Below are 55,845 nucleotides of genomic sequence, written 5' to 3'. Positions count from 1 at the left end.
CGAAGCGCTTCTCCTGCTGTTCCTGGTCAACGCACAGCCAGTACTTGAACAGCAGGATGCCGTCGTCCACCAGCAGCTGTTCGAACACCGGCGCCTGGCGCAGGAACTGCTGGTACTCGGTTTCGCTGCAATAGCCCATCACCCGTTCGACGCCGGCACGGTTGTACCAGCTGCGGTCCATCAGCACGATCTCGCCGGCAGCGGGAAGATGGCTCGCGTAGCGCTGGAAGTACCACTGCGTGGCTTCACGGTCGGTGGGCTTGGGCAAGGCCACCACCCGGCACTGGCGAGGGTTGAGGTGCTGGCTGATGGCCTGGATCGCGCCGCCCTTGCCCGCCGTGTCGCGGCCTTCGAACAGCACCAGCAGGCGTTGCCCGCTGTGCTGCACCCAGCGCGCCATCGCGGTCAGTTCCAGCTGCAGTGGCAGCAGCAGTTCGTCGTACTCCTTGCGCTTGAGCTTGGCCATCGTCACACCACGCGGGAAGGAAGCCCGAGCGTAGCGCAGGGCGATGTCAGGGCGTGTCGAGGCCCTGCCAGCCGTGTTCGCGGGCCAGCTGCTGCAGCAGTGCGGACAGATCGCGTGCGAAGGCCGCCATGTCGAACAGCCCGCTGCGCTCGCGTGCCTGCGCCAGCTCAGCGCGCAACGCGGCCAGCGCCGCCGGGTCGTTGCCCAGTGCGCTGGCAGTGGCGATGAACGCGGCATCGTCGGCGACGTTCAGCCGGGCCAGGCCGAGGTGATGGTTGAGGCTGCCGGCCACGCGCGCAGCGAAGGTGTCACCCGGGCAGGTCAGCACCGGGCAGCCGGCCCACAGCGCATCGGAGGCGGTGGTGTGGGCGTTGTACGGATGCGTGTCCAGGAACAGGTCGGCCAGCGGATAGCGCGCCAGGTACTGCGGGTGCGGCAGCTTGGCCATGAACACCAGGCGCGCCGGGTCCAGGCCCGCGGCCTGTGCGGCGGCACGCAGGCGCGCATCGGCCTGGCCGGGCCCGGACAGCAGCCACAGCACGCTGCCGGGCACCGCATGCAGCACTGCGAAGGCACGGCCGATGCTGCGCGGGTTGAGCTTGTAGCTGTTGTTGAAACAGCAGAACACCACGCCCTGCTCGGGCAGACCGCAGTCGGCACGGGTCGGCGCAGGCTCCAGCACACGCGTGTTGTCTGACGGCTGGAAGGCGCGCGGCAGGCGCAGCACGCGTTCGCTGTAGTGCGGCTCCAGTGCCGGCGGCAGCGCGAAGGCATCGCCGACCACCGCATCCATCCACGGCGCCCCCGACGTGCCCGGATAGGCCAGCCAGTTCAGCTGCAGCGGGGCAGGGCGCATCGCCAGCACTTCCGGCGTGCCGCCACCGCCCCAGCCGCGCAGGTCGAACAGCAGGTCGATGCCCTGTGCGCGGATGCGTGCGGCGGTATCGTCATGGCGCAGGCCGGCCACATCATGCAGCTGCGCCGCTGCCTGCAGCCGCTGGCGGATGCGGCTGCCGTCGTCGCGGTTCAGCGCGAACAGATGCAGTTGCAGTGCGGGGTCGCGACGCAGCTGCTCGAACAGCGCCACGGTCAGCAATCCGGTCGGATGTGCGCCGAACCCATTGGAGAGGAAGCCGACGCGCAGCGGGCCGTGCGGGCGCACCGTTGCCGGCGGCAATGGCCGCACCGAGGCAGCCACGGCCAGCGCACGGGTGTGCGCGCAGGCCAACTGTTCGGCAGCGCTGGCGTCCTCGTTGAGGAAGGCGAACGGCTCGACCACGCCCTGGCTGCTGGCAACGGCGGCGCGCACCTGTGCCGCCAGCGTGTCCAGGTCCTGCCAATCGCACAGGCGACGCTGCCAGGCCAGGCGCTGGGCGGCGATGTACGGCTCGGCCGGCATCAGCCCATGCGCGCGTCGATAGGCCGCCGACGCGCCTTCGGCATCATCGGCATCTTCCAGTGCATGGCCCAGCCACAGCGCAATGCCGGGATGCTGCGGTGCCAATGCCGAGGCCTGGCCGAGCAGCTTGGCCGCATCGCCATGTGCACCGGCCATCCACGCCACGCGGCCCAGCCGTGCCAGCGCTTCGGGGTGATTCGGGCGCAGCTGCAGCGCACGTCGCGCGGCCTGTTCGCCGGCAGCGATGTCGCCGGCTTCCAGTTCCACGTCGGCCAGCATCACCCAGGCGACGAAGTCGTCGGGCTGGCGGGCGATCGCTTGCTGCAGTTGCTGTCGCTGCTGCCAGGCCGACATCGTGCTCAGCCTGCCGACAGCTGGGCCAGGGCGTCGACCTGGTGTTCGTGGCTGAGCCGCTGCAGCAGCGGATCGAGGTCGCCGGCCAGGATGTTGGGCAGGTCGTACAGGGTCAGGCCCTCCACGCGGTGATCGGTGATGCGCCCCTGCGGGAAGTTGTAGGTGCGGATGCGCTGGCTGCGATCACCACTGCCGACCTGCAGGCGCCTCGACTCGGCCTGCGCCGCGTCCTGGCGTTGGCGCTCGGCGTCGAGCAGCTGCGCTTTCAGGCGCTTCATCGCCTTGTCGCGGTTGGCGTGCTGGCTGCGTTCGGTCTGGCATTCCACCACCACGCCGGTCGGTATGTGGGTGATGCGGATCGCCGACTCGGTCTTGTTGACGTGCTGGCCACCGGCGCCGGAGGAGCGGAACGTATCCACCTTCAGGTCGGCCGGGTTGATGACGATGTCATCGACTTCGTCGGCCTCCGGGATGATCGCCACGGTGGCCGCCGAGGTATGGATGCGGCCCTGCGATTCGGTGGCCGGCACGCGCTGCACACGGTGCGTGCCCGATTCGAACTTCAGGCGCGAGAACGCACCACGGCCGACCACCCGTGCCACCACTTCCTTGTAGCCACCGTGTTCGCCGGGATTGTCCGATTCGATCTCGACCTTCCAGCCCTGGCGCTCGGCATAGCGGGCGTACATGCGGAACAGGTCGCCGGCGAAGATCGCCGCCTCATCGCCACCGGTGCCGGCGCGCACTTCCAGGAACAGGTTGCCTTCGTCGCGCGGGTCGCGCGGTACCAGCAGCAGCGCCAGCTCCTGCTCCAGTTCCAGCAGGCGCGCCTGCGCGGCGGCGATTTCCTCGTCGGCCAGCTCGCGCAGGTCGGGGTCGGCGCGCATGCCTTCCGCGGCGGCCAGATCAGCCTTGGCACGGGATTCATCGGCCAGGGCGATGGCGATCGGTTCAAGTTGGGCGAATTCGCGCGAAAGGTCGCGGAAACGGGTGTTGTCGGCGACCACGTCGGGTTCGGCGAGCAGGCGTTCCAGTTCTTCGCGGCGCTCGGCCAGCGCTTCCAGCTTACGGCGCAGGGTCGGCGTCATCGGGTCTCACGGGTGGGTGGCGGTAACCCGGCGTGGCCGGGAACAGGCGCTCGGCGGCGCGGGTCAGGTCGGCATCGCCACTCAGCGCGGCCGCGCGCAGGGCGGCGGTCGGCGGATGCAGCAGGCGGTTGGTCAGGCCATGGGCCAGCAGTTCCAGCACTTCGTCGGCGGGTTTGCCGTTGGCCAGCTGCTGGCGCGCACGCTCCAGCAGCTCGGCGCGGGTGGCTTCGCCAAACGCGCGCAGCTGCCGCAGCGGGGCCTGGTGGGCGCTGGCCTGCTGGGTCTCGATGAAACGCGACACCTGCAGGTCGATGATCGCCTCGGCCTCGGCGGCGGCCTCGCGGCGGCCACGACGGTTGTCTTCCACCGCGCGTTCCAGGTCATCGACGGTGTAGAGGAAGGCGTCGTTGAGGGTGCCGACCTCGGCTTCGATGTCGCGCGGCACGGCCAGGTCGAACAGCAGCATCGGCTTGTGCCGGCGCGCGCGCAGGGCCTTGGCCACCATCTCGCGGTGGATCACTGGTTCGCGTGCGGCGGTGGCCGAGAACACCACGTCGGCCTCGCCGAGGTGGCGGTCCAGTTCGGTCAACGGCAGTGCCACGCCGCCATGGCGGCTGGCCAGTTCCTGCGCGTGGGCCAGGGTGCGGTTGGCGATCAGCAGCCGCCGTACCTTGCCCTCGCTCAGGTGGCGTGCAGCCAGTTCGATGGTCTCGCCCGCGCCGACCAGCAGCACGGTGGAATCGTCCAGGCGCGCGAAGGCGTTCTGCGCCAGGCGTACCGCGGCCGAGGCTACTGAGACCGGATTGGCGCCGACCTGGGTGTCGGTGCGCGCACGTTTGGCGACCGAAAAGGTCTGCTGGAACAGGCGGTCCAACCGCTGGCCGAGCAGGCCGTGGTCACGCGCGGTCGACCACGCATCCTTCACCTGGCCAAGGATCTGCGGTTCGCCCAGCACCATCGAGTCCAGCCCGGTGGCGACCCGGAACAGGTGGCGTACGGCTTCTGCATCGGCATGCTGGTACAGGTAGCCCTGCAGGTCGCCGGCCTGGGCGTGCAGCCACTGGTCCAGTGCCTGTGCCGAATCGGCCACGGCGTACAGTTCGGTGCGGTTGCAGGTGGACAGCAGCACCGCCTCGGCGATCTGCGGGGTATCGCGCAGCGAACCGAGCGCGCGCGGCAACGCCTCACCGGCGAAGGCCGCGCGCTCGCGCAGCTCCACCGGTGCGGTCTGGTGATTCAGTCCGAGCACCCACAGGGTCATTGTTCAGTTGCTTGCGATAAGCTGCTGGCCATTGGACGACATTTTAAGGCCCCGATGCCGACGATGCCCGCATTGATTCGCATCCCCAGTGTTCTGCTGCTGTCCCTGGCCTGTGCCCAGGCCCTGGCAGCGGTGCCGGCCAAGGCCCCCGTACGGGCCCCGGCCACTGAGGAACTGGCGCTGGAACCGGTGATGGCCGGTGAATTCGCCCTGCAGGCCGGCAAGCTGGCCGAGGCCGCGCGCTGGTACCTGCAGGCGGCCCAGCAGACCGACGGCGACGCCGGCCTGGCCGAGCGTGCCACCCGCATTTCCATGCTGGCCAACGACGACGCCAGTGCCGCCAAGGGCCTGGCCCTGTGGCAGCAGCGTGCGCCCAGTTCGTTGACCATGCGCAGTGCCGCTGCCGCGCTGGCCATGCGCCAGGGCGATGTGAAGGCTGCGCGTGGGGACCTGCAGGCGTTGCTGGCCGATCCCGACGAGCGCGGCTGGAAGTTCGCCCTGGCCGCCCTGATCGGCGGCGGCCGCGACCCGGCGGTACCGGCGCAGGTGCTGGGGGAGCTGGTCGATGCCAACGCCATCCCGCCGAAGATCGAGGCCTGGCAGGAGTTCGGTCGCCTGGCCCTGCGCATGGACAAACCCGAACTGGCGCGGCGCATGATCGATGAAGTGGTCAAGCGTTTCCCCGAAGAACCGCGCGTGGCGTTGCTGCGGGCCAGCCAGCTGCAGCAGGCCGGGGAGACCGGCAAGGCGCTGTCGCTGCTGCATGACGTCGAGCCGAAGACCCGACAGGACCCGGAACTGCGCAATGCAGTGGCCATTGCCTACGACAGTCTCGGCCAGCCGTCCGCAGCCGAACGCGTGCTGGCGTTCGGCCCGCAGGACGTGCAGACCTGGGGCATGCGCGCCTCGCTGCTGGCCAAGCAGGGCGACAAGGCCGCGCTCTCCAACCTCTACAACGAACTTTCACGACAGGCGGCCAAGCCGGACCCGGCGCAGCGCCTGCTGTTGGGCAAGATCGCCGAATACCTGAAGCGTTACCCCGAGGCCGTGCAGTGGTACCACAGCGTGCCCGGTGGCGATGAGCTGAGCGAGGCGCGCCTGCGCGCGGCCAACGCCCAGGCCCTGGCCGGGCGCCTGCCGCAGGCATTGGATGAAGTGCACGCGATCCAGTCCGATGCGGTGGTCGACGACGACGTGCGCCGCGACGCCTACCTGCTGGAAGCCGAACTGCGCCAGCGCGCCGACGACAGTGCCGGGGAGCTGGACGCGCTGGCCCGCGGCCTGGCCGCCTACCCGGATGACAATGGCCTGCTGTACGCCCGCGCGCTCACATGGGAACGCCGTGACGACATTCCGCGCGCCGAGGCCGACCTGCGCAAGATCCTGGTGACCGACCCGGAGAACGTGCCGGCGCTGAACGCGCTGGGCTACACCCTGGCCGACCGTACCGGCCGGCTGCAGGAAGCGCTGGAACTGATCGACCGCGCGCGCGTGGCCGAGCCGGACAACGCCGCCATCGTCGACAGCTATGGCTGGGTGCTGTATCGCCTGGGTCGCAAGGAAGAAGCGCTGGTGCAGCTGCGCCGTGCCTGGACCCTGGCCAAGGACCCGGAGATCGCCGCACATGTGGGCGAAGTACTGTGGGTGCTGGGCAAGCACGACGAGGCGCGCCACTTCTTCGAGGAAGCGGCCAAGCTCGATCCCGAAAACCGCGCGCTGCTGCGCGCCCGCGAGAAGTTCAATCCATGAGTGTTTCGATGATCCGGCCGCTGCTGCTGGCGGCCGTGACCCTGGCGGTCAGCGCCTGTACCACCGTGGGCACGCAGAAGACCCCGCCACCGGCGGTGGTCGAGACCGTTTCCGCCGAAGCCGCGCAGGCCGAGGTCGCGCGCGTGGCCGCGCTGCACGCGCAGCCGGACTGGGCGTTCCAGGGCCGGGTCGCGGTCAGCAAGGGCAAGGACGGCGGCAGTGGCCGCATCGACTGGAAGCAGGAAGGCCGGCGCTATGTGGTCGAGCTGAGCGCGCCGGTGACCCGGCAGAGCTGGAAGCTGACCGGCGACACCCATTCCGGAGCCGGCCGCCTGGAAGGACTGGCGGGAGGCCCGCGCGACGGCGAGGACGCCCAGCAGCTGTTGCTGGAGGCGACCGGCTGGGAAATCCCGGTCAACCAGCTGCCGGAGTGGATCCGTGGCCTGGTGGCCGGCGATGCTGCCGGTCCGGAGAAGGTCGAGCGCGACGGTGAAGGCCGGCCGCGCCGCATGCAGCAGATGGGCTGGCAGGTGCAGTACCTGGACTGGTATCCGGCCGAGGCCGGGCGCCCGGCGCTGCCGCGCCGGATCGAGGCCAGCAATGGTGACGCCAAGGTGCGCCTGCTGGTGGACCAGTGGGGTCAGGGCGCCCCATGAGTGCCGGGCGCGATGACGCGGGCTGGTCCTGGTGGCCGGCCCCGGCCAAGCTGAACCTGTTCCTGCACATCACCGGCCGCCGCGCCGATGGCTACCACGAGCTGCAGACGGTGTTCCGGCTGCTGGACTGGGGCGACCGCATTGGTCTGCGCCTGCGTGAAGACGGGCAAGTGCGTCGTGAGGGCGAGGGGCTGGTCGGCGTTGCCGAGGCGGATGATCTGGCGATACGCGCCGCGCGTCTTCTGAAAAGCGCGGCCAATATCGTGCAAGGCGTAGACATCATCGTCGAAAAGAACGTTTCTGCGGGTGGTGGCTTTGGCGGCGGTTCCTCCGATGCGGCCACCGTGCTGGTGGTGCTGAACCGGCTCTGGCGTGCCGGCCTGGATGAAGATGCCCTGGCCGCGCTGGGCCTGCGCCTGGGCGCCGACGTGCCGGTGTTCGTGCGCGGCCGCAATGCGTGGGCCGAAGGCGTGGGCGAGCGCCTGCAGCCGATCACCCTGGCCCCGGCCTGGTATGTGGTGGTTGAACCGGGCGTTCATGTTCCCACGCCGGTCCTGTTTGCAGACCCGGATTTGACGCGCGACAGCCCAGTGGCGAAAATAGAGGACTTCGCTTCCGGGACCTTGGTCGGGAACGCGTTCGAACCGGTGCTGCGCCGCCGTGAGCCTGCCGTCGAGGCCGCGCTCGCTGCGTTGAGCGGCATCGGCACGGCGCGGCTGACCGGTTCGGGAAGTGGTTGTTTCGTCGAGTTCGCATCGCAGTCTGCCGCAGAGCAGGGACGGTCGAAGTTGCCGAAGGAGTTGCGGGCAAGGGTGGCAGCGGGCGTTGCGCGTTCGCCACTGCTGGATGCACTCGAGCAACACTGATTTATCAATGCAGGGGCGTCGCCAAGAGGCCCAAGGCACCAGGTTTTGATCCTGGCATTCGTAGGTTCGAATCCTACCGCCCCTGCCAATAGCGGCTGTGTCCGCGCCTTCCAGCGCATCGCCCGCGCGGGACGTGGATACAACCGCGGTGTTGTCAGCAGCAAGGGTCCATCGGGGTCCTTGCCGACTCCGGATCCCCGCCACTCGTCCCCGCCCGAGACAATCATGATGCAAGAGTCCCCGAACCTGCTGGTCTTTTCCGGCAACGCCAACAAACGTCTGGCGCAGAACATCTGCAAGGAACTGGGGGTTCGCCCGGGCAAGGCGCTGGTCTCGCACTTCTCCGATGGTGAAGTGCAGGTGGAGATCGAGGAGAACGTCCGCAAGCAGGACGTGTTCGTGATCCAGCCGACCTGCGCGCCGAGCGCGGAAAACCTGATGGAACTGCTGGTGCTGATCGACGCGCTCAAGCGCGCATCGGTGGCCAGCGTGACCGCCGTGGTGCCGTACTTCGGCTACTCGCGCCAGGATCGCCGCATGCGTTCCTCGCGCGTGCCGATCACCGCCAAGCTGGCGGCCAAGATGTTCAGCACCGCTGGCGCTGATCGCGTGCTGACCGTCGACCTGCACGCCGACCAGATCCAGGGCTTCTTCGATATTCCGGTGGACAACGTGTATGCGTCCCCGCTGCTGCTGGCCGACATCTGGCGCGCCTACGGCACCGAGAACCTGATCGTTGTGTCGCCGGACGTGGGCGGCGTGGTCCGCGCCCGTGCGGTGGCAAAGCGCCTGGATGACGCCGACCTGGCGATCATCGACAAGCGCCGCCCGCGTGCCAACGTCTCCACCGTGATGAACATCATCGGTGACGTCGAAGGCAAGACCTGCGTGATGGTCGATGACATTGTCGATACCGCCGGCACCCTGTGCGCCGCTGCCGCTGCCCTGAAGGCGCGCGGTGCGCTCAAGGTCGCCGCCTACTGCACCCACGCGGTGCTGTCGGGCCCGGCAGTGGACAACATCACCAATTCCCAGCTCGACGAGCTGGTGGTGACCGACACCATCCCGCTGAAGGACGCCGCGCGGGTGTGCAGCAAGATCCGCCAGCTGAGCGTGGCGGAAATGCTGGCCGAAACGATGCGCCGCATCGCCTTCGGCGAGTCGGTCAGCTCGCTGTACGTCGATTGAGTTTTTCGCCCTCGCCGGCAACGGTGGGGGCATACCCCGGGTGCTTCTGGTCGCGGAAGCATCTTCAACCGCCAAGCCGCAAGGCGCGGCAACAACCTGAGTAGTCGAAAATGTCGAAGACCCATGAAATCAAGGTCACCAAGCGTGAACTGCAGCGTAAGGGTGCGAGCCGCCGCCTGCGTCACGCTGGTGTGATCCCGGCCATCGTGTACGGCGGCAACGCCGAGCCGGTCGCCATCAGCCTGGACCACAACGAAATCTGGCTGGCCCAGCAGAACGAGTGGTTCTATGCCTCGATCCTGGACCTGAACCTGGACGGCCAGGTGCAGAAGGTTCTTCTGCGTGACATGCAGCGCCACCCGTACAAGCAGCTGATCATGCACCTGGACTTCCAGCGCGTGAACGAGAACGAAGCCCTGACCGCTTCGGTCCCGCTGCACTTCATCAACGAAGACACCTCGCCGGCCGGCAAGGCTGCCGACGTCGTGGTCACCCACGAACTGAAGGAAGTGACCATCACCTGCCTGCCGAAGGACCTGCCGGAGTCGATCGAAGTCGACCTGGGCGAGCTGAAGGCCGGTGACGTGGTGTACCTGTCCAACATCAAGCTGCCGAAGGGCGTGGAAATCCCGGCCCTGGCGCTGGGCAAGGACCACGACGACGCCATCGTCACCGCCAAGGCCGGCAAGGCCGACGCGGCTGACGAAGAAGCGGCTGCCGCCGAGTAATACCGCTACGGTGCCTGCCTCCGGGCAGGCACCGTACTGGAAGGAACCATGGCAGGACTGCGACTGATCGTCGGTCTGGGCAATCCCGGATCGGAACACGCCCGGACCCGGCACAATGCCGGGTTTCATTTCGTTGAGGCCCTGGCGGAAAAAGCCGGCGCGCGATGGAATGTGGACAGCAAGCTGTTCGGCGAGACCGCCAAGGTCGAGATCGCCGGTCAGACGGTGTGGCTGCTCAAGCCCGCCACCTTCATGAACCTCAGTGGCAAGTCGGTCACCGCCGCGCAGCGGTTCTGGAAGATCGAGCCGGAAGAGACCCTGCTGGCCCACGACGAACTGGACCTGGCGCCCGGCGTGGCGCGGCTGAAGTTCGACGGCGGCCACGGCGGCCAGAACGGCCTGCGCGACACCATCCGCCTGCTCGGTCACGGCAGGTTCCATCGCCTGCGCGTGGGCATCGGCCATCCCGGCCACAAGGACCGCGTGGTGGGTTGGGTGCTTGGCCGCCCGTCCAAGGACGACGACGTGCTGATCGCGCGTGCCATCGACGATGCGATCGACGTGATGCCGCTGGCGGTACAGGGCGATTTCAGCGAAGCGATGAAGCGCCTGCACACTCCGAAGTAACCGGCTTTGGGTAGGTGCCAACCTTCCCGATTCCGGTGTGTGCCAACCTTGGTTGGCACACAATGATCGACACCGAGATGGATTGGCCAAGCAGCGCGCGCGCTGTTTCACCAATCACTTTCACCCCAGAGAGCTGTCACCCATGGGTATCAAATGCGGCATCGTCGGCCTGCCCAACGTCGGCAAGTCGACCCTGTTCAATGCGCTGACCAAGGCGGGTATCGCCGCGGCGAACTTCCCGTTCTGCACCATCGAACCGAACGTCGGCATCGTGCCGGTGCCGGATCCGCGCCTGGGCGAACTGGCAGGCATCATCAACCCGCAGAAGGTCATTCCGACCGCGGTCGAGTTCGTCGACATCGCCGGCCTGGTGGCCGGTGCCGCCAGCGGTGAAGGCCTGGGCAACAAGTTCCTGGCGCACATCCGCGAAGTCGATGCGATCACCCACGTGGTGCGCTGCTTCGAGCACGGCGACATCGTGCACGTGGCCGGCAAGGTCGACCCGATCTCGGACATCGAAACCATCGACACCGAGCTGGCGCTGGCCGACCTGGACAGCGTCGAGAAGGCGCTGAACCGTGCCGAGCGTGCTGCCAAGGGCGGCGACAAGGATGCAGCGGCGCGCAAGCCGGTGCTGGCCAAGCTGCAGGCCGCGCTGTCGGACGGAAAGGCTGGTCGCTCGGTGGGCCTGGACGAAGAAGAGAAGGCGCTGGTCCGTGACCTGTTCCTGCTGACCCTGAAGCCGGTGATGTACATCGCCAACGTGCTGGAAGACGGTTTCGAGAACAACCCGCACCTGGAAGCCGTGCGCGCGCACGCCGCAGCCGAAGGCGCGCAGGTGGTGCCGGTGTCGGCCGCGATCGAAGAAGAGCTGTCGCAGCTCGACGACGAAGACCGAGACACCTTCCTGGCCGACCTGGGCCTGAGCGAGCCAGGCCTGAACCGCGTGATCAACGCGGCCTACAGCCTGCTGGGCCTGCAGACCTACTTCACCGCCGGCGTGAAGGAAGTCCGCGCGTGGACCGTGCGCAAGGGCGCCACCGCTCCGCAGGCTGCCGCGGTCATCCACACGGACTTCGAGAAGGGCTTCATCCGCGCGGAGACCATCGCGTATGACGACTTCATCAAGTACAAGGGCGAAGCGGGCGCCAAGGAAGCCGGTCGCCTGCGCCTGGAAGGCAAGGAATACCGCGTGCAGGAAGGCGACATCCTGCACTTCCGCTTCAACGTCTGATCCAGCGGTAACGGATCGACCCCGAGCGCCCCGCCTTGTGCGGGGCGTTCGCGTTTCCGCAGGTGGATAAAAAAACACCACGCTGCGAAACGCTTGCGCTGTGACGCTTGCCGGCACTTGTCCACAGCAAACTCCCATCGCTTTCCACGTCGGGTGTGGAAAACCCCGTATCGCTGTAGAGCCGAGCCCATGCTCGGCTGATGCCAGCTGGAGCCGAGCGTGGGCTCGGCTCTACAAGGGGCTTGTCCGCGCGACCTGGACAAAATTTCACCGCGCTTCGAAACGCCTGCGCTGCAGTGCTCGCACCCACTTGTCCACATCAAGTTCCCATCGCTCTCCACGTATCGTGTGGAAAACAATCGGGGCCGTGGACAAAAAATAGCCGCGCCCGGAAACGCCTGCGGCGGAATGCTTCCGCCCACTTGTCCACACCAAGTTCCCATCGCTTTCCACGTGCAGTGTGGAAAACCCGCGTGGACCGCTCCGGTAGTCGCCCACCTGGGTGGGCGCGTGGCAGATCAGTGCCCACCAAGATGGGCATCTACCAGAGCCAGGTTCCCAAACAACAAGGCCCGCCAATGGCGGGCCTTGTCGTCCACGTTCTGCAGTGCGGCGTGCCTTACAACGCGCTGCCGCCAAACTTGTGGGTGTACTGCAGGTTGATGGTGCGGCCGATGCTGTCGAACCAGGACACGTCGTAGTACGGGTAGGCGGTGTAGGTGGCGTCCTTCGGCGGCATCTTGTTGAACACGTTGACCACTGCCAGCGACAGGCGCGAATGGTCGTCGAAGCGGTACTGCACCGAGGCGTTGTAGCGGTACGTCGCCTTCACGTACGGGCTGTCGCCGCTGTCCCAGTCGAACGACTGGTCGTAGTTGTCCGAAGTCGGCAGCTTGCCCAGGCGCGAGCCGTAGACCGTGGCCGACCACGCGTCCTTCTCCCAGGTCACGCTCAGGCTGGTCTTGGTGCGCGGGATGTCGAAGCCGCTGTTGACCGCGAACTGGTCCAGGGTCGGATCGCCGGGGTAGCGCTGGAAATCGTGCTTCTTCACCCAGGTGTGGGTGCCATTGAGGATGAAGTCGCCGATGCCTGTCTGCACGCGGTAGCGCAGGCCGACATCAATGCCGGAGGTGGACTCGCGGGCAACGTTGATCGGGGCCACGCGCACGCCATACAGGCGGCCGTCGCTGGTGCGGGTGATGCGGTCGAGTGCATCCACGCAGGTCGGCGAGTTGATGTCCGCGCTGCCGAGCCGGCAGTTCGCTTCGTTGGCCAGGATGGTGCGCACATCCATGTCCTGCACCTGCTTGCGCATGTCGATGTCGAACCAGTCCACCGACAGGTCCAGGCCGATCGCCGGCGACCAGACGAAGCCAGCGCTCCACGAGGTGCTGGTTTCCGGGTCGAGCTGGCGGTTGCCGGTGCGGCTGCGGATCAGGTTGCGCTCGTAGTCGGAGCAGTCGCTGGCGCCGTCGGCACGGCAGCTGTACAGGTCCTCGGCAGTGGTCTCGTCGTTGCCGGGGCCGGCGAACACGTAGTGCAGGTCCGGTGCGCGGAACGCCGTGCCATACGAACCACGTACCAGCAGGGTGTCGATCGGGCGCCATTCCAGGCCGCCGCTCCAGGTCGCCTTGCCGATGGTGTGGCCCGAATAGCGATACTGGTCGTAACGGCCGGCCACGCTCAGGTTGACCGTCTCGTGCAGCGGCATGCGCAGCTCGGCGGCGGTCGCCCAGCGGTTGCGCGAGCCCTGGCCGTCCGAGTCCTTCCAGCTGTAGTAGTAGTACTGGGTGGCCAGGGGATCGGGATTCAGCGCGTAGGCCTGCTGGCCCACTTCCACGGTCGCGGCAAAACCGGCATCACCGCCCGGCAGGCCGAACAGCGACGAGTTGGTCAGGGTGAACGCTGCCGTCTCGGTGCGCGACTTCGGCGAATAGGTGGTGCGTGCGGCAATCGAATCGTACTCGGCGCGGGTCAGCGGCCGGTACAGCCGCGACGGGTCTGCGTTGTAGATCGGGAAGCCGTCATCGTCCACGCCCAGCTGCGGGCCCAGGAAGAGGTCATTGGCCTTGGCGGCGATGATCTGCGCCCAGCTGATCCGTGACTGGTACTGCGAGTGGCTCAGTGCCGCTTCGTAGTCCCAGTTGCCAGTCAGGTTGCCCTTGAAGCCGGTGGTCACGCTGAAGGTCTTCTGCGTGCTGCGTACCATCGCATTGCGCAGGCCGCCCATCTCCTCGGGCGAGAACTGGCGCTGCCAGAACTCGATCTCGCCGGTGGCCTGGTTGTTGAAATAGCCCGACTCATCGCCGTTGGCATCCATCCGGCCCCACTTGGTGACATCGCGCATCAGCGACATCGTGTGGTAGCCCAGCTGCACGTCGGCAAACCACTGCTGGCCATTGTCGAAGTCGTAGCTCAGCGATGCGTAGCCGTTGGCTCCACGGCGCTTGCTGAGGATGGTGCCGTAGCCGATCGACGCGTCGCTGCCGCAGTAGTAACCGTACTTCGGACGGTAGGCGCGGTAGGTGCTGCCCTGGTTCTGCCCGGCCAGGGCTTCGCAGGTGGCGGCACCCGGGTCCAGGTAGTTGTCGTCGTAGTCGGTGCGCAGGTAAGCGCGGCGCGCGATGCGCGAGCCCTCGCTGGGGCCGTCCTGGGTCGAATCCTGGATGTCGCGCTCATAGGCCCACAGCGGGGTCTGCGACTGCAGCTCGACGCTGTACACGGCGTTGAAGTTGCCGCGGCTGAAGCCGCTGGCCAGGCTCATGTCGAACGACTCGCCACCGCCTTCGCTGGTGGTGCCCACGCGCATGTCGATGGTGGTGCCGTCGGCCTTCTTCTTCAGGATGAAGTTGACCACGCCGGCGATCGCGTCCGAGCCGTAGATGGCCGAGGCGCTGCCGGTCAGCACTTCGATGCGCTCGATCATGCCCAGCGGGATGTTGGAGACGTCGGTGAAGTTGCTGCGGCCCTTGAACGGCATCGGGAAGTCGGCGATGCGGCGGCCGTTGACCAGTACCAGTGTGTGGTTCGGGCCCAGGCCGCGCAGGTCCACCTGCTGGGCGCCCGGCGAGAAGTCGGCGCCACTGGAGGACTGCTGGCTCTGCGTCTCACCGCCGTTCTGGGTCATCGCGCGCAGCACGTCCGGCACGGTGGTGAAGCCGCTGGAGCGGATCTGCTCGGCGCTGATCACCGTGATCGGGGCGGGGCCTTCCACCTGGGCACGCGGAATGCGCGAACCGGTGACCTGCACCGCGTCCAGTTGTTGAACCGAAGAGGAAGCCGGAGCCTGGGCCGCCGCGGAAGCAGCCACGCCCATCAACGCCAGCTGGATCGACCACGCCATCGCCTTTCTACGCATGAGGAATTCTCGGAAATGAAGCCGGCCCGCAGAGGAGGGGCCATGTCCCCCATTCAGATTTCCGGAATGGGCGCGCGCATTTAACGCCTTTTTCATGTCCTTGACTACTGGGTCTCTATCTGGCAAAGAGTGAAAACGCTTGCAAGTCGATTTTGTTCAGGGAGATCAAGATGCGACGCCCCCATAGCCCCTTGCGCGGACGCTTCCTCTGGCTGGCACTGCTGGTTCTGGCGTGGCCCCTTGCGGCCCTTGCAGAGGATCTGCAGGGGCCTGGCTTTGCCTATTACGAAGTGGGTGACCTGGAGGCGCCGAGGCCCGGTCCGCGCGCACCGGCGATGATGCTGATGGGCGGTGGCGAATGGGTGCCCGAGGCCTTCCAATGGTGGCTCCGGCAGGCCGGCAACGGCCGCGTGCTGATCCTGCGCGCTTCCGGTGACGATGAGCTGCAGGACCGGCTCTATCGCGAGATCGGTGGGACCACCGCGGTGCAGACCCTGGTCTTCGACAGTCGCCGCGGTGCGGACGATCCTGCCGTGTTGCGCGTGGTTGCCGCGGCCGATGCCATCTTCATCGCCGGCGGTGACCAGTCACGCTACATCCGTTTCTGGAAGGGCACCGCGCTCAACCGCGCGCTCAACGCACATGTGCGTGCAGGCAAGCCGATTGCCGGTACCAGCGCCGGACTGGCGATCCTCGGTGGCTATGCCTACGGCGCGATGGATGGTGGCAGCATCACCTCGGCCGGAGCCCTGGCGGACCCGATGGGCAGCGCGGTGACCATGGACAGTGGCTTCCTGCAGATGCCCTACCTGCAGCGCGTAGTCACCGACACCCACTTCGACAAGCGCGACCGGCTCGGTCGCCTGATCGTGTTCGTGGCGCGCGCCGCACAGGACAGTGGCGACCCCGATATCGTCGGCATCGGGGTCGACGAGGACACCGCTCTCTGCGTCGAACCGGATGGCCAGGCCCAGGTCTACAGTGCCGACGGCGAAGGCAAGGTCTGGGTGGTCAGCCCCGGGCGTGATGCGGACCGCCTGGTCGAAGGTGAGCCGTTGCGCTTCCATGCAGTGCCGGTGACGGTGGTCGCCAGCGGCAGCCGCATGCGCCTGGACGATTTCCAGGCCGAGGCCGATTACCAGGCCGTGGCCGACGTCAGCGACGGCGAGATTGAAGTCGTCCGTCAATAGCCGCGGAAGCGCCGGGCCATGCCCGGCGGCCCTGCCGCGCTGTGCCTTCCGCCGGGCATGGCCCGGCGCTGCCCGTGCATTCCAATCACTACACCTGCTGGAGACGTACCCGATGAAACTGCGCCTGGCGCTGTCCGCGCTGCTGTTCCTGCCGTTGCTCGCCCAGGCCGCACCGGCCACCTCGCCGCTGCTGGTCATCCATGGCGGCGCCGGCGTCGAGCGCAAGGACCTGTCACCGGCCGAAGAGAAGGCGGTACGTGAAGCGCTGCGGGCGGCGCTGCTGAAGGGGCATGCCGAACTGGCCGCGGGTCGCCCGGCGCTCGCTGCGGTCACCGCGGCGATCACCGTGCTGGAGGACGATCCCACCTTCAATGCCGGCAAGGGGGCGGTGTTCACCCACGACGGCCGCAACGAGCTGGATGCGGCGGTGATGGATGGCGCCACCCAGGCCGCGGGTGCGGTGGCCGGCGTGCAGCGGGTGCGCAACCCGATCCTGCTGGCGCAGGCCGTGATGCAGAAATCCAGGCACGTGATGATGGTCGGGCAGGGCGCAGAGGCGTTCGCGGTGGAACAGGGCATCACCCTGGTTGATCCGGCGTACTTCCGCACCGACAAGCGCTGGCAGCAGCTGCAGCGCGCGCTGAAGGAAGAGGCCAGCGGCCAGGCGCATGCCGACCTGGAGACCGCAAAGCACTTCGGTACCGTGGGTGCGGTCGCATTGGACGCGCAGGGGCATCTCGCGGCGGGCACCTCCACCGGCGGCATGACCAACAAGCGGTATGGACGTGTGGGTGATTCGCCGATCATCGGCGCCGGTACCTGGGCTGACGCGCGCTGCGCGGTGTCTGGCACCGGCTGGGGCGAGTACTACATCCGCAGTGCTGCCGCGCACGAGATCTGCGCACGCATGCGTTACCAGGGGCAGAGCCCGGAGCAGGCCGGCAAGGGCGTGATCAACGAGACGATCCCGCAGATGGGCGGCGATGGTGGTGCGATCGTGCTCGCCGCAGACGGAAAAATGGCCACGCCGTTCAACACCCAGGGCATGTATCGGGGCTGGATCGGCGCCGACGGAGTTCCCCATGTCGCAATTTTCGCCAGCGAGACCCTGCCGGTCCCCGGTCAATAACCTTGCGTATCAATGGGTTTGCGACAACGTGTGAAAAAGATGGAAAAAAGCGTTGACAGCCCCCCGTCCCATCAGCAGAATAAGCGGCTCACCACCACACACCGCAACGCTTCGGCGGCAACGGAATGGGGTGGTAAGGAGGGATACCCAAGCGGCCAACGGGGGCAGACTGTAAATCTGCTGGCTTACGCCTTCGGTGGTTCGAATCCACCTCCCTCCACCAGTTTCACGTTGTGACATTCCCGGCGCGGGAGTAGTTCAATGGTAGAACCTCAGCCTTCCAAGCTGATGGTGCGGGTTCGATTCCCGTCTCCCGCTCCATTGAATGAACTTTGAATATTATCGAGTTCATGTCATAATGCAAAACTCGGCTCACGTAGCTCAGTCGGTAGAGCACTTCCTTGGTAAGGAAGAGGTCGAAGGTTCGATTCCTTTCGTGAGCACCATCTTAAGCATCACCTCTCAGACGAATTCGAGATAAGCAGCCATGGCCAAGGGTAAGTTCGAGCGCACCAAGCCGCACGTCAATGTCGGCACCATCGGTCACGTCGACCACGGCAAGACCACGCTGACCGCCGCACTGACCAAGATCGGTGCCGAGCGCTTCGGTGGCGAGTTCAAGGACTACTCCTCGATCGACGCCGCTCCGGAAGAAAAGGCTCGTGGCATCACGATCTCGACCGCGCACGTCGAATACGAATCCCCGGTCCGTCACTACGCCCACGTCGATTGCCCGGGCCACGCTGACTACGTCAAGAACATGATCACCGGTGCCGCCCAGATGGACGGCGCGATCCTGGTGTGCTCGGCCGCTGACGGCCCGATGCCGCAGACCCGCGAGCACATCCTGCTGTCGCGTCAGGTCGGCGTGCCGTACATCGTCGTGTTCCTGAACAAGGCCGACATGGTTGACGACGCCGAGCTGCTCGAGCTGGTCGAGATGGAAGTGCGCGAGCTGCTGAGCAAGTACGACTTCCCGGGCGACGACACCCCGATCATCGCTGGTTCGGCCCGTCTGGCGCTGGAAGGCGACCAGAGCGACATCGGCGTGCCGGCCATCCTGAAGCTGGTCGACGCCCTGGACAGCTGGATCCCGGAGCCGGAGCGTGCGATCGACAAGCCGTTCCTGATGCCGGTGGAAGACGTGTTCTCGATCTCGGGCCGCGGCACCGTGGTGACCGGTCGTATCGAGCGCGGCGTGATCAAGGTTGGCGACGAAATCGAAATCGTCGGCATCCGTCCGGTGCAGAAGACCACCGTGACCGGCGTTGAAATGTTCCGCAAGCTGCTGGACCAGGGTCAGGCAGGCGACAACGCTGGCCTGCTGCTGCGCGGCACCAAGCGTGACGACGTCGAGCGTGGCCAGGTTCTGGCCAAGCCGGGTTCGATCAAGCCGCACACCAAGTTCGAAGGCGAAGTCTACGTCCTGTCGAAGGACGAGGGCGGCCGTCACACCCCGTTCTTCAACGGCTACCGTCCGCAGTTCTACTTCCGCACCACCGACATCACCGGCGCAGCTGCGCTGCCGGAAGGCGTCGAAATGGTGATGCCGGGTGACAACGTCAAGATGGTCGTCACCCTGATCAATCCGGTGGCAATGGACGAAGGCCTGCGCTTCGCCATCCGCGAAGGCGGCCGTACCGTCGGCGCCGGCGTGGTCTCGAAGATCATCGAGTAAGCCTGCAGTACCGGTGGTTGCATAGCGCCGCCGGTTACGCGAATGGCGGGCCGGGAACCTCGGTCCGCCTTCGCCGTCTAAGGGAAGGCAAGTTTCAAAACGTACGCCAGTAGCTCAATTGGCAGAGCAGCGGTCTCCAAAACCGCAGGTTGGGGGTTCGAGTCCCTCCTGGCGTGCCATCTGCCCACCTTATCCAGCGGCCTGGGCCGCTAAAGCAGACACAGCCTGATGAATAGCAAGATCGAACACTCCAAGGACAACTCCGCCAACGGTGGGGATATCGTCAAGTATGTCGCCGCATCGCTGCTGGTGCTGGCCGGTCTGTTCGTCTGGTTCTGGTTCTCCGCCGACTCCGGTCGCGCAACCCAGCTGGGTGCGTGGGCGGGTCAGCTGCGTGCGTTGGCGGTCGTAGTCGGTCTGGTTGGCGGTATCGGCGTGTTCATGCTGACCGGCAAGGGGCGCGACACCCGCGAATTCCTCTCCGAGTCGCGCTTCGAACTGCGCAAGGTGGTCTGGCCGACGCGCCAGGAAGCCATCCGCATGACCTGGGTCGTGATGGTGGTGGTGACCATTCTCAGTCTGTTGCTGGGTGGGTTCGATTACGTCATTCAGTGGCTGGTTCAGTTGTTCCTGAGCCGCTAAGGAGAATTGCATGAAGCGTTGGTACGTCGTTCACGCCTATTCGGGCTTCGAGAAGTCGGTGGCGCAGGCTCTGCGCGATCGCATCGTCCGTGACGGCATGGAAGAGCGCTTCGGCGATGTCCTGGTCCCGACCGAAGAAGTGGTCGAGATGCGCGCTGGCCAGAAGCGCCGTTCCGAGCGCAAGTTCTTCCCGGGTTACGTGCTGGTCCAGATCGAGACCCACGAAGAAGCCGGTATTCCGCGCATCGACAACGAAAGCTGGCACCTGGTCAAGGAAACCCCGCGCGTGATGGGCTTCATCGGCGGTACTGCCGACCGCCCGCTGCCGATCGCCGATTCCGAGGCCGAGGCCATCCTGAACCGTGTTCAGGAAGGTGTCGAGAAGCCGCGTCCGAAGGTGCTGTTCGAGCCGGGCCAGATGGTTCGTGTCACCGATGGCCCGTTCAACGATTTCAACGGTGTCGTCGAAGAAGTCAACTACGAGAAGAGCCGTCTGCGCGTCTCGGTGCTGATCTTCGGCCGTGCCACCCCGGTCGAGCTCGAGTTCGGCCAGGTCGAAAAGGCCGTCTGACCCGTCCTGTAGAGTCGAGCCATGCTCGACTCCAGGGTCTGGATGGTGTGGCAGTCGAGCATGGCTCGACTCTACAAAGGGAGCCGGGCCTTGCCCGGTTTCTTCTGTTTACGTGCCGCTTCAGGCATGTGAAGGAAAAACCTGATATAGTGCGCGGCTCCCCGCTGGGAAGCCAGCAGGACGAGGCCGCCGCAAGGTGGCCTTCAGCATGATTTCAAAACGCGATGCCGGGACGCGTGATTCCCGGTCCGATGGGGAGCCTGTTGTCGAAAGGCGCTAGCACCCGGAGAGCATACTCATGGCAAAGAAAGTTGTCGGTTACATCAAGCTGCAGGTGAAGGCCGGTCAGGCCAATCCCTCGCCGCCGGTCGGTCCTGCGCTGGGTCAGCGCGGTCTGAACATCATGGAATTCTGCAAGGCGTTCAACGCTGCCACGCAGAAGCTCGAGCCGGGCCTGCCGGTTCCGGTGATCATCACGGCCTACTCGGACCGTACGTTCACCTTCATCACCAAGAGCACCCCGGCCACCACCCTGCTGAAGAAGGCCGCTGGCATCTCGTCGGGCTCCAAGCGCCCGAACACCGAGAAGGTCGGCAAGGTCACCCGTAAGCAGCTGGAAGAGATCGCCAAGGCGAAGGAACCGGATCTGACTGCCGCCGATCTGGACGCCGCCGTGCGTACCATCGCTGGCTCTGCCCGTTCCATGGGCCTCGTGGTGGAGGGTTAATAAGATGGCACAGACCAAGCGTGAGAAGGCCATCAAGGCCGCCGTCGTTCCGGGCAAGGCATACGCCTTCGAGGACGCGATCAATATCCTGAAGAGCGCCACCAAGGCCAAGTTCGTCGAGTCGATCGACGTCGCTGTGCGCCTGGGCGTCGATGCGAAGAAGTCCGACCAGCAGGTCCGTGGCTCCACCGTGCTGCCGGCCGGTACCGGCAAGTCGGTCCGCGTCGCCGTGTTCGCTCCGGCCGGTGCCAAGGCTGATGAAGCCCTGGCCGCTGGCGCCGAAGCCGTCGGTATGGATGATCTGGCCGAGAAGATGCAGGCCGGCGATCTGAACTACGACGTCGTCATCGCAACCCCGGACGCCATGCGCGTCGTCGGTAAGCTGGGCACCGTGCTGGGCCCGCGCGGCCTGATGCCGAACCCGAAGGTCGGCACCGTTTCCCCGAACCCGGGTGAAGCCGTGAAGAACGCCAAGTCGGGTCAGGTCCGTTACCGCACCGACAAGGCCGGCATCATCCACTGCACCATCGGCAAGGCCGACTTCGCCGAAGACGCGCTGAAGTCGAACCTGACCGCGCTGCTGCTGGACCTGATCAAGGCCAAGCCGGCTACCTCGAAGGGCACCTACCTGCAGAAGGTTTCGGTCAGCTCGACGATGGGCCCGGGCGTCACCGTCGACCAGTCGTCGCTGACCCTGAAGTAATTGTTTGAAGCGGTCACGGCGCCCCTGGTGCCGTGACCGTGACATTTGAAGGCATCGCTGGCAGTGCATCGCCCGCGGTAGCCGTCAAAGACCGCAGGCGCGGTCGTGGCACTACCGGCGACGGGCACGGAAGCTCGATCTGGCAAGGAGTCGCCGCCGGAGCCGTCACGAACGCTTAATCGATTCCCCGGAATCAACCTGCGTAGATGGTGCCCTTCTGGAGTTTTTCTGGTTCACGCATGTCTGGGATTTCCCTGATTGCCTCCAGGTCTGGAACGGCCCACCCCCCGGAACATCATCCCGATGTTCCCGGCGTCCAGGACGGATGCCGCACAGGACCGCACACGGCAGGAGCCGTAAGCGGAGTTCAATAGGAGGAGTGCAATGGCTCTCAATCTGTCCCAGAAGCAAGAAGTAGTCGCCGAGCTGGCAGACGTCGCCGCCAAGGCCCACTCCTTGATCGCAGCCGAATACGCTGGCACCACGGTCGCCCAGATGACCGCGATGCGCAAGCAGGCTCGTGAAACCGGTGTTTTCTTGAAGGTTGTCAAGAACACCCTGGCTTCGCGCGCCGTTGAAGGCACCGAGTTCGCAGTCGCCCAGGACCAGATGGTTGGTCCGCTGCTGTACGCGTTCTCGCTCGAGGAGCCCGGCGCTGCCGGTCGCCTGATCAAGGAAGCCGCCAAGGGCAACGACAAGCTGAAGGCTAAGGTCGTCGCCATCGGTGGCGAAGTGTTCCCGGCAAGCCACGTCGACGTGCTGGCCTCGCTGCCGACCCGCGATCAGGCCCTGGCCATGCTGGCCCGCGTCCTGACCGAGCCGGTCACGATGTTTGCCCGCGCCATCAAGGCCGTTGGCGAGAAGCAGGGTGGTGGCGATGTCGCCGCTGACGCTGCCGAGCCGGCCGCCGAGACCGCCTGAGTTTCGACTTACCGTGGTTCCTGACGGAACCTCAACCCAGAAAATCATCCAAAGGTATTAATCATGTCCCTTACCAACGAACAGATCGTCGACGCCATCGCCGAGAAGTCCCTGATGGAAGTGATGGAGCTGGTCAAGGCCATCGAAGAGAAGTTCGGCGTCTCCGCCGCTGCTCCGGTTGCCGTGGCTGCTGCCGCTGGCCCGGCCGCTGCTGTTGAAGAGCAGACCGAGTTCACCGTCACCCTGAAGTCGGCCGGCGACAAGAAGGTCGAAGTCATCAAGGCTGTCCGCGCCATCACCGGCCTGGGCCTGAAGGAAGCGAAGGACCTGGCCGAAGCCGGTGGCGTCCTGAAGGAAGGCGCTTCGAAGGAAGACGCCGAGAAGATGAAGAAGGACCTGGAAGCTGCTGGCGCGACTGTCGAAGTCAAGTAAGCAGTTACCTTGCATCGTCACCGATTCACGGCGATGCAGCCAAGGCTGGGGGCGTAAGCCCCCGGCCTTTGGTCGTTGTTGCGGTGTTGTGGATCCACGCCATGCGTGGATGTAATCGGTAGATCCACGCCATGCGTGGATGCAAGAAGCAGCAAAAAGCCCAACACGGGCTGCAGTCAAACCCCGGCCGGCCAGCGCAGCGCGCGGCAGCAGGGGCGTGGTAGCAGACGAGTTGGCAGTTGGAAGTAGCGGGAGAAGGCGTGCTGGTGCCGGCAATACCAGCGACTTCCAACTGACAATTTCAAGTTTCCTTCTGGGTCGTGGACGCACGGCCCGCACAACAAGGTGGAAGACCTCATGACGTCCTATTCGTTCACCGAAAAAAAGCGTATCCGCAAGGATTTCGGCAAGCAGCGCTCGATTCTCGAAGTGCCGTTCCTGCTCGCCATCCAGGTGGATTCCTACCGTGAATTCCTGCAGGAAAACGTCGATCCGGCCAAGCGCACGGACCACGGCCTGCACGCTGCGCTGAAGTCGGTCTTCCCGATCGCCAGCTACAGCGGCAATGCTGCCCTGGAATACGTCGGCTACAAGCTGGGCGAGCCGGTCTTCGACGAGCGCGAGTGCCGCCAGCGTGGCATGAGCTACGGCGCCCCGCTGCGCGTGACCGTGCGCCTGGTGATCTACGACCGTGAGTCGTCGACCAAGGCCATCAAGTACGTGAAGGAGCAGGAGGTCTATCTGGGCGAAATCCCGCTGATGACCGAGAACGGCACCTTCATCGTCAACGGCACCGAGCGCGTCATCGTCTCGCAGCTGCACCGCTCGCCGGGCGTGTTCTTCGACCACGACCGTGGCAAGACCCACAGCTCGGGCAAGCTGCTGTACAGCGCCCGCATCATTCCTTACCGCGGTTCCTGGCTGGACTTCGAGTTCGACCCGAAGGACGCGCTGTTCACCCGTATCGACCGCCGCCGCAAGCTGCCGGTGTCGATCCTGCTGCGCGCGCTCGGCTACAGCAACGAAGAGATGCTGGCCGAGTTCTTCGAGATCAACACCTTCCACATCAACCCGGACGAAGGCGTCCAGCTGGAGCTGGTGCCGGAGCGCCTGCGTGGCGAGACCCTGGGCTTCGACCTGGCCGACGGCGACAAGGTCATCGTGGAAGCCGGCAAGCGCATCACCGCGCGCCACATCAAGCAGCTGGAAGCCTCGGGCATCGCTGCCCTGGCCGTGCCGGACGACTACATCGTCGGCCGCATCCTGTCGCACGACGTGGTCGATGCCTCGACCGGCGAACTGCTGGCGCAGGCCAACGACGAGATCAGCGACGAGCAGCTGCAGAACTTCCGCAAGGCCGGTGTTGATGCGGTCGGCACCCTGTGGGTGAACGACCTGGATCGTGGCCCGTACCTGTCCAACACCCTGCGCATCGACCCGACCAAGACCCAGCTGGAAGCGCTGGTCGAGATCTACCGCATGATGCGTCCGGGCGAGCCGCCGACCAAGGACGCCGCGCAGAACCTGTTCCACAACCTGTTCTTCACCTTCGAGCGCTACGACCTGTCCGCGGTCGGCCGCATGAAGTTCAACCGTCGCGTGGGCCGCAAGGAAACCACCGGCGAAGCCGTGCTGTACGACAGCAAGTACTTCGGTGAGCGCAACGACGAAGAGTCCAAGCGCCTGGTCGCCGCCCATGGCGACAGCTCCGACATCCTGGACGTGATCAAGGTCCTGACCGAGATCCGCAACGGTCGCGGCGTGGTCGACGACATCGACCACCTGGGCAACCGTCGCGTGCGTTCGGTCGGCGAAATGGCCGAGAACGTGTTCCGCGTCGGCCTGGTCCGCGTCGAGCGCGCGGTCAAGGAGCGCCTGTCGATGGCCGAGTCCGAAGGCCTGACCCCGCAGGAGCTGATCAACGCCAAGCCGGTCGCCGCTGCCATCAAGGAGTTCTTCGGCTCCTCGCAGCTGTCGCAGTTCATGGACCAGAACAACCCGCTGTCGGAAGTGACCCACAAGCGTCGCGTCTCGGCCCTGGGCCCGGGCGGTCTGACCCGTGAGCGCGCCGGCTTCGAAGTGCGCGACGTGCACCCGACCCATTACGGCCGCGTCTGCACCATCGAAACCCCGGAAGGCCCGAACATCGGCCTGATCAACTCGCTGGCCGTGTACGCCCGCACCAACCAGTACGGTTTCCTCGAGACCCCGTACCGCAAGGTCGTGGACGGCAAGGTCTATGACGAAGTCGAGTTCCTGTCGGCCATCGAAGAAAACGAGTACGTCATTGCGCAGGCCAACGCCCTGACCAATGCCGACAGCGTGCTGACCGAGCAGTTCGTTCCGTGCCGCTTCCAGGGCGAATCGCTGCTGAAGCCGCCGGCGGAAGTCCACTTCATGGACGTCTCGCCGATGCAGACCGTGTCGATCGCGGCCGCGCTGGTTCCGTTCCTGGAGCACGATGACGCGAACCGTGCACTGATGGGCGCCAACATGCAGCGTCAGGCCGTGCCGACCCTGCGTGCGCAGAAGCCGCTGGTCGGTACCGGTATCGAACGCGCCGTGGCGCGTGACTCCGGTGTGACCGTGAACGCCCGCCGTGGTGGCGAGATCGTGCAGATCGACGCGGCCCGCATCGTGGTCAAGGTCAACGAGGAAGAGATCGTTGGCGCCACCGACGCAGGCGTGGACATCTACAACCTGGTCAAGTACACCCGTTCGAACCAGAACACCTGCATCAACCAGCGTCCGCTGGTCCAGGTGGGTGACGTCATCGCCCGCGGCGACGTGCTGGCCGACGGTCCGTCCACCGACATCGGCGAACTGGCCCTGGGCCAGAACATGCTGATCGCGTTCATGCCGTGGAACGGCTACAACTTCGAAGACTCCATCCTGCTCTCCGAGCGCGTGGTGGAAGAGGATCGTTACACCACGATCCACATCGAAGAGCTGACCTGCGTCGCGCGTGACACCAAGCTGGGGCCGGAGGAAATCTCCGCCGACATCCCGAACGTCTCCGAGCAGGCGCTGAACCGCCTGGACGAGAGCGGCGTGGTGTACATCGGTGCCGAAGTCCGCGCCGGCGACATCATGGTCGGCAAGGTCACCCCGAAGGGCGAAAGCCAGCTGACCCCGGAAGAGAAGCTGCTGCGCGCGATCTTCGGCGAGAAGGCTTCGGACGTGAAGGACAGCTCGCTGCGCGTTCCGCCGGGCATGGACGGCACCGTCATCGACGTGCAGGTCTTCACCCGCGACGGCATCGAGAAGGACAAGCGCGCCCGCCAGATCGAAGAATCTGAAATCAAGCGCGTCAAGAAGGACTTCGACGACCAGTTCCGCATCCTGGAAGCCGCCATCTACATGCGTCTGCGTTCGCAGATCGTGGGCAAGGTGGTCAACGGTGGCGCTGGCCTGAAGAAGGGTGACGTGATCACCGACGCCTTCCTGGACGGCCTGAAGAAGGCTGACTGGTTCGCCCTGCGCATGAAGGACGAAGACGCTTCGGAAGCCATCGAGCGCGCGCAGAAGCAGATCCAGGCGCACGAGAAGGAATTCGAGCGTCGCTTCGCCGACAAGCGCGGCAAGATCACCGCCGGCGACGACCTCGCCCCGGGCGTGCTGAAGATGGTCAAGGTGTTCCTGGCCGTGAAGCGCCGCATCCAGCCGGGCGACAAGATGGCAGGCCGCCACGGCAACAAGGGTGTGGTCTCCAACGTGGTGCCGGTCGAGGACATGCCGTACATGGCCTCGGGCGAGACCGTCGACATCGTGCTGAACCCGCTGGGCGTGCCGTCGCGTATGAACATCGGCCAGATTCTGGAAGTGCACCTGGGCTGGGCGGCCAAGGGTCTGGGTCGCAAGATCCAGGCGATGATGGAAGCCCAGGCCGCCGTTGCCGACCTGCGCAAGTTCCTGGACGACATCTACAACCACGACGACACCAACGTGGCCAACCGTGTCGACCTGTCGCAGTTCAGCGACGAGGAACTGCTGCGCCTGGCCCGCAACCTGACCGACGGCGTGCCGATGGCCACCCCGGTGTTCGACGGCGCCACCGAAGCGGAAATCAAGCGCATGCTGGAACTGGCCGACCTGCCGAGCAGTGGCCAGACCCAGCTGTACGACGGCCGCACCGGTGAAGCGTTCGATCGCCACACCACCGTTGGTTACATGCACTACCTGAAGCTGAACCACCTGGTCGACGACAAGATGCACGCCCGTTCGACCGGTCCGTACTCGCTCGTTACCCAGCAGCCGCTGGGCGGCAAGGCGCAGTTCGGCGGCCAGCGCTTCGGTGAAATGGAAGTCTGGGCGCTGGAAGCCTACGGCGCGGCCTACACCCTGCAGGAAATGCTGACGGTGAAGTCCGATGACGTGCAGGGCCGCAACCAGATGTACAAGAACATCGTCGACGGTGAGCACGAGATGGTCGCGGGCATGCCGGAATCCTTCAACGTGCTCGTGAAGGAAATCCGCTCGCTGGCCATCAACATGGAACTGGAAGACAACTGATCCATGCCGGCGCGGCGGCCTCAACCGCCGCGCCGCTGGCAGTCAACTGAAAGCCCATCGACACAGCATTCCTCCTTCTGGAGAACACCATGAAAGACCTGCTCAACCTCTTCAACCAGCAGCGCCAGACGCTGGACTTCGACGCGATCAAGATCGCGCTGGCCTCGCCGGACCTGATCCGTTCGTGGTCCTTCGGCGAAGTGAAGAAGCCGGAAACCATCAACTACCGTACCTTCAAGCCGGAACGCGACGGCCTGTTCTGCGCCGCCATCTTCGGCCCGGTGAAGGACTACGAGTGCCTGTGCGGCAAGTACAAGCGCATGAAGCACCGCGGCGTGGTCTGCGAAAAGTGCGGCACCGAAGTGACCCTGGCCAAGGTGCGTCGCGAGCGCATGGGCCACATCGACCTGGCCTCGCCGGTCGCGCACATCTGGTTCCTGAAGTCGCTGCCGTCGCGCATCGGCCTGATGCTGGACATGACCCTGCGCGACATCGAGCGCGTGCTGTACTTCGAAGCCTACGTGGTGACCGAGCCGGGCCTGACCGCCCTGGAGCGCCGCCAGCTGCTGACCGAAGAACAGTACCTGCAGGCCCGCCAGGAGCACGGTGACGACTTCGACGCCGCCATGGGCGCCGAGGCCGTGTACGAACTGCTGCGCACGATCGACCTGCAGTCGGAAATGACCCGCCTGCGCGAGGAAATCGCTGCTACCGGTTCGGAAACCAAGCTCAAGCGCCTCACCAAGCGCATCAAGCTGATCGAAGCCTTCCTGGAATCGGGCAACCGTCCGGAATGGATGGTCATGACCGTGCTGCCGGTGCTGCCGCCGGACCTGCGTCCGCTGGTCCCGCTGGATGGCGGCCGCTTCGCGACCTCCGACCTGAACGACCTGTACCGCCGCGTCATCAACCGCAACAACCGCCTGCGCCGCCTGCTCGAACTGAGCGCGCCGGACATCATCGTGCGCAATGAAAAGCGCATGCTGCAGGAATCGGTCGATGCGCTGCTGGACAACGGCCGTCGTGGCCGTGCCATCACCGGCACCAACAAGCGCCCGCTGAAGTCGCTGGCCGACATGATCAAGGGCAAGCAGGGTCGCTTCCGCCAGAACCTGCTGGGCAAGCGCGTCGACTACTCGGGCCGTTCGGTCATCGTGGTCGGCCCGTACCTGCGCCTGCACCAGTGCGGCCTGCCGAAGAAGATGGCGCTTGAGCTGTTCAAGCCGTTCGTCTTCGCCAAGCTGCAGCGCCGTGGCCTGGCCACCACCATCAAGGCCGCCAAGAAGCTGGTCGAGCGCGAAGAAGCCGAAGTCTGGGACATCCTGGAAGAGGTCATCCGCGAGCATCCGGTGATGCTGAACCGTGCGCCGACCCTGCACCGTCTGGGCATCCAGGCGTTCGAGCCGGTGCTGATCGAAGGCAAGGCCATCCAGCTGCACCCGCTGGTCTGCACCGCGTTCAACGCCGACTTCGACGGTGACCAGATGGCCGTCCACGTGCCGCTCTCGCTGGAAGCCCAGCTGGAAGCGCGTGCGCTGATGATGTCGACCAACAACATCCTGTCGCCGGCCAACGGCGAGCCGATCATCGTGCCGTCGCAGGACGTCGTGCTGGGTCTGTACTACATGACCCGCTCGCTGGAAAACAAGAAGGGCGAGGGCATGGCCTTCGCCAACATCGCCGAAGTGAAGCGTGCCTACGACAACCGCGTGGTGGAACTGCACGCGCGCGTCAAGGTCCGCATCACCGAAGTGGTGACCGACGAAGACGGCGTCAAGCAGAACAAGACCTCGATCGTGGACACCACGATCGGTCGCGCCCTGCTGGCTGAAATCCTGCCGGAAGGCCTGCCGTTCGCGCTGGCCAACACCGAGCTGACCAAGAAGAACATCAGCCGCCTGATCAACTCCAGCTACCGCCAGCTGGGTCTGAAGGACACGGTCGTGTTCGCCGACAAGCTGATGTACACCGGCTTCGCCTACGCGACCCGCGCCGGCGTCTCGATCGGCATCGACGACATGCTGATCCCGGACGAGAAGAAGGGCATCCTCACCGAGGCCGAAGCCGAAGTGCTGGAAATCCAGGAGCAGTACCAGTCGGGTCTGGTCACCGCCGGCGAGCGCTACAACAAGGTGGTCGACATCTGGTCGCGCACCAACGAGCGCATCGCCAAGGCGATGATGGACACCATCGGTACCGAGAAGGTGGTCAATGCCAAGGGTGAGACCATCGACCAGAAGTCGATGAACTCGCTGTACATCATGGCCGACTCCGGTGCGCGTGGTTCGCAGGCGCAGATCCGTCAGCTGGCCGGCATGCGTGGCCTGATGGCGCGTCCGGACGGCTCGATCATCGAGACGCCCATCAAGGCGAACTTCCGCGAAGGCCTGAACGTGCAGGAGTACTTCAACTCCACCCACGGTGCCCGCAAGGGTCTGGCCGATACCGCGCTGAAGACCGCGAACTCGGGTTACCTGACCCGTCGTCTGGTCGACGTCGCGCAGGACGTGGTGATCACCGAGGTGGATTGCGGTACCACCGAAGGCCTGATCATGACCCCGATCGTGGAAGGCGGCGACGTGGTCGAGCCGCTGAAGGACCGCGTGCTGGGTCGCGTGGTTGCCGAGGACGTGTTCCTGCCGGGCAACGACGAAGATCCGATCGTCACCCGCAACACCCTGCTGGACGAAGCCTGGGTTGCCAAGCTGGAAGATGCCGGCGTGCAGACCATCAAGGTCCGCTCGACCATCTCCTGCGAATCGGCCTTCGGTGTCTGCTCGCGCTGCTACGGCCGCGATCTGGCCCGTGGCCACCTGGTCAACATCGGTGAAGCGGTCGGCGTCATCGCCGCCCAGTCCATCGGTGAGCCGGGTACCCAGCTGACCATGCGTACGTTCCACATCGGTGGTGCGGCGTCGCGAGCTGCTGCGGTCGACAACATCACCGTCAAGACCACCGGCTCGGTCAAGTTCAGCAACCTCAAGTCCGTCGAGCATGCCAACGGCTCGCTGGTGGCAGTGTCGCGCTCGGGCGAAATCTCGGTGCTCGATGCCCACGGCCGTGAGCGTGAGCGTTACAAGCTGCCGTACGGTGCGACCATCACGTCCAAGGACGGTGATGCGATCAAGGCTGGCCAGACCGTGGCCAACTGGGATCCGCATAACCACCCGATCGTGTCGGAAGTGGCCGGCTTCATCCGCTTCATCGACTTCGTCGACGGCATCACCGTCATCGAGAAGACCGACGAGCTGACCGGCCTGGCGTCGCGCGAAATCACCGATCCGAAGCGTCGTGGCACCCAGGCCAAGGACCTGCGCCCGATCGTGCGCATCGTCGACGCCAAGGGCAACGACCTGTCGATTCCGGGCACCGACCTGCCGGCGCAGTACCTGCTGCCGCCGCGCTCGATCGTCAACCTGCAGGACGGCGCTGCCGTCGGCGTGGGTGACGTGGTCGCCAAGATCCCGCAGGAAGCGTCGAAGACCCGCGACATCACCGGTGGTCTGCCGCGCGTGGCCGATCTGTTCGAAGCGCGCAAGCCGAAGGATCCGGCGGTGCTGGCCGAGCGTTCGGGCATCATCAGCTTCGGCAAGGACACCAAGGGCAAGCAGCGCCTGATCATCAAGGACACCGATGGTTCGGAGCACGAAGAGCTGATCCCGAAGTACCGCCAGGTCATCGTCTTCGAAGGCGAGCATGTCACCAAGGGTGAAACCATCGTGGACGGCGAGCCGAGCCCGCAGGACATCCTGCGCCTGCTGGGTGTCGAACCGCTGGCCGCCTACCTGGTGAAGGAAATCCAGGACGTGTACCGCCTGCAGGGCGTGAAGATCAACGACAAGCACATCGAGGTGATCACCCGCCAGATGCTGCGCAAGGTCGAGATCACCGACCAGGGCAGCAGCAAGTTCCTGAACGGCGAACAGGTGGAGCGCCAGCGCGTTATCGAGGAGAATGCCCGCCTTGCAGCCCGCAACGAGCTGCCGGCGCACTTCGATCCGGTCCTGCTGGGTATCACCAAGGCCTCGCTGGCGACCGAATCGTTCATCTCGGCCGCGTCGTTCCAGGAAACCACCCGCGTGCTGACCGAAGCGGCCGTCCGCGGCACCTCGGACAACCTGCGTGGCCTGAAGGAAAACGTCATCGTGGGTCGCCTGATTCCGGCCGGTACCGGCCTGGCGTACCACAGCAACCGCCGTCGCGGCGCTTCCGGTCTCACCGAGTCGGAAATGCAGACCCTGGCCGGCACCCCGGCCGCGGTCGAGGCACCGGTGGTTGAAGCTGAAGCTGAACAGGCTTCGGGCGAAGAATGAGGTATCCGGTCCGGCCACAAGGCCGGACCACCCATCGGTTCATCGATGGGATTGGGAAAGGGCAGGGTGGGCCACTCACGGTTCACCCCGCCAACCTGAACGGGGTACATGGAGGCCCCCCAGTAACGTTCCGGGATCAGGAACGGGCTTGACAGGAGGCGTTTGACTGCTTTCCTGGCAGGTTGCTACAATCGTCTGTCTCAGCAGGCCAGAATTTTGGCCTGCTTTAACATTTCCGCATCTCTGGTCGGATTTTCCGGCCACCAATCAGAAGAACCTACTGATGGCGACGATCAACCAGCTGGTCCGCAAGCCGCGGCAAGCGACCACCTACAAGAGTGCCTCGCCGGCGCTCGACAAGTGCCCGCAGCGCCGTGGCGTCTGCACCCGTGTCTACACCACCACTCCGAAGAAGCCGAACTCGGCTCTGCGCAAGGTTGCCAAGGTCCGCCTGACCAACCAGGAAGAAGTGATTTCCTACATCGGTGGTGAAGGCCACAACCTGCAGGAGCACTCCGTGGTCCTGATCCGCGGCGGTCGCGTCAAGGACCTGCCGGGTGTGCGTTACCACACCGTTCGTGGCTCGCTCGACGCCGCCGGCGTTGCCAAGCGTCGCCAGGCCCGTTCCAAGTACGGCGCCAAGCGTCCGAAGGCATAAGGAGAGAGCACTATGTCGCGTAAGGGTAATACTCCGCAGCGTTCCGTCCTGCCCGATCCGAAGCACGGAAGCGAAACCATCGCCCGCTTCATCAACATGGTCATGCAGAGCGGCAAGAAGTCCGTCGCCGAAAAGATCGTGTACGGCGCCATGGACGTGATCACCGAGAAGAACAGCAGCGCCAACGCCATTGAACTGGTGCAGAAGGCTCTGGACAACGTCGCTCCGGCGGTCGAAGTCAAGTCGCGCCGCGTCGGTGGTGCGACCTACCAGGTGCCGGTCGAAGTGCGCTCGTCGCGCAAGATGGCCCTGGCCATGCGCTGGCTGATCGACTCCGCGCGCAAGCGTGGTGAGAACACCATGCCGAAGAAGCTGGCTGCTGAACTGATCGACGCCTCGGAAAACCGTGGTGGCGCCATCAAGAAGCGCGAAGAAACCCACCGCATGGCCGAAGCCAACAAGGCCTTCGCCCACTACCGCTGGTGAGTTTGACGGCCTTGTAAAACAGGCAGGGCAGCACCACTTCGGTGCGTGCTGCCTCGCGGTCCCAGAAAGACTGCGCCAATCCGAAGGCCGCCGAAAGGCGGCGTTCGGCCATCCGAAATCCAAGAAATCTGAGAGGCTCCCGTGGCCCGTTCCACTCCCATCGAGCGTTACCGTAACTTCGGCATCATGGCTCACATCGATGCCGGCAAGACCACCACGTCCGAGCGCATCCTGTTCTACACCGGCAAGAGCCACAAGATCGGTGAAGTGCATGACGGCGCCGCCACCATGGACTGGATGGAGCAGGAGCAGGAGCGTGGCATCACGATCCAGTCCGCTGCCACCACCGCGTTCTGGAAGGGCATGGACAAGTCCCTGCCGGAGCACCGCTTCAACATCATCGACACCCCCGGGCACGTCGACTTCACCATCGAAGTGGAGCGCTCGCTGCGCGTGCTCGACGGTGCCGTCTTCGTCCTGTGCGCCGTCGGTGGCGTGCAGCCGCAGTCGGAAACCGTGTGGCGCCAGGCCAACAAGTACCACGTGCCGCGCATCGCGTTCGTCAACAAGATGGACCGCACCGGTGCCAACTTCCAGAAGGTCGTCGGCCAGCTGAAGGCCAAGCTGGGCGCGGTTGCCGTGCCGATGCAGCTGCCGATCGGCGCTGAAGACAACTTCAAGGGCGTCGTCGACCTGCTGAAGATGAAGGCCATCCACTGGGATGAGGCTTCGCAGGGCATGAAGTTCGAGTACAGCGACATCCCGGCTGATCTGCAGGCGGCTGCGGAAGAGGCTCGCCAGTTCATGGTCGAGACCGCTGCCGAAGCCAGCGAAGAGCTGATGGAAAAGTATCTGGGCGGCGAAGAGCTGGCCGAGGCCGAAATCATCAACGCGCTGCGTACCCGCACCCTGGCCACCGAGATCGTGCCGATGTACTGCGGCTCGGCCTTCAAGAACAAGGGCGTGCAGGCCATGCTGGACGGCGTGATCCAGCTGCTGCCGTCGCCGGTCGACGTGCCGGACGTGAAGGGCGTGGACGTTGACGACGACACCGTCGAAATGACCCGCAAGTCGGACGACAAGGCGCCGTTCTCGTCGCTGGCCTTCAAGATCATCACCGACCCGTTCGTCGGCGCGCTGACCTTCTTCCGTGTCTACTCGGGCACCCTGAACGGTGGCGACACCGTGCTGAACTCGGTGAAGGGCAAGAAGGAGCGCATCGGCCGCATCCTGCAGATGCACTCGAACAACCGCGAGGAAATCAAGGAAGTTCTGGCCGGTGACATCGCCGCGGCCGTGGGCCTGAAGGACACCACCACCGGTGACACCCTGTGCGCCGTGGACGCCCCGATCATCCTGGAGCGCATGACGTTCCCGGAGCCGGTGATCTCGATGGCCGTCGAGCCGAAGACCAAGTCGGACCAGGAAAAGATGGGTCTGGCCCTGGGCCGTCTGGCGCAGGAAGATCCGTCGTTCCGCGTCAAGACCGACGAAGAATCCGGCCAGACCATCATCTCGGGCATGGGCGAGCTGCACCTGGACATCATCGTCGACCGCCTGAAGCGCGAGTTCAACGTTGAAGCCAACGTCGGTGCGCCGCAGGTGGCCTACCGCGAAACCATCACCCTGGCCGACGTCAAGTCGGACTACAAGCACGCCAAGCAGTCCGGTGGTAAGGGTCAGTACGGTCACGTCGTGATTGAGCTGTCGCCGATCACCGCTGAAGATCGTGCCGATCCGAAGATCGCTCCGATGATCAAGGACGACTTCCTGTTCATCAACGACATCACCGGCGGCGTGATCCCGAAGGAATTCATTCCGTCGGTTGAAAAGGGCCTGCGCGAAACCATCACCAGCGGTCCGCTGGCTGGCTTCCCGGTCGTGGACGTCAAGGTGAAGCTGGTGTTCGGTTCGTACCATGACGTCGACTCCTCGGAAATGGCGTTCAAGCTGGCTTCGTCGATGGCCTTCAAGCAGGGCTTCGCCAAGGCCAAGCCGGTGCTGCTGGAGCCGATCATGAAGGTCGAGATCGTGACCCCGGAGGATTACCAGGGTGACGTGATGGGCGACGTCAGCCGTCGTCGCGGCGTGCTGCAGGGTTCCGACACCACCGGTGACGGTTCGGCCAGCATCATCAACGCGATGATCCCGCTGGGTGAAATGTTCGGTTACGCCACTGCACTGCGTTCGCAGACCCAGGGCCGCGCCACCTTCACCATGGAATTCGATCACTACGAGCCGGCGCCGACCAACATCGCCGAAGCCGTCATGAAGAAGGGCTGAGCCTCGCTCAGCCTCTCTTGAAACCACTTACGAACAATCAAGGTATAGAACAATGGCAAAGGGTAAGTTCGAGCGCACCAAGCCGCACGTCAACGTCGGCACCATCGGTCACGTCGACCACGGCAAGACCACGCTGACCGCTGCACTGACCAAGATCGGTGCCGAGCGCTTCGGTGGCGAGTTCAAGGATTACTCCTCGATCGACGCCGCTCCGGAAGAAAAGGCTCGTGGCATCACGATCTCGACCGCGCACGTCGAATACGAATCCCCGGTCCGTCACTACGCCCACGTCGATTGCCCGGGCCACGCTGACTACGTCAAGAACATGATCACCGGTGCCGCCCAGATGGACGGCGCGATCCTGGTGTGCTCGGCCGCTGACGGCCCGATGCCGCAGACCCGCGAGCACATCCTGCTGTCGCGTCAGGTCGGCGTGCCGTACATCGTCGTGTTCCTGAACAAGGCCGACATGGTTGACGACGCCGAGCTGCTCGAGCTGGTCGAGATGGAAGTGCGCGAGCTGCTGAGCAAGTACGACTTCCCGGGCGACGACACCCCGATCATCGCTGGTTCGGCCCGTCTGGCGCTGGAAGGCGACCAGAGCGACATCGGCGTGCCGGCCATCCTGAAGCTGGTCGACGCCCTGGACAGCTGGATCCCGGAGCCGGAGCGTGCGATCGACAAGCCGTTCCTGATGCCGGTGGAAGACGTGTTCTCGATCTCGGGCCGCGGCACCGTGGTGACCGGTCGTATCGAGCGCGGCGTGATCAAGGTTGGCGACGAAATCGAAATCGTCGGCATCCGTCCGGTGCAGAAGACCACCGTGACCGGCGTTGAAATGTTCCGCAAGCTGCTGGACCAGGGTCAGGCAGGCGACAACGCTGGCCTGCTGCTGCGCGGCACCAAGCGTGACGACGTCGAGCGTGGCCAGGTTCTGGCCAAGCCGGGTTCGATCAAGCCGCACACCAAGTTCGAAGGCGAAGTCTACGTCCTGTCGAAGGACGAGGGCGGCCGTCACACCCCGTTCTTCAACGGCTACCGTCCGCAGTTCTACTTCCGCACCACCGACATCACCGGCGCAGCTGCACTGCCGGAAGGCGTCGAAATGGTGATGCCGGGTGACAACGTCAAGATGGTCGTCACCCTGATCAACCCGGTGGCAATGGACGAAGGCCTGCGCTTCGCCATCCGCGAAGGCGGCCGTACCGTCGGCGCCGGCGTGGTCTCGAAGATCATCGAGTAATCTGGTAGTATTTGCGCCCCGATGTTGCCTGGGTAGGGCATCGGGGCGTATCAAATGGGAAAGCAGGCACAGGATGTGCCTTGTGTTCCCCGGACCAGGAAGGGTCAATGCCATTCAGGCGGCGTCAACAGGCGACTGTTGACAGCTGCCTTGCGTGCCATTATGCTTCTACGTCTGGGCAGGCCTGGGAACGGGTCTGCCTACGTTTTTGAGGTCTATGGAGTGACCTTGTCGGCCTGCAGGAGTGTGGGCCGTCCGTATTCAGGAATTTCATGGGGCAAAGCAACCCAGAGGCTTTGTCTGTCGCTCTTTTAACGAAGGAACCTACCGCCATGGCGGACCAAAAGATCCGGATCCGGCTGAAAGCGTTCGATCATCGTCTGATCGACCGTTCGGCCAGCGAGATCGTTGAAACGGCAAAGCGGACCGGCGCGCAAGTGCGTGGCCCGATCCCGCTGCCGACCAAGATCGAGCGTTACACCGTTCTCGTTTCCCCGCACGTCGACAAGGACGCGCGTGACCAGTACGAGACCCGCACGCACAAGCGCGTGCTCGATATCGTTGACCCGAATGACAAGACCGTGGACGCGCTGATGAAGCTCGAACTGGCTGCCGGCGTCGACGTTCAGATCAAGCTGACCTGAGGACTACGACCATGACGAAGAAGTATTCGTTGGGCTTCGTGGGCCGCAAGGCTGGCATGAGCCGCGTGTTCACTGAAGATGGCCGCTCCATCCCGGTGACCCTGATCGAAGCAACCCCGAACCGCATCGCGCAGATCAAGACCGTCGAAACCGACGGCTACAGCGCCGTGCAGGTGACCGTCGGCGCGCGTCGCGCTGCCCTGGTCAACAAGCCGGAAGCCGGCCACTTCGCCAAGGCGAAGGTGGAAGCGGGTCGTGGCCTGTGGGAATTCCGCGTTGAAGACGCGCAGCTCGGCGATTTCGCCGTTGGCGGCGAAGTCAAGGCGGACATCTTCGAAGTCGGCCAGATCGTCGACGTCCAGGGTGTCACCAAGGGTAAGGGCTTCCAGGGCACCATCAAGCGCCACAACTTCCGTATGGGCGATGCAACCCACGGTAACTCGCTGTCGCATCGCGCGCCGGGTTCGCTGGGCCAGCGCCAGACCCCGGGTCGCGTTTTCCCGGGCAAGAAGATGTCGGGCCACATGGGCGCGGTGCAGCAGAGCACCCAGAACCTGGAAGTGGTCAAGGTCGACGTCGAGCGCGGTCTGATCGCGGTTCGCGGCGCCGTTCCGGGCGCGGCGGGTGGCGATGTGATCGTCCGTCCGGCGAGCAAGGCATAAGGAGAGATGACGATGGAACTCGTTATCACGGGTAGCAACAACAAGGTCTCGGTCTCCGAAGCCGTGTTCGGTCGCGATTTCAGCGAAGATCTGGTCCACCAGGTCGTCGTTGCTTACCGCAACGCCGGTCGCGCCGGCACCAAGGCACAGAAGACTCGCTCTGAAGTGGCTGGTACCACCAAGAAGTCGAAGAAGCAGAAGGGCGGCGGCGCGCGTCATGGCGCACTGACGGCTCCGATCTTCGTCGGCGGCGGTGTCACCTTCGCGGCCAAGCCGCGCAGCTTCGAGCAGAAGGTCAATCGCAAGCAGTACCGTGCCGCCATGTGCGCGATCCTGTCCGAGCTGAACCGTCAGGGCCGTCTGACCATCGTGGAGTCCTTCGACGTCGAAGTGACCAACACGAAGGGTCTGATCGCCAAGCTGGCCGGCCTGGAAGTGGGCAAGCGCCCGCTGATCGTCACCGAAGAAGCGTCCGAGCACCTGTACCTGTCCGCCCGCAATCTGCCGTACGTGCAGGTGCGTGACGTCCAGGGTCTGGATCCGGTCTCGCTGGTGGGTGCCGACACGGTCGTCATCACCGCTGACGCGGTCAAGAAGGTCGAGGAGTGGCTGGCATGAACAGCAACGAAAAAATCTTCAGCGTGCTGCGTGCCCCGCGTGTCTCCGAAAAGACCGCGCGCCTGCAGGAACTCTCCAACCAGTATGTCTTCGAAGTTTCGAACGAAGCCACCAAGGCCGATGTAAAGGCCGCGGTTGAGCAGCTGTTCGACGTCAAGGTCGAAGCCGTCAACGTGGTCAACGTCAAGGGCAAGAACAAGTCCTTCCGTAACCGTGCTGGCCGCCGCGGCGATTGGCGCAAGGCGTACGTTCGCCTGGCCGATGGCCAGTCGATCGATGTAACGGCCAAGGCCTGAGGTACATCCCATGCCATTGATGAAATTCAAGCCCACTTCCCCCGGCCGCCGTTCGGCCGTGCGTGTGGTCACTCCCGACCTGCACAAGGGTGCTCCGCACGCCGCGCTGGTCGAGTCGCAGAGCCGCTCGGGTGGTCGTAACCACCATGGCCGCATCACCGTGCGTCACGTCGGTGGTGGTGCCAAGCAGCACTACCGCATCATCGACTTCAAGCGCAACAAGCTGGGCATCCCGGCGCGCGTGGAACGCATCGAATACGATCCGAACCGCACCGCCCACATCGCTCTGCTGTGCTACGTCGACGGTGAGCGTCGCTACATCATCGCCCCGAAGGGCCTGAAGGCTGGTGATCAGGTGATCGCTGGTTCGGATGCCCCGATCAAGGCTGGCAACACCCTGCCGCTGCGCAACATCCCGGTCGGCACCACCATCCACTGCATCGAACTGAAGCCGGGCAAGGGCGCTCAGATCGCTCGCGCCGCCGGTGCGGCCGTGCAGCTGGTGGCTCGCGAAGGCATCTACGCCACCCTGCGCCTGCGCTCGGGTGAAATGCGCAAGGTTCCGGTCGAGTGCTGCGCCACCATCGGCGAAGTCGGCAACGACGAGCACAGCCTGGAAAAGCTGGGCAAGGCCGGTGCCAAGCGTTGGCGCGGCGTCCGCCCGACCGTTCGTGGTGCTGCCATGAACCCGGTTGACCACCCGCACGGTGGTGGTGAGGCCAAGGCCGGCCAGGGTAACCCGCATCCGGTCACCCCGTGGGGTGTCCCGACCAAGGGTTACAAGACGCGCCATAACAAGCGCACTCAGCAGTTCATCGTCCGCGATCGTAGGGGCTAATCGACCATGGCACGTTCACTCAAGAAGGGCCCGTTCGTCGATCACCACCTCGTCAAGAAGGTGGAGGCCGCTGCGGGCAGCAAGAAGCCGATCAAGACCTGGTCGCGCCGTTCGATGATCCTGCCTGACATGGTAGGCGTCACCATTGCCGTGCATAACGGCAAGAACCACATCCCGGTTCTCGTCAACGAGAACATGGTCGGCCACAAGCTCGGCGAATTTGCCATCACCCGGACCTTCAAGGGTCACGGTGGTGACAAGAAGTCGGGCAAGTAAGGAGAGATGACAATGGAAGCGAAAGCCATCCTGCGCACTGCGCGCATCTCCCCGCAGAAGGCTCGTCTGGTCGCTGACCAGGTGCGCGGTCTGCCGGCCGAGCGTGCGGTCAACCTGCTGAAGTTCTCGGACAAGAAGGCTGCCCACCTGATCAAGAAGGTGGTGGAGTCGGCTATTGCAAATGCCGAGAACAACCAGGGCGCCGACGTCGACGAGCTGAAGGTTCAGACCATCATGGTTGATGAAGGTCCGACCCTGAAGCGTTTCATGGCGCGGGCGAAAGGCCGCGGTACCCGCATCCTCAAGCGCACCAGCCACATCACTGTGGTTGTGGGCGCCGCCAAGTAAGCGGATAAGGAAAAGACCATGGGTCATAAAGTTCATCCGATTGGTATCCGCCTCGGCATTTCCAAGGACTGGAACTCCAAGTGGTACGCCAACAAGGCCGAGTTCGCTGGTTACCTGGCAGCCGACCTGAAAGTGCGCGAAATGCTGCGCAAGAAGCTGGCTCAGGCCGGCATCAGCAAGATCCTGATCGAGCGTCCGGCCAAGACCGCTCGCGTGACGATCCACACCGCCCGTCCGGGCGTGGTGATCGGCAAGCGCGGTGAGGACATCGAGAAGCTGCGCAAGGAAGTGAGCGAGATGATGGGCGTCCCGGCGCACATCAACGTCACCGAAGTGCGCAAGCCGGAACTGGACGCGCAGCTCGTTGCCGAGTCGATCGCCCAGCAGCTGGAGCGTCGCATCATGTTCCGCCGTGCAATGAAGCGCTCGGTCGGCAACGCGATGCGCCTGGGTGCCCTGGGCATCAAGGTCAACGTCGGTGGCCGCCTCAACGGTGCAGAAATTGCCCGTTCGGAGTGGTACCGCGAAGGCCGCGTGCCGCTGCACACCCTGCGTGCCGACATCGACTATGGCTTCGCTGAAGCCAAGACGACCTACGGCATCATCGGCATCAAGGTCTGGATCTACAAGGGCGAGGTCTTCGATTTCTCCCAGGTTGGCCAGGAAAAGCAGGACGACACCCCGTCGCGCAACGATCGTCACGATCGCGGCGACCGTGGTGACCGTCAGCGCCCGGCCCGTGAAGCGAGGTAACGACAATGTTGCAACCCAAGCGAACCAAGTACCGCAAGGTACACAAGGGCCGTAACGATGGCCTGAGCTGGAGCGCCAACGCTGTCAGCTTCGGCGAATACGGCCTGAAGGCAACCGCACACGGTCAGCTGACCGCGCGTCAGATCGAAGCGGCCCGCCGCTCGATCAGCCGCTACGTCAAGCGCGGCGGCAAGATGTGGATCCGCGTGTTCCCCGACAAGCCCATCACCAAGAAGCCCATCGAAGTCCGAATGGGTTCTGGTAAGGGCAACGTGGAATACTGGGTGGCCCAGATCCAGCCCGGCCGCATGATCTATGAAATCGAGGGTGTTTCCGAGGAAGTGGCTCGCGAGGCGTTCCGCCTGGCCGCCGCCAAGCTCTCGGTCACCACCACTTTCGTGACCCGTACGGTGCGCTGATGGATATCAAAACTCTCCGTGAAAAGTCGGCTGACGAACTCAAGGCCCACCTGATCGACCTGCGTAAGGAACAGTTCTCTGTCCGTATGCAGCAGGTCACCGGCCAGCTGCCGAAGACCCACGACATTCGCCGGGTCCGTCGCGAGATTGCTCGCGTCAAGACCCTGCTCGGCAGCACGAAGTAAGGATGGCCGCTATGAGCGACAATACTGAAAAGAAGACGCTGCGCACGGTCGAAGGCCGTGTCGTCAGCAACAAGATGGACAAGACGGTTACCGTCCTGGTTGAGCGTCAGGTCAAGCACGCGCTGTACGGCAAGTACATCAAGCGCTCGACCAAGCTGCACGCCCACGATGCCGACAACGCCTGCAAGGAAGGCGATGTCGTCCGCGTGACCGAGATTGCTCCGATGTCCAAGACCAAGAACTGGCGCGTGGTGGAAGTCATCACGCGTGCGGCTGAATAAGGAGTCTGAATCATGATCCAGATGCAGAGCTACCTTGACGTCGCGGACAATTCGGGTGCCAAGCAGGTGATGTGCTTCAAGGTGCTGGGTGGTTCCAAGCGCCGTTACGCCGGCATCGGCGACATCATCAAGGTCACCGTGAAGGATGCGATTCCGCGCGGCAAGGTCAAGAAGGGTGAAGTGTATGACGCCGTCGTGGTGCGTACCCGCAAGGGTGTGCGTCGCGCCGACGGCTCGCTGATCCGCTTCGACGGCAACGCTGCCGTTCTGCTGAACAGCAAGCAGGAGCCGATCGGTACCCGTATCTTCGGGCCGGTGACCCGTGAACTTCGTTCGGAGAAGTTCATGAAGATCGTCTCGCTCGCTCCCGAAGTGCTGTGAGCGACAGGAGATAATCATGGCTAACCGTATCAAGAAGGGCGACCAGGTTGTCGTCAACGCTGGCAAGGACAAGGGCAAGCAGGGCGAAGTCGTCCGCGTCGATGGCGACCGTGTGGTCGTCGCCAACGTGAACATCGTCAAGCGCCACACCAAGCCGAACCCGCAGGCAGGTGTTGCCGGCGGCGTGGTCGAGCGCGAAGCTTCGATCCATATCTCCAACGTGAATGTTCTGAACCCGGCTTCGGGCAAGGGCGAACGCGTTGGCTTCAAGGTGCTGGAGGATGGACGCAAACTGCGTGTGTTCCGCTCCAGCGGTGAGGCGCTCGACGCCTGAGGAATGAGAAGATGAGTTCCCGTCTCGAAAAGTTCTACAAGGACGAAGTGGTGCCGGCGCTGATGAAGCAGTTCGGCTACACCAATCCGATGGAAGTGCCGAAGCTGGTCAAGGTCACCCTGAACATGGGTGTCGGCGAAGCGGCCACCAACAAGAAGATCCTGGAAAACGCCGTCGGCGACATGACCAAGATTTCCGGCCAGAAGCCGGTTGTCACCAAGTCGCGTGTGTCGGTTGCGTCGTTCAAGATCCGCGATGGTTGGCCGATCGGCTGCAAGACCACGCTGCGTCGCCACAAGATGTACGAGTTCCTGGATCGCCTGATCAACATCTCGCTGCCGCGCGTGCGCGACTTCCGTGGTGTTTCCGGTCGTTCCTTCGACGGCCGCGGCAACTTCAACATGGGTGTGAAGGAGCAGATCATCTTCCCGGAAATCGACTTCGACGCCGTCGACGCGATCCGCGGTATGGATATCGCCATCACCACCACTGCGAAGACCGACGCGGAAGCGAAGGCGCTGCTGGCAGCGTTCAAGTTCCCGTTCCGTAACTGATCTGTCGAGGAAACCGAAATGGCAAAGACCTCCATGGTCAACCGCGACATCAAGCGGGAAAAGCTGGCAAAGAAGTACGCTGAAAAGCGTGCGGCTCTGAAGAAGATCGTGTCCTCCGTGGACGCGACCTACGAAGAGAAGATCGACGCCGCAACCAAGCTGGCCAAGCTGCCGCGCGATTCGTCGCCGAGCCGCCAGCGCAACCGTTGCGAGCTGTCGGGTCGTCCGCGTGGCGTCTACAGCAAGTTCGGCCTGGGCCGTAACAAGCTGCGTGAAGCCACCATGCGTGGCGACGTCCCGGGTCTGCGCAAGGCCAGCTGGTAATCCCAGCCGGCCCTGCGATCAGGAGCCCCTTCGGGGGTTCCTGAACCGGGCAGGGGAGGCATTCAGCTTTCCCGACGCAAAAAAACCGAAGAGCCCGGCGCAAGCCGGGCTCTTTTGGCGTATACTCCCGCGTCTTGCCCTGCGCAAACGGGGTCGTAGGAGTGGGCTTCCGGCCCGCTGCATCAAGGGACCTGGCCCGTTTCCAGGAGACAACAGATTTTCGCGAAAGCGGATATCGGTGCACTCAAAGGTACTCATATGAGCATGACTGATCCCATCGCCGACCTGCTGGTCCGCATCAAGAATGCGGCCGCGGTAGGCAAGCAGACGGTGAAGGCCCCGTCGTCCAAGATCAAGGTTGCGATCGCCCAGGTCCTGAAGGACGAGGGTTACATCACCGACCTGCGCGTGACCCAGCTGGAAAACAACAAGTCCGAGCTGGAAATCGTGCTGAAGTATTTCGAAGGCAAGCCGGTCATCGCGACCCTGAAGCGCTTCTCGCGTTCGGGCCTGCGCCAGTACCGCGGCAAGAGCGAGCTGCCGAAGGTCATGAACGGCCTGGGTATCTCCATCATTTCCACCTCCAAGGGCATCATGACTGATGCGCAGGCGCGCCAGCTGGGCGTCGGCGGCGAAGTCCTGTGCTTCGTGGCCTAAGGCGAAAGGAGTAGAACTATGTCCCGCGTAGCCAAGAAGCCGATTACCCTGGGTAAGGTTGAACTGAACGTCCAGTCGGACAGCGTCACCGCCAAGGGCCCGAAGGGTACCCTGTCGCTGGCCAAGCCGGCCGGTATTGCCATCAACGTCGACAACGGCGTTGCCACCCTGAGCACCGAGAACGCCGAGCTGGTCGCACTGACCGGTACCGTGCGTGCGATCCTGTCCAACATGGTCAAGGGCGTGTCCGAAGGCTTCGAGCGCAAGCTGGAGCTGGTCGGCGTGGGTTACCGCGCTGCCATGCAGGGCAAGGACCTGAGCCTGTCCCTGGGCTTCTCGCACCCGGTCGTGTTCGTGGCGCCGGAAGGCATCACCATCACCACTCCGACCCAGACCGAGATCCTGGTCCAGGGCGCTGACAAGCAGGTCGTCGGTGAAGTTGCCGCCAAGATCCGTGCGTTCCGCAAGCCGGAGCCGTACAAGGGCAAGGGCGTGAAGTACTCCGACGAAGTCATCATCCGTAAGGAAGCCAAGAAGGCATAAGCGCGAGTCCCTCGCAAGAGCCCGCACATCCCTGTGCGGACTTCTCAGGGAAAAGCTCTTCCTTCAGCTTTCAAGGAATAATCAAAATGAACAAGAACATCGCCCGCCTGCGTCGCGCCAAGTCGACCCGCGCCCACATCCGTGAGCTCGGCGTCGCCCGCCTGTCGGTGCTGCGCACCGGCCAGCACCTGTACGCCCAGGTCTTCACCGCCGACGGTTCCAAGGTGCTGGCTGCCGCCAACACCACCCAGACCGACGTCAAGGAAGGCCTGAAGAACGGCAAGAACGCCGACGCCGCCGCCAAGGTCGGCCGTATCGTCGCTGAGCGCGCCAAGGCCGCCGGCGTCGAGAAGGTTGCCTTCGATCGTTCGGGCTACCGCTACCACGGCCGCATCAAGGCCCTGGCAGAAGCCGCCCGCGAAGCCGGCCTGCAGTTCTAAGGGATAAGGGCAGGGGACCTGTGGTCTCCTGCCCGCCTGCTCGCCCGCCTGAGTGAGGCGGGACGGCGCCACTCTTCTGCAGTGGTTCACCGGAACAACGCGACATTCCACAACCATAAGCGGCCTCGAGCCGTACATACCCAAACAACCAAGGAATCAACATGGCAGAAGAGCGTCAGCAGCGGGGTCGCGATCGCGACCGTAACCGCGAAGAGAAGATCGACGACGGCATGATCGAAAAGCTGGTCGCGGTCAACCGCGTCAGCAAGACCGTCAAGGGTGGCCGCCAGTTCACCTTCACCGCCCTGACCGTTGTCGGCGACGGCGAAGGCAAGGTCGGTTTCGGTTATGGCAAGGCCCGCGAAGTGCCGGTCGCCATCCAGAAGTCGATGGAACAGGCCCGCAAGAACCTGGTCAGCGTTGACCTGAACAACGGCACCCTGTGGCACACCATCAAGGATGGTCACGGCGCAGCCCGCGTGTTCATGCAGCCGGCTTCGGAAGGTACCGGTGTGATCGCCGGCGGTGCCATGCGCGCCGTGCTGGAAGCCGTTGGCGTGAAGAACGTGCTGGCCAAGGCCACCGGTTCGCGCAACCCGATCAACCTGGTGCGTGCCACCGTGAAGGGCCTGTCTGCTGCGCAGTCGCCGGCCCGCATCGCGGCCAAGCGCGGCAAGAAGGTGGAGGAACTCAACCATGGCTAATGAGTCCAACAAGACTGTCAAGGTCCGCCTGGTGCGTGGCCTGCGTGGCACCCAGTCGCGTCACCGCCTGTCGGTGCGTGCCCTGGGCCTGAACAAGCTCAACGATGTGCGTGAACTGAAGGACAGCCCGCAGGTGCGCGGCCTGATCAACAAGGTTCAGTACCTCGTCCAGGTTGAGGAGTAATCGACCATGACTCTGCGTCTCAATGAACTGAGCCCGGCACCGGGCGCCCGCACCGAGCGTACCCGCGTCGGTCGCGGTATCGGCTCGGGCCTGGGCAAGACTGCCGGCCGCGGCCACAAGGGTTCGTTCGCCCGCAAGGGTGGCGGCAAGATCAAGGCTGGCTTCGAAGGCGGCCAGACCCCCATGCAGCGTCGTCTGCCGAAGATCGGCTTCCGTTCGCCGATCGCCAAGGACACCGCTGAAGTGCTGCTGTACGCGCTGGACAAGCTGCCGGCCGGTGAGATCGACTTCGCCGCCCTGCGTGCTGCCAAGCTGGTCCCGAGCACTGCCAAGAAGGCCAAGGTCGTCGTCAAGGGCGAAGTGACCAAGGCGTTCACCCTGAAGGGTATTGCTGCCACGGCTGGTGCCAAGGCCGCGATCGAAGCTGCCGGCGGCAGCGTAACGGAGTAAGAAAATCATGGCGCAAGCTGGCATCGGTAACCTCGCGGGCGGAATGGGCAAGTTCACTGAACTTCGCCAACGTTTGCTGTTCGTCGTCGGGGCTTTGATCGTCTATCGCATCGGCTGCTACGTGCCGGTGCCGGGCGTCAATCCCGATGCCATGCTTGCCATGATGCAACAGCAGGGCGGCGGCATCGTGGACATGTTCAACATGTTCTCGGGCGGCGCCCTGCACCGTTTCAGCATCTTCGCGCTGAACGTGATGCCGTACATCTCGGCATCGATCGTGATGCAGCTGGCCGTGCACATCTTCCCCGCCCTGAAGGCGATGCAGAAGGAAGGTGAGTCCGGCCGCCGCAAGATCACCCAGTATTCGCGCATCGGCGCCGTGCTGCTGGCAGTGGTGCAGGGCGGCTCGATCGCGCTGGCCCTGCAGGGCCAGGTCTCGCCGTCGGGCGCACCGGTCGTGTACGCACCGGGCATGGGCTTCGTGCTCACCGCCGTGGTCGCGCTGACCGCCGGCACCATGTTCCTGATGTGGGTCGGTGAGCAGGTCACCGAGCGCGGCATCGGCAACGGCGTGTCGCTGATCATCTTCGCCGGTATCGTCGCCGGCCTGCCGGGTGCGGTCATCCACACCTTCGACGCCTACCGCGACGGCAACATCCAGTTCATCCAGCTGCTGCTGATCGCCATCGTCGTGCTCGCCTTCACCTTCTTCGTGGTGTTCGTCGAGCGTGGCCAGCGCCGGATCACGGTCAACTACGCGCGCCGCCAGGGCGGTCGCAACGCGTACATGAACCAGACCTCGTTCCTGCCGCTGAAGCTCAACATGGCCGGCGTCATCCCGGCGATCTTCGCCTCGAGCCTGCTGGCCTTCCCGGCCACCCTGGCCATGTGGTCCGGCCAGGCGGCCAACCAGAGCAGCTTCGGCCAGGTTCTGCAGAAGGTCGCCAATGCCCTGGGCCCGGGCGAACCGCTGCACATGATCGTGTTCGCCGCACTGATCACCGGCTTTGCGTTCTTCTACACCGCGCTGGTGTTCAACTCGCAGGAAACCGCCGACAACCTGAAGAAGTCCGGCGCGCTGATTCCGGGCATCCGTCCGGGCAAGGCCACCGCCGACTACATCGACGGCGTGCTGACCCGCCTGACCGCAGCGGGTTCGGCCTACCTGGTGATTGTCTGCCTGCTGCCGGAACTGATGCGCACGCAGCTGAACGCCTCGTTCTACTTCGGCGGTACTTCGCTGCTGATCGTGGTGGTGGTGGTGATGGACTTCATCGCCCAGGTGCAGGCGCACCTGATGTCCCACCAGTACGAGAGCCTGCTGAAGAAGGCCAACCTGAAGGGCGGCAACCGCGGCGGTTTTGCCCGCGGCTGATTGGCCTGTTATACTTTCGTCTTCCTGACGTGATGGTCCCTCCGCTTCGCGGACTCCGGCCACACAAACGAAGGGCGGCCCCCGCAGCGGTTCCGGGTGGGGGTGTGATGAGGTGGTCCCGCGCTGGAGTAGCGTGGGCGGCCCCGGGGGAACCCCAGGTCCAACCCCATCCGGCGCCGGAGCCTGGGCACACTCCCCAGGCCGGGTTCATGAAACCAATGGTTTCACGGGCTTCCATGTAAACCGGAACCTTGTTAGTATCGCTAGTTCACTTTTTTGATCCATCCTGCCGGATTGGCGTGCCCGAGGCGCGCTGTCGGCCATCACTCAGCTGGAGAACCGCGTCATGGCGCGTATTGCAGGCGTCAACCTGCCAGCCCAGAAGCACGTCTGGGTCGGGTTGCAAAGCATTTACGGCATCGGCCGTACCCGTTCGAAGAAGGTCTGCGAAGTCGCAGGCGTTGCTTCGACCACCAAGATCCGCGATCTGTCGGAGCCGGAAATCGAGCGCCTGCGCGCCGAAGTCGGCAAGTACATCGTGGAAGGCGATCTGCGCCGTGAAATCGGCATCGCGATCAAGCGCCTGATGGACCTGGGCTGCTACCGCGGCCTGCGTCACCGTCGTGGCCTCCCGCTGCGTGGCCAGCGCACCCGTACCAACGCCCGCACCCGCAAGGGTCCGCGCAAGGCGATCAAGAAGTAAGGGACTGAGAAATGGCTAAGCCCGCTGCTAAGACCAAGAAGAAGATCAAGCGCGTCGTCACCGACGGCGTTGCCCACGTCCACGCTTCGTTCAACAACACCATCGTCACCATCACCGACCGCCAGGGCAACGCTCTGTCGTGGGCGACCTCCGGTGGCGCTGGCTTCCGCGGTTCGCGCAAGTCGACCCCGTTCGCTGCCCAGGTGGCTGCTGAAAAGGCCGGTCGCGCTGCGCTGGACTACGGCGTGAAGTCGCTGGAAGTCCGCATCAAGGGCCCGGGTCCGGGCCGTGAGTCGGCCGTGCGTTCGTTGAACAACGTCGGCTACAAGATCACCAACATCATCGACGTGACGCCTATCCCGCACAACGGGTGCCGTCCGCCGAAGAAGCGTCGCGTCTAAAGGGAGCGATAAGAAATGGCTCGTTATATCGGTCCTACCTGTAAGCTCGCCCGTCGCGAAGGCGCCGACCTGTCCCTGAAGAGCCCGGCGCGTGCGCTGGACTCCAAGTGCAAGCTGGAGCAGAAGCCCGGCCAGCACGGCGCCACTGCCCGCAAGGGCAAGCTGTCCGACTACGCTACCCAGCTGCGTGAAAAGCAGAAGGTCAAGCGTATCTACGGCCTGCTGGAGCGTCAGTTCCGCAACTACTACAAGAAGGCCTCGACCAAGAAGGGCAACACCGGCGAGAACCTGCTGCAGCTGCTGGAAACCCGCCTGGACAACGTCGTCTACCGCATGGGCTTCGCCGTGACCCGTCCGGCTGCCCGTCAGCTGGTGTCGCACCGCGGCGTCACCGTGAATGGCAAGTCGGTCAACCTGGCTTCGTACCAGGTCAAGGCTGGCGACGCCATCGCCCTGTCTGAAAAGGCTGCCAAGCAGCTGCGCGTCCAGGAAGCCCTGACCGTCGCCGCCCAGCATGACCTGAGCCCGTCGTGGGTTGAAGTGGATTCCGGCAAGTTCACCGGTATCTTCAAGGCTGTTCCGGATCGTTCGGATCTGCCTGCGGACATCAACGAAGCGCTGATCGTCGAGCTGTATTCGAAGTAATTCACATTGGAGAGCCCCCGGCGACGGCCGGGGGTTCACTAGGAGAACCCGCAACATGACGGTTACCGCCAACCAGGTTCTGCGTCCTCGCGGTCCGCAGATCGAACGCCTTACCGACACCCGTGCAAAGGTCGTTATCGAACCTTTGGAGCGGGGTTACGGGCATACGCTGGGTAATGCCCTGCGTCGCGTGCTGCTGTCGTCCATCCCGGGCTTCGCCATCACGGAAGTCGAAATCGACGGCGTGTTGCATGAGTACACCACGGTCGAAGGTCTGCAGGAGGACGTGCTCGAAGTCCTGCTGAACCTCAAGGACGTGGCCATCCGTATGCACTCCGGCGACAGTGCCACCCTGTCCCTGTCCAAGCAGGGCCCGGGCGTTGTCACCGCTGCCGACATCAAGGTCGACCACAATGTGGAGATCCTGAACGGCGACCATGTGATCTGCCACCTGACCAAGGACACGGCAGTCAACATGCGTCTGAAGATCGAACGTGGTTTCGGCTACCAGCCGGCTGCCGCGCGTCGTCGTCCGGACGAAGAAACCCGTGCCATCGGCCGCCTGGTCCTGGATGCCTCGTTCTCGCCGGTCCGCCGCGTCGCCTATGCCGTGGAAGCGGCCCGCGTCGAACAGCGTACCGACCTGGACAAGCTGGTCATCGATATCGAGACCAACGGCACCATCGATGCCGAGGAAGCCGTGCGCACCGCCGCCGACATCCTCAGCGACCAGCTGTCGGTGTTCGGTGACTTCACCCACCGCGACCGCGGTGCGGCCAAGCCGGCCAACAACGGCGTGGATCCGGTGCTGCTGCGCCCGATCGACGATCTGGAGCTGACCGTGCGTTCGGCCAACTGCCTGAAGGCTGAAAGCATCTACTACATCGGCGATCTGATCCAGAAGACCGAAGTGGAGCTGCTGAAGACCCCGAACCTGGGCAAGAAGTCGCTCACCGAGATCAAGGAAGTGCTGGCTCAGCGCGGCCTGTCGCTCGGCATGAAGCTGGAGAACTGGCCGCCGGCCGGCGTCGCCAGCCACGGCATGCTGGGCTGATATCGGTAATGCCTGAGGGCTCCACCGTTCGCGGTGGAGCCTTCAACGCAACACAACATGCCACGACGAACCCAAGGTTCGCGGGCAGGTCGTCCAGGATGGATGGCCAGGACCAACCGCAGTCCGCGCAGCAACGCCAGGATGGCGACAACGATCCACACAGCCTCATCATTAACCAAGGAATATCACCATGCGTCACCAGAAGTCTGGCCGTAAGTTCAGCCGCACCAGCGCCCACCGCGAAGCGATGTTCAAGAACATGGCTGCCTCGCTGTTCAAGCACGAGCTGATCAAGACCACCCTGCCGAAGGCCAAGGAACTGCGCCGCGTTGCCGAGCCGCTGATCACCCTGGCCAAGGTCGACTCCGTCGCCAACCGCCGTCTGGCCTTCGCCCGCCTGCGCGACAACGAAGCCGTGGGCAACCTGTTCACCATCCTGGGCCCGCGCTACGCGAACCGTCCGGGCGGCTACCTGCGCCTGCTGAAGTGCGGCTTCCGCGCCGGCGACAACGCGCCGATGGCCTACGTCGAACTGGTCGACCGTCCGGTTGTGGCCGAGGAAGTGGCCGAGTAATCGGACCGCTCCAACGCGACACAGCGAAAGCCCGGCCTCCGCCGGGCTTTTGCGTTTCTGCGGGGTCGGATCCCGTGCCGCAGGCACGGGCTCTGACCCCATGCAGGCAGTACCGCGGGTCAGAGCCCTTTGCATTCGCAAAGGGATCTGACCCGCACCGTTCCGACAGGCGTCACCTGTAGCGGTTCGAATGGCGCGCACTCTCGGTTACGCTTGGCGCCTGATCCATTCGAGCGTTGACGATGAATCCACTGCGCTGGCCCTTCCGCGCCCAGTTCTTCCTGGGCTTCCTGATCTGCGCGGGCCTGCTTGGCTACGCCATCTTCCTGCAGCTGAAGATGGGCCTGGAGCCGTGTCCGTTGTGCATCTTCCAGCGCCTGGCGTTCGCCGCGCTGGGCCTGCTGTTCCTGATCGGTGCACTGCATGGTCCGTCCAACCGCCCGGGACGCGCGACCTATGGCGTGCTGGCCTTCATTGCCGCGGCAGTAGGTGTCGGCATCGCCGCGCGCCACGTCTACGTGCAGATGCTGCCGCCGGAAATGGGTTCCACCTGTGGCCCGCCGCTGGCCTTCCTGAGTGAGACCATGGGGCCGCTGGAAGTGTTCCGCACGGTGCTGACCGGTACCGGCAACTGCGGCAACATCGACTGGACGTTCCTGGGCCTGACCATGCCGATGTGGTCGGGCGTGTGGTTCGTGCTGCTGGCGCTGTGGGCGCTGGTGGTGTCGCTGCGCAAGGTCAGGCGCTGAAGGCAGGACGGGGTCGGATCCCTTTGCATCGCAAAGGGATCTGACCCCTTTCCCAACCCCATTTCCGGTGCGGGGGCAGAGCCCTTTCCTGCGGAAAGGGATCTGACCCCTGTCTGATCAGAAATCCTGCTGCAGGCTCAGGTAGGCACCGCGGCGTGGTCCCCACTGCGGGGCGAACACACCCACGCCGCCACCGTCGCGCAGCTGGTAGCTGCGGTCCAGCGCGTTGATCACCGCCAGCTGCACATGCAGCGGATGCCCGCTGTCGGCGTTGAAGTCATGCCCGGCGCTGAGGTTCACCTGCAGGTACGACGGCAGCTCGCCGCCGTTGGGCACGCCCTCGATGTCCGAACGCAGGCCGCTGCCGAACACGTAGTTGGCGCCGATCCGGTTGTGCCCGGCGAAGGCGTAGCTGAGGCCACCCGACGACGTCAGCTTCTGGTCGTGGTCGAGGTGGATCCAGTGATCGGCCACATAGGCCAGGGCATCCGGATCGAGGTTGTACTGGCTGGTGATGACCTGGGTGCCGATCGCCTTGTTGTAGGCCGCGTTGAAGTAGGCGCTGAACGGGCCGTTGCTGTAGTCGGCGCTGAACTCCAGGCCGCGGATGTGGCCACGGCGATAGTTGAAGGTCGAGTAGATGTAGGCGGCGCCGAACTGGCCTTCATCCTGCAGGCGCGCGACGCGCCGATCGTAGGCATCCAGGCCGAGCGTCAGGTGCTCGCCCAGTTGCTGTGAGAGACCGATGTCGTAGTAGTCGCTGCGCTCGGCCAGCGGTGTGTTGTTGCCGCCACTGGGTTGCTGGTTGGTGGTGCCGTCGTACAGCGCAATGTCGCTGCTGGCGATCAACTCGCTGGCCGGTGGCGTGAAGTAGCGCGAATAGCCAGCGTGCACGGTGGTGCTGTCGCTGGCATTCCAGACCACGCCCACGCGCGGGCTGAGCTGGCCCTCGCTGCGGCCGAAGGCCCTGTAGCGGTCGCCGCGCAGGCCGTAGTTCACGGTCCAGTCCTCGCCGATCTTCCACTCGTCCTGCACGTACAGTGCCAGCGTGCTGGCGTGGAACGCGCTGCGATCGGCAATCAGCAGCGGCGTGGTGCTGGACTGCTGGCCGTTGTCGTCAACCGGGAAAACCCAGCTGTTGCTGCTGGCCCGCGCGTTCTCGTAGTTGCCGTACAGGCCATAGCGCAGCGTGTGGTCGTTGCCCAGCGGCGTGGAGAAATCGGCCTGCAGGGTGGTGGCGCGATTGCTGCGCAGCACCTGCGAGGCGACGCCACTGAACACCAGGTCACCGATGACATCGGGATTGAAGCCGACATCGCTGTAACGCTGCCCGGCCGAGAGCTGATAGGCGGTGCTGCCCAGCGAGCCCTGCAGTACCAGCATGCCGAAACGGGTGGTCTCGCGCTGGGTTTCATCCAGCTGGCTGGAATCGAAGGTGGAGGTATCGAGATAGCCGAACTGCGGCGCCTGACCTGGATTGACCGGAATCTGGAAGCGGTTGTTGGCGAAGCCGGCAAACACGCTCAGGCGGGTGCTCTCATTGACCAGGTAGGTCAGGTCGGCGAATGCCTTGCCCTGGTGCGTGTCGTCGTGCAACGGCTTGCGCGTGTTGGTGGGATTCTCCAGGCCGACATCGTTCTGATCGTAGTTGCCGGTCAGGAACCAGCTCCAGCGCCCCTGGCTGCCCCACCAGGAGGCATTCGGATTGACCTTGCCGAACGAGCCGGTGGTCAGCCCCGCGCTGCCGCCGTTGCCCAGCTCGGCACCGTTGCGGGTGGTGATGTCGACCACCGCCGCGGTGCGCTCGCCGAACTGTGCCGGCAGCGCGCCGTCCATCAGGCGGATGCTCTTGATGGTGCGCGCGTCCAGGGTCTGGCCGAAGCCGGAGATCGATTCGGGCAGCAGCACGCCGTTGATGCGGTACTGCAGATTGGCGTGGTCGCCACGCACATGCACGCCGCCATAGGAGTCCTGGACCACGCCCGGGGCCTGCAGCAGCACCTGGCTGAGCGGCGCGGAGGCGCCCAACGGCTGTTTCTGGATGTCCTCGGCAGTGATCTGGTACTGGCTGCTGCCGATGTCCGGCGACAGCGTGTTGCGGGCCTGGTCGAGCTGGGCGTGGACGGTGACCGCGTCCAGGTCCTTGACGGACGAAGAGGTGTCGTCGGCTGCCAAGGCGAAGGCGGGCAGGCTGGCCAGGGCCAGGGCGAAGGTGATGCCGGTAGCGAGGGGCGAGGGCTTCATGGCGGATAGGCTGTGGAAGGGGCCAATGGGGATTGAGTGTTACTTCGTAACAGTTCGTGGCGAATCATGCGCCTGTCCGGCTGGCCTTGGGCATGCGGCTTTTGGCCGATCGCGATGCCCTTTCCCCGGCGTTCAGTCATGTGCAGACGGCGTTCGACCCTTTGCGACAGCGGTCGGCTCTGCGACCATGAACGTCCCCCACCTCCGGAAGTCTGCAATGAGTCTGTCAGCCGTTTCGCCTGTCCCCGATCCTGCCGCGACCGCTGCTGGCGCTGGCTGGTCGCCGGAGAGCTGGCGTGGCAAGACCGCGCTGCAGATGCCGACCTATCCAGACCCGGTGGCGCTGGACGCGGCCCTGCACGAGCTGAAGCGGCTGCCGCCGCTGGTCACCTCATGGGAGATCCTGGCGCTGAAGCAGCAGCTGGCCGAGGCCCAGGAGGGCAAGCGCTTCCTGCTGCAGGGGGGCGACTGCGCCGAGAATTTCAGCGACTGCGAATCGGGCACCATCTCCAACCGCCTGAAGGTGCTGCTGCAGATGAGCCTGGTGCTGGTGCACGGCCTGCGCCAGCCGGTGATCCGCGTCGGCCGCTTCGCCGGCCAGTACGCCAAGCCCCGCTCGGCCGATACCGAGACCCGCGACGGCGTGACCCTGCCCAGCTACCGCGGCGATGTGATCAACGCGCCGGCCTTCACCGAAGCAGCACGCCTGCCGGACCCGAAGCGGATGCTGCAGGCCCACGCGCATTCGGCGATGACGATGAACTTCGTGCGCGCGCTGATCGACGGTGGTTTCGCCGACCTGCACCACCCCGAATACTGGAACCTGGAGTGGGTAAGCCACTCGCCGCTGGCCGCCGAGTACCAGAAGATGGTGGCCTCGATCGGCGACGCGGTGCACTTCATGGAGACCCTGGCTGGGGCTCGCGTGCACAACCTCAACCGCATCGATTTCTACACCTCGCACGAAGCGCTGCTGCTGCCCTACGAGCAGGCGCTGACCCGGCAGGTGCCGCGCCAGCAGGGCTGGTTGAACCTGAGCACGCATTACCCGTGGATCGGCATGCGCACCGCCGCGCTCGATGGCGCGCACGTGGAATACCTGCGTGGCGTGCGCAACCCGATCGCGATCAAGGTCGGCCCGTCGGTGACGCCGGACCAGCTGTTGCGCCTGATCGACGTGCTCAACCCGCATGACGAGCCGGGCCGCCTGAGCTTCATCCACCGCATGGGCGCCGCGCAGATTGCCGAGAAGCTGCCGCCGCTGCTGGACGCGGTCAAGCGCGATGGTCGTCGGGTGCTGTGGGTGTGCGATGCGATGCATGGCAACACCGAGAGCACCGCCAACGGGTTCAAGACGCGCCGCTTCGACAACGTGCGTGGCGAAGTGGAGATGTCGTTCGACCTGCATGCCGCGGCAGGCACGCGCCTGGGTGGCGTGCACCTGGAACTGACCGGCGAGGACGTGACCGAATGCACCGGTGGCGCGCGCGAGCTGACCGAGCGTGACCTGGAGCGTGCGTATCGTTCGACGGTGGATCCGCGGTTGAATTACGAGCAGTCGCTGGAGATCGCGATGGCGATCGTGCGCAAGCAGGAACAAGTGCGGTAAGGGTTTTTCGGCAGGGCTTGCAGCCCTGCACCTGCTGCAATCAACGGCAACGGCAAAAGCAAAAGCCGATGCGGCATTCCGTGGGATGGCGGGGCGGTGTGGGTGGTCAGGACACGCCGTAAACCCATCCTTGGGGGC

Annotated in this window: 57 protein-coding genes and 5 tRNA genes (1 of these 62 only partly in view); 56 read left to right on the top strand and 6 right to left on the bottom strand. The window is 64.6% G+C overall.

Annotated elements, in window-relative coordinates; translation table 11 throughout:
- The 4 genes in view from ppk2 to hemA are tightly spaced (at most 46 nt apart) and all read right to left on the bottom strand, a layout consistent with a single transcriptional unit that may run on beyond the window.
- Positions 1–466: the 5' portion of a polyphosphate kinase 2 gene (ppk2, locus tag QRO91_RS07630; protein WP_049426751.1), read on the bottom strand. Its footprint begins 317 nt before the window's first position; only the first 466 of its 783 coding nucleotides appear in the window; it begins with the start codon at positions 464–466; its stop codon lies beyond the left edge, outside the window.
- A gap of 46 nt (positions 467–512) precedes the next feature.
- Complete coding sequence (locus QRO91_RS07625) at positions 513–2,219, bottom strand: tetratricopeptide repeat protein (protein ID WP_285310355.1); 1,707 nt, start codon at positions 2,217–2,219, stop codon at positions 513–515.
- Positions 2,220–2,224: 5 nt separating this feature from the next.
- Positions 2,225–3,307: a peptide chain release factor 1 gene (prfA, locus tag QRO91_RS07620; protein ID WP_100443768.1), complete on the bottom strand. Its 1,083-nt coding sequence runs from the start codon at positions 3,305–3,307 to the stop codon at positions 2,225–2,227.
- A complete protein-coding gene (gene hemA / locus QRO91_RS07615; protein ID WP_049432743.1) occupies positions 3,285–4,568 on the bottom strand; it encodes a glutamyl-tRNA reductase in 1,284 nt (427 codons plus the stop codon). The genes prfA and hemA overlap by 23 nt, the downstream gene beginning before the upstream one ends.
- A 63-nt stretch (positions 4,569–4,631) precedes the next feature.
- Here hemA and QRO91_RS07610 point away from each other — a divergent pair, with 63 nt between their 5' ends.
- The 8 genes from QRO91_RS07610 (at position 4,632) to ychF (ending at position 11,616) form a co-directional block, all read left to right on the top strand.
- Positions 4,632–6,317 (top strand): tetratricopeptide repeat protein, encoded by a 1,686-nt coding sequence (locus QRO91_RS07610; RefSeq protein ID WP_180848841.1) that lies wholly within the window; start codon positions 4,632–4,634, stop codon positions 6,315–6,317.
- On the top strand, positions 6,314–6,973 hold the full coding sequence (lolB, locus tag QRO91_RS07605) for a lipoprotein insertase outer membrane protein LolB (RefSeq protein ID WP_285310354.1): 660 nt from the start codon (positions 6,314–6,316) through the stop codon (positions 6,971–6,973). Before QRO91_RS07610 ends, lolB begins: the two co-directional genes overlap by 4 nt.
- On the top strand, positions 6,970–7,839 hold the full coding sequence (ispE, locus tag QRO91_RS07600) for a 4-(cytidine 5'-diphospho)-2-C-methyl-D-erythritol kinase (protein WP_049432732.1): 870 nt from the start codon (positions 6,970–6,972) through the stop codon (positions 7,837–7,839). The genes lolB and ispE overlap by 4 nt, the downstream gene beginning before the upstream one ends.
- Before the next feature lie 11 nt (positions 7,840–7,850).
- Positions 7,851–7,927 (top strand) — tRNA-Gln (locus QRO91_RS07595).
- Positions 7,928–8,067: 140 nt separating this feature from the next.
- Positions 8,068–9,027 carry a ribose-phosphate diphosphokinase gene (locus QRO91_RS07590; RefSeq protein WP_005415400.1) on the top strand — a complete coding sequence of 320 codons (960 nt, stop codon included), beginning with the start codon at positions 8,068–8,070 and terminating at the stop codon, positions 9,025–9,027.
- Positions 9,028–9,137: 110 nt separating this feature from the next.
- The gene (locus QRO91_RS07585) at positions 9,138–9,755 is read left to right on the top strand and encodes a 50S ribosomal protein L25/general stress protein Ctc (protein WP_014036085.1); all 618 of its coding nucleotides are present in this window, start codon (positions 9,138–9,140) and stop codon (positions 9,753–9,755) included.
- 48 nt (positions 9,756–9,803) lie between these two features.
- A complete protein-coding gene (gene pth / locus QRO91_RS07580) occupies positions 9,804–10,382 on the top strand; it encodes an aminoacyl-tRNA hydrolase (RefSeq protein ID WP_049432729.1) in 579 nt (192 codons plus the stop codon).
- A 142-nt stretch (positions 10,383–10,524) separates the two neighbouring features.
- Positions 10,525–11,616: a redox-regulated ATPase YchF gene (ychF, locus tag QRO91_RS07575; protein ID WP_049432727.1), complete on the top strand. Its 1,092-nt coding sequence runs from the start codon at positions 10,525–10,527 to the stop codon at positions 11,614–11,616.
- Positions 11,617–12,235: 619 nt separating this feature from the next.
- On the opposite strand, the gene QRO91_RS07570 is transcribed toward ychF, so the two are convergent.
- Positions 12,236–14,974, bottom strand: coding sequence for a TonB-dependent siderophore receptor (locus tag QRO91_RS07570; RefSeq protein WP_049432724.1), 2,739 nt, complete (start codon positions 14,972–14,974; stop codon positions 12,236–12,238).
- A gap of 170 nt (positions 14,975–15,144) precedes the next feature.
- Here QRO91_RS07570 and QRO91_RS07565 point away from each other — a divergent pair, with 170 nt between their 5' ends.
- The 47 genes from QRO91_RS07565 to QRO91_RS07335 all read left to right on the top strand — a co-directional run bounded on the left by QRO91_RS07565 (position 15,145) and on the right by QRO91_RS07335 (position 51,854).
- Positions 15,145–16,164 carry a cyanophycinase gene (locus QRO91_RS07565; RefSeq protein ID WP_049432749.1) on the top strand — a complete coding sequence of 340 codons (1,020 nt, stop codon included), beginning with the start codon at positions 15,145–15,147 and terminating at the stop codon, positions 16,162–16,164.
- A 112-nt stretch (positions 16,165–16,276) separates the two neighbouring features.
- Positions 16,277–17,293 carry an isoaspartyl peptidase/L-asparaginase family protein gene (locus QRO91_RS07560; protein WP_049432722.1) on the top strand — a complete coding sequence of 339 codons (1,017 nt, stop codon included), beginning with the start codon at positions 16,277–16,279 and terminating at the stop codon, positions 17,291–17,293.
- A 137-nt stretch (positions 17,294–17,430) separates the two neighbouring features.
- Positions 17,431–17,516, top strand: a tRNA-Tyr gene (locus QRO91_RS07555).
- 24 nt (positions 17,517–17,540) lie between these two features.
- Positions 17,541–17,614 (top strand) — tRNA-Gly (locus QRO91_RS07550).
- A gap of 49 nt (positions 17,615–17,663) precedes the next feature.
- A tRNA-Thr gene (locus QRO91_RS07545) sits at positions 17,664–17,739 on the top strand.
- Between the two features lie 41 nt (positions 17,740–17,780).
- Complete coding sequence (gene tuf / locus QRO91_RS07540) at positions 17,781–18,971, top strand: elongation factor Tu (protein ID WP_004154360.1); 1,191 nt, start codon at positions 17,781–17,783, stop codon at positions 18,969–18,971.
- A gap of 103 nt (positions 18,972–19,074) precedes the next feature.
- Positions 19,075–19,150, top strand: a tRNA-Trp gene (locus QRO91_RS07535).
- Positions 19,151–19,199: 49 nt separating this feature from the next.
- Positions 19,200–19,613, top strand: a complete 414-nt coding sequence (gene secE, locus QRO91_RS07530; protein ID WP_005408202.1) for a preprotein translocase subunit SecE — start codon at positions 19,200–19,202, stop codon at positions 19,611–19,613.
- 10 nt (positions 19,614–19,623) lie between these two features.
- Entirely contained in the window at positions 19,624–20,184 is a 561-nt protein-coding gene (gene nusG, locus QRO91_RS07525; RefSeq protein WP_004154362.1) for a transcription termination/antitermination protein NusG, read from the top strand.
- Between the two features lie 298 nt (positions 20,185–20,482).
- Positions 20,483–20,911 carry a 50S ribosomal protein L11 gene (rplK, locus tag QRO91_RS07520; RefSeq protein WP_004145248.1) on the top strand — a complete coding sequence of 143 codons (429 nt, stop codon included), beginning with the start codon at positions 20,483–20,485 and terminating at the stop codon, positions 20,909–20,911.
- 4 nt (positions 20,912–20,915) lie between these two features.
- Positions 20,916–21,614 carry a 50S ribosomal protein L1 gene (rplA, locus tag QRO91_RS07515; protein ID WP_004154350.1) on the top strand — a complete coding sequence of 233 codons (699 nt, stop codon included), beginning with the start codon at positions 20,916–20,918 and terminating at the stop codon, positions 21,612–21,614.
- A gap of 384 nt (positions 21,615–21,998) precedes the next feature.
- Entirely contained in the window at positions 21,999–22,535 is a 537-nt protein-coding gene (gene rplJ, locus QRO91_RS07510; RefSeq protein WP_005408203.1) for a 50S ribosomal protein L10, read from the top strand.
- A gap of 63 nt (positions 22,536–22,598) precedes the next feature.
- A complete protein-coding gene (rplL, locus tag QRO91_RS07505; RefSeq protein ID WP_005408204.1) occupies positions 22,599–22,967 on the top strand; it encodes a 50S ribosomal protein L7/L12 in 369 nt (122 codons plus the stop codon).
- Between the two features lie 357 nt (positions 22,968–23,324).
- Positions 23,325–27,479 (top strand): DNA-directed RNA polymerase subunit beta, encoded by a 4,155-nt coding sequence (rpoB, locus tag QRO91_RS07500; protein ID WP_049432754.1) that lies wholly within the window; start codon positions 23,325–23,327, stop codon positions 27,477–27,479.
- A gap of 89 nt (positions 27,480–27,568) precedes the next feature.
- A complete protein-coding gene (gene rpoC, locus QRO91_RS07495; protein ID WP_049432759.1) occupies positions 27,569–31,792 on the top strand; it encodes a DNA-directed RNA polymerase subunit beta' in 4,224 nt (1,407 codons plus the stop codon).
- A 283-nt stretch (positions 31,793–32,075) separates the two neighbouring features.
- Positions 32,076–32,450, top strand: a complete 375-nt coding sequence (rpsL, locus tag QRO91_RS07490) for a 30S ribosomal protein S12 (RefSeq protein WP_004145320.1) — start codon at positions 32,076–32,078, stop codon at positions 32,448–32,450.
- A gap of 12 nt (positions 32,451–32,462) precedes the next feature.
- Positions 32,463–32,936 carry a 30S ribosomal protein S7 gene (gene rpsG, locus QRO91_RS07485; RefSeq protein ID WP_004145321.1) on the top strand — a complete coding sequence of 158 codons (474 nt, stop codon included), beginning with the start codon at positions 32,463–32,465 and terminating at the stop codon, positions 32,934–32,936.
- Between the two features lie 141 nt (positions 32,937–33,077).
- Positions 33,078–35,219 carry an elongation factor G gene (fusA, locus tag QRO91_RS07480; RefSeq protein ID WP_019662237.1) on the top strand — a complete coding sequence of 714 codons (2,142 nt, stop codon included), beginning with the start codon at positions 33,078–33,080 and terminating at the stop codon, positions 35,217–35,219.
- Positions 35,220–35,271: 52 nt separating this feature from the next.
- A complete protein-coding gene (gene tuf / locus QRO91_RS07475; RefSeq protein ID WP_004154360.1) occupies positions 35,272–36,462 on the top strand; it encodes an elongation factor Tu in 1,191 nt (396 codons plus the stop codon).
- A 332-nt stretch (positions 36,463–36,794) separates the two neighbouring features.
- A complete protein-coding gene (gene rpsJ, locus QRO91_RS07470) occupies positions 36,795–37,106 on the top strand; it encodes a 30S ribosomal protein S10 (RefSeq protein ID WP_005408208.1) in 312 nt (103 codons plus the stop codon).
- Positions 37,107–37,117: 11 nt separating this feature from the next.
- Positions 37,118–37,768, top strand: coding sequence for a 50S ribosomal protein L3 (rplC, locus tag QRO91_RS07465; RefSeq protein WP_004145336.1), 651 nt, complete (start codon positions 37,118–37,120; stop codon positions 37,766–37,768).
- 12 nt (positions 37,769–37,780) lie between these two features.
- On the top strand, positions 37,781–38,386 hold the full coding sequence (gene rplD / locus QRO91_RS07460; RefSeq protein WP_049432779.1) for a 50S ribosomal protein L4: 606 nt from the start codon (positions 37,781–37,783) through the stop codon (positions 38,384–38,386).
- Positions 38,383–38,682: a 50S ribosomal protein L23 gene (rplW, locus tag QRO91_RS07455; protein WP_004145338.1), complete on the top strand. Its 300-nt coding sequence runs from the start codon at positions 38,383–38,385 to the stop codon at positions 38,680–38,682. Before rplD ends, rplW begins: the two co-directional genes overlap by 4 nt.
- 10 nt (positions 38,683–38,692) lie before the next feature.
- Positions 38,693–39,520, top strand: coding sequence for a 50S ribosomal protein L2 (gene rplB, locus QRO91_RS07450; protein ID WP_004145339.1), 828 nt, complete (start codon positions 38,693–38,695; stop codon positions 39,518–39,520).
- 6 nt (positions 39,521–39,526) lie between these two features.
- On the top strand, positions 39,527–39,796 hold the full coding sequence (gene rpsS / locus QRO91_RS07445; protein ID WP_004154485.1) for a 30S ribosomal protein S19: 270 nt from the start codon (positions 39,527–39,529) through the stop codon (positions 39,794–39,796).
- 12 nt (positions 39,797–39,808) lie between these two features.
- Positions 39,809–40,144, top strand: a complete 336-nt coding sequence (rplV, locus tag QRO91_RS07440; RefSeq protein ID WP_004145348.1) for a 50S ribosomal protein L22 — start codon at positions 39,809–39,811, stop codon at positions 40,142–40,144.
- Positions 40,145–40,162: 18 nt separating this feature from the next.
- Complete coding sequence (gene rpsC / locus QRO91_RS07435; protein ID WP_004145350.1) at positions 40,163–40,897, top strand: 30S ribosomal protein S3; 735 nt, start codon at positions 40,163–40,165, stop codon at positions 40,895–40,897.
- 5 nt (positions 40,898–40,902) lie between these two features.
- A complete protein-coding gene (gene rplP / locus QRO91_RS07430; RefSeq protein ID WP_004154486.1) occupies positions 40,903–41,316 on the top strand; it encodes a 50S ribosomal protein L16 in 414 nt (137 codons plus the stop codon).
- On the top strand, positions 41,316–41,501 hold the full coding sequence (gene rpmC / locus QRO91_RS07425) for a 50S ribosomal protein L29 (protein WP_004154487.1): 186 nt from the start codon (positions 41,316–41,318) through the stop codon (positions 41,499–41,501). Before rplP ends, rpmC begins: the two co-directional genes overlap by 1 nt.
- 11 nt (positions 41,502–41,512) lie before the next feature.
- A complete protein-coding gene (gene rpsQ / locus QRO91_RS07420) occupies positions 41,513–41,782 on the top strand; it encodes a 30S ribosomal protein S17 (RefSeq protein ID WP_004154489.1) in 270 nt (89 codons plus the stop codon).
- A gap of 12 nt (positions 41,783–41,794) precedes the next feature.
- Positions 41,795–42,163 (top strand): 50S ribosomal protein L14, encoded by a 369-nt coding sequence (gene rplN / locus QRO91_RS07415; RefSeq protein WP_004145357.1) that lies wholly within the window; start codon positions 41,795–41,797, stop codon positions 42,161–42,163.
- Between the two features lie 16 nt (positions 42,164–42,179).
- The gene (gene rplX / locus QRO91_RS07410; RefSeq protein ID WP_004154490.1) at positions 42,180–42,497 is read left to right on the top strand and encodes a 50S ribosomal protein L24; all 318 of its coding nucleotides are present in this window, start codon (positions 42,180–42,182) and stop codon (positions 42,495–42,497) included.
- Between the two features lie 11 nt (positions 42,498–42,508).
- Positions 42,509–43,051 (top strand): 50S ribosomal protein L5, encoded by a 543-nt coding sequence (gene rplE, locus QRO91_RS07405; RefSeq protein ID WP_004154491.1) that lies wholly within the window; start codon positions 42,509–42,511, stop codon positions 43,049–43,051.
- An 18-nt stretch (positions 43,052–43,069) separates the two neighbouring features.
- Positions 43,070–43,375, top strand: a complete 306-nt coding sequence (gene rpsN / locus QRO91_RS07400) for a 30S ribosomal protein S14 (protein WP_005408209.1) — start codon at positions 43,070–43,072, stop codon at positions 43,373–43,375.
- 258 nt (positions 43,376–43,633) lie between these two features.
- Entirely contained in the window at positions 43,634–44,032 is a 399-nt protein-coding gene (gene rpsH / locus QRO91_RS07395; RefSeq protein ID WP_005408210.1) for a 30S ribosomal protein S8, read from the top strand.
- Between the two features lie 18 nt (positions 44,033–44,050).
- Positions 44,051–44,575 (top strand): 50S ribosomal protein L6, encoded by a 525-nt coding sequence (gene rplF / locus QRO91_RS07390; RefSeq protein ID WP_014646052.1) that lies wholly within the window; start codon positions 44,051–44,053, stop codon positions 44,573–44,575.
- A gap of 80 nt (positions 44,576–44,655) precedes the next feature.
- Positions 44,656–45,015: a 50S ribosomal protein L18 gene (rplR, locus tag QRO91_RS07385; RefSeq protein WP_169411773.1), complete on the top strand. Its 360-nt coding sequence runs from the start codon at positions 44,656–44,658 to the stop codon at positions 45,013–45,015.
- Positions 45,016–45,176: 161 nt separating this feature from the next.
- Entirely contained in the window at positions 45,177–45,719 is a 543-nt protein-coding gene (gene rpsE / locus QRO91_RS07380; RefSeq protein WP_005408213.1) for a 30S ribosomal protein S5, read from the top strand.
- Positions 45,712–45,903, top strand: a complete 192-nt coding sequence (rpmD, locus tag QRO91_RS07375) for a 50S ribosomal protein L30 (protein ID WP_005408214.1) — start codon at positions 45,712–45,714, stop codon at positions 45,901–45,903. The genes rpsE and rpmD overlap by 8 nt, the downstream gene beginning before the upstream one ends.
- A gap of 6 nt (positions 45,904–45,909) precedes the next feature.
- Positions 45,910–46,353, top strand: coding sequence for a 50S ribosomal protein L15 (rplO, locus tag QRO91_RS07370; protein ID WP_004154498.1), 444 nt, complete (start codon positions 45,910–45,912; stop codon positions 46,351–46,353).
- Between the two features lie 7 nt (positions 46,354–46,360).
- Complete coding sequence (gene secY, locus QRO91_RS07365; RefSeq protein WP_005415420.1) at positions 46,361–47,728, top strand: preprotein translocase subunit SecY; 1,368 nt, start codon at positions 46,361–46,363, stop codon at positions 47,726–47,728.
- A gap of 346 nt (positions 47,729–48,074) precedes the next feature.
- A complete protein-coding gene (rpsM, locus tag QRO91_RS07360) occupies positions 48,075–48,431 on the top strand; it encodes a 30S ribosomal protein S13 (protein WP_004154500.1) in 357 nt (118 codons plus the stop codon).
- A gap of 11 nt (positions 48,432–48,442) precedes the next feature.
- Positions 48,443–48,832 carry a 30S ribosomal protein S11 gene (gene rpsK, locus QRO91_RS07355; protein ID WP_004145443.1) on the top strand — a complete coding sequence of 130 codons (390 nt, stop codon included), beginning with the start codon at positions 48,443–48,445 and terminating at the stop codon, positions 48,830–48,832.
- Between the two features lie 15 nt (positions 48,833–48,847).
- Entirely contained in the window at positions 48,848–49,477 is a 630-nt protein-coding gene (rpsD, locus tag QRO91_RS07350) for a 30S ribosomal protein S4 (RefSeq protein ID WP_004145446.1), read from the top strand.
- 55 nt (positions 49,478–49,532) lie between these two features.
- Complete coding sequence (locus QRO91_RS07345) at positions 49,533–50,531, top strand: DNA-directed RNA polymerase subunit alpha (protein WP_004145453.1); 999 nt, start codon at positions 49,533–49,535, stop codon at positions 50,529–50,531.
- A gap of 190 nt (positions 50,532–50,721) precedes the next feature.
- Complete coding sequence (gene rplQ / locus QRO91_RS07340) at positions 50,722–51,105, top strand: 50S ribosomal protein L17 (RefSeq protein ID WP_005408217.1); 384 nt, start codon at positions 50,722–50,724, stop codon at positions 51,103–51,105.
- Positions 51,106–51,347: 242 nt separating this feature from the next.
- Entirely contained in the window at positions 51,348–51,854 is a 507-nt protein-coding gene (locus QRO91_RS07335; protein ID WP_049432774.1) for a disulfide bond formation protein B, read from the top strand.
- A 117-nt stretch (positions 51,855–51,971) separates the two neighbouring features.
- Here QRO91_RS07335 and QRO91_RS07330 read toward each other — a convergent pair whose 3' ends face one another.
- A complete protein-coding gene (locus QRO91_RS07330) occupies positions 51,972–54,098 on the bottom strand; it encodes a TonB-dependent receptor (RefSeq protein ID WP_049432772.1) in 2,127 nt (708 codons plus the stop codon).
- A gap of 217 nt (positions 54,099–54,315) precedes the next feature.
- Between QRO91_RS07330 and QRO91_RS07325 the strand changes: the two genes are divergently transcribed.
- Positions 54,316–55,707 (top strand): class II 3-deoxy-7-phosphoheptulonate synthase, encoded by a 1,392-nt coding sequence (locus QRO91_RS07325; protein ID WP_049432769.1) that lies wholly within the window; start codon positions 54,316–54,318, stop codon positions 55,705–55,707.
- The last annotated feature ends 138 nt before the right edge of the window (positions 55,708–55,845 follow it).

The sequence above is a fragment of the Stenotrophomonas maltophilia group sp. Smal32 genome (assembly GCF_030237085.1).
GTDB classification, from domain to species: Bacteria; Pseudomonadota; Gammaproteobacteria; order Xanthomonadales; family Xanthomonadaceae; genus Stenotrophomonas; species Stenotrophomonas maltophilia_Q.
This window is presented reverse-complemented; position numbering and strand designations above follow the sequence as displayed.

Coding starts and splice junctions, on each gene's coding strand:
- rpsE (WP_005408213.1), top strand. CDS start 45,177: ATGGCAGAAGAGCGTCAGCAGCGGGGTCGCGATCGCGACCGTAACCGC.
- rpsS (WP_004154485.1), top strand. CDS start 39,527: ATGGCACGTTCACTCAAGAAGGGCCCGTTCGTCGATCACCACCTCGTC.
- rpsQ (WP_004154489.1), top strand. CDS start 41,513: ATGAGCGACAATACTGAAAAGAAGACGCTGCGCACGGTCGAAGGCCGT.
- rplQ (WP_005408217.1), top strand. CDS start 50,722: ATGCGTCACCAGAAGTCTGGCCGTAAGTTCAGCCGCACCAGCGCCCAC.
- rplF (WP_014646052.1), top strand. CDS start 44,051: ATGTCCCGCGTAGCCAAGAAGCCGATTACCCTGGGTAAGGTTGAACTG.
- ychF (WP_049432727.1), top strand. CDS start 10,525: ATGGGTATCAAATGCGGCATCGTCGGCCTGCCCAACGTCGGCAAGTCG.
- nusG (WP_004154362.1), top strand. CDS start 19,624: ATGAAGCGTTGGTACGTCGTTCACGCCTATTCGGGCTTCGAGAAGTCG.
- rplO (WP_004154498.1), top strand. CDS start 45,910: ATGACTCTGCGTCTCAATGAACTGAGCCCGGCACCGGGCGCCCGCACC.
- QRO91_RS07330 (WP_049432772.1), bottom strand. CDS start 54,098: ATGAAGCCCTCGCCCCTCGCTACCGGCATCACCTTCGCCCTGGCCCTG.
- tuf (WP_004154360.1), top strand. CDS start 35,272: ATGGCAAAGGGTAAGTTCGAGCGCACCAAGCCGCACGTCAACGTCGGC.
- rpsM (WP_004154500.1), top strand. CDS start 48,075: ATGGCGCGTATTGCAGGCGTCAACCTGCCAGCCCAGAAGCACGTCTGG.
- hemA (WP_049432743.1), bottom strand. CDS start 4,568: ATGACCCTGTGGGTGCTCGGACTGAATCACCAGACCGCACCGGTGGAG.
- secE (WP_005408202.1), top strand. CDS start 19,200: ATGAATAGCAAGATCGAACACTCCAAGGACAACTCCGCCAACGGTGGG.
- rplB (WP_004145339.1), top strand. CDS start 38,693: ATGCCATTGATGAAATTCAAGCCCACTTCCCCCGGCCGCCGTTCGGCC.
- rpsN (WP_005408209.1), top strand. CDS start 43,070: ATGGCAAAGACCTCCATGGTCAACCGCGACATCAAGCGGGAAAAGCTG.
- rpsK (WP_004145443.1), top strand. CDS start 48,443: ATGGCTAAGCCCGCTGCTAAGACCAAGAAGAAGATCAAGCGCGTCGTC.
- QRO91_RS07565 (WP_049432749.1), top strand. CDS start 15,145: ATGCGACGCCCCCATAGCCCCTTGCGCGGACGCTTCCTCTGGCTGGCA.
- rplL (WP_005408204.1), top strand. CDS start 22,599: ATGTCCCTTACCAACGAACAGATCGTCGACGCCATCGCCGAGAAGTCC.
- QRO91_RS07625 (WP_285310355.1), bottom strand. CDS start 2,219: ATGTCGGCCTGGCAGCAGCGACAGCAACTGCAGCAAGCGATCGCCCGC.
- rpmC (WP_004154487.1), top strand. CDS start 41,316: ATGGATATCAAAACTCTCCGTGAAAAGTCGGCTGACGAACTCAAGGCC.
- QRO91_RS07345 (WP_004145453.1), top strand. CDS start 49,533: ATGACGGTTACCGCCAACCAGGTTCTGCGTCCTCGCGGTCCGCAGATC.
- rplX (WP_004154490.1), top strand. CDS start 42,180: ATGGCTAACCGTATCAAGAAGGGCGACCAGGTTGTCGTCAACGCTGGC.
- QRO91_RS07335 (WP_049432774.1), top strand. CDS start 51,348: ATGAATCCACTGCGCTGGCCCTTCCGCGCCCAGTTCTTCCTGGGCTTC.
- rpsC (WP_004145350.1), top strand. CDS start 40,163: ATGGGTCATAAAGTTCATCCGATTGGTATCCGCCTCGGCATTTCCAAG.
- rplA (WP_004154350.1), top strand. CDS start 20,916: ATGGCACAGACCAAGCGTGAGAAGGCCATCAAGGCCGCCGTCGTTCCG.
- rplN (WP_004145357.1), top strand. CDS start 41,795: ATGATCCAGATGCAGAGCTACCTTGACGTCGCGGACAATTCGGGTGCC.
- rplD (WP_049432779.1), top strand. CDS start 37,781: ATGGAACTCGTTATCACGGGTAGCAACAACAAGGTCTCGGTCTCCGAA.
- rpoB (WP_049432754.1), top strand. CDS start 23,325: ATGACGTCCTATTCGTTCACCGAAAAAAAGCGTATCCGCAAGGATTTC.
- QRO91_RS07590 (WP_005415400.1), top strand. CDS start 8,068: ATGCAAGAGTCCCCGAACCTGCTGGTCTTTTCCGGCAACGCCAACAAA.
- QRO91_RS07610 (WP_180848841.1), top strand. CDS start 4,632: ATGCCCGCATTGATTCGCATCCCCAGTGTTCTGCTGCTGTCCCTGGCC.
- rplC (WP_004145336.1), top strand. CDS start 37,118: ATGACGAAGAAGTATTCGTTGGGCTTCGTGGGCCGCAAGGCTGGCATG.
- QRO91_RS07570 (WP_049432724.1), bottom strand. CDS start 14,974: ATGCGTAGAAAGGCGATGGCGTGGTCGATCCAGCTGGCGTTGATGGGC.
- prfA (WP_100443768.1), bottom strand. CDS start 3,307: ATGACGCCGACCCTGCGCCGTAAGCTGGAAGCGCTGGCCGAGCGCCGC.
- rplK (WP_004145248.1), top strand. CDS start 20,483: ATGGCAAAGAAAGTTGTCGGTTACATCAAGCTGCAGGTGAAGGCCGGT.
- rpmD (WP_005408214.1), top strand. CDS start 45,712: ATGGCTAATGAGTCCAACAAGACTGTCAAGGTCCGCCTGGTGCGTGGC.
- rplW (WP_004145338.1), top strand. CDS start 38,383: ATGAACAGCAACGAAAAAATCTTCAGCGTGCTGCGTGCCCCGCGTGTC.
- QRO91_RS07585 (WP_014036085.1), top strand. CDS start 9,138: ATGTCGAAGACCCATGAAATCAAGGTCACCAAGCGTGAACTGCAGCGT.
- QRO91_RS07325 (WP_049432769.1), top strand. CDS start 54,316: ATGAGTCTGTCAGCCGTTTCGCCTGTCCCCGATCCTGCCGCGACCGCT.
- rplE (WP_004154491.1), top strand. CDS start 42,509: ATGAGTTCCCGTCTCGAAAAGTTCTACAAGGACGAAGTGGTGCCGGCG.
- QRO91_RS07560 (WP_049432722.1), top strand. CDS start 16,277: ATGAAACTGCGCCTGGCGCTGTCCGCGCTGCTGTTCCTGCCGTTGCTC.
- rpoC (WP_049432759.1), top strand. CDS start 27,569: ATGAAAGACCTGCTCAACCTCTTCAACCAGCAGCGCCAGACGCTGGAC.
- tuf (WP_004154360.1), top strand. CDS start 17,781: ATGGCCAAGGGTAAGTTCGAGCGCACCAAGCCGCACGTCAATGTCGGC.
- lolB (WP_285310354.1), top strand. CDS start 6,314: ATGAGTGTTTCGATGATCCGGCCGCTGCTGCTGGCGGCCGTGACCCTG.
- rpsD (WP_004145446.1), top strand. CDS start 48,848: ATGGCTCGTTATATCGGTCCTACCTGTAAGCTCGCCCGTCGCGAAGGC.
- secY (WP_005415420.1), top strand. CDS start 46,361: ATGGCGCAAGCTGGCATCGGTAACCTCGCGGGCGGAATGGGCAAGTTC.
- rplJ (WP_005408203.1), top strand. CDS start 21,999: ATGGCTCTCAATCTGTCCCAGAAGCAAGAAGTAGTCGCCGAGCTGGCA.
- rpsG (WP_004145321.1), top strand. CDS start 32,463: ATGTCGCGTAAGGGTAATACTCCGCAGCGTTCCGTCCTGCCCGATCCG.
- rpsJ (WP_005408208.1), top strand. CDS start 36,795: ATGGCGGACCAAAAGATCCGGATCCGGCTGAAAGCGTTCGATCATCGT.
- pth (WP_049432729.1), top strand. CDS start 9,804: ATGGCAGGACTGCGACTGATCGTCGGTCTGGGCAATCCCGGATCGGAA.
- rplP (WP_004154486.1), top strand. CDS start 40,903: ATGTTGCAACCCAAGCGAACCAAGTACCGCAAGGTACACAAGGGCCGT.
- ispE (WP_049432732.1), top strand. CDS start 6,970: ATGAGTGCCGGGCGCGATGACGCGGGCTGGTCCTGGTGGCCGGCCCCG.
- rpsH (WP_005408210.1), top strand. CDS start 43,634: ATGAGCATGACTGATCCCATCGCCGACCTGCTGGTCCGCATCAAGAAT.
- rpsL (WP_004145320.1), top strand. CDS start 32,076: ATGGCGACGATCAACCAGCTGGTCCGCAAGCCGCGGCAAGCGACCACC.
- rplV (WP_004145348.1), top strand. CDS start 39,809: ATGGAAGCGAAAGCCATCCTGCGCACTGCGCGCATCTCCCCGCAGAAG.